54 protein-coding genes, 3 tRNA genes and 5 pseudogenes (1 of these 62 running past the window's edge) are annotated in these 57671 nt (G+C 35.2%); 24 read left to right on the top strand and 38 right to left on the bottom strand.

Going from position 1 to position 57671, the window contains the following annotated elements:
* Positions 1–232: 232 nt before the first annotated feature.
* Together AAGD69_RS03660 and lipB are read right to left on the bottom strand one after the other, a co-directional pair.
* Positions 233–1210 carry an LD-carboxypeptidase gene (locus AAGD69_RS03660; protein ID WP_341811668.1) on the bottom strand — a complete coding sequence of 326 codons (978 nt, stop codon included), beginning with the start codon at positions 1208–1210 and terminating at the stop codon, positions 233–235.
* Positions 1210–1827 (bottom strand): lipoyl(octanoyl) transferase LipB, encoded by a 618-nt coding sequence (gene lipB, locus AAGD69_RS03655; RefSeq protein ID WP_341811667.1) that lies wholly within the window; start codon positions 1825–1827, stop codon positions 1210–1212. The genes AAGD69_RS03660 and lipB overlap by 1 nt, the downstream gene beginning before the upstream one ends.
* 159 nt (positions 1828–1986) lie before the next feature.
* Here lipB and AAGD69_RS03650 point away from each other — a divergent pair.
* The 3 genes and pseudogenes from AAGD69_RS03650 to AAGD69_RS03640 form a co-directional block, all read left to right on the top strand.
* A pseudogene (locus AAGD69_RS03650) lies at positions 1987–3072 on the top strand (phage portal protein); the annotation flags it as partial.
* Positions 3073–3157: 85 nt separating this feature from the next.
* A complete protein-coding gene (locus tag AAGD69_RS03645; protein ID WP_410529809.1) occupies positions 3158–3970 on the top strand; it encodes a transposase family protein in 813 nt (270 codons plus the stop codon).
* Between the two features lie 43 nt (positions 3971–4013).
* Positions 4014–4148 carry a hypothetical protein gene (locus AAGD69_RS03640; RefSeq protein ID WP_341811665.1) on the top strand — a complete coding sequence of 45 codons (135 nt, stop codon included), beginning with the start codon at positions 4014–4016 and terminating at the stop codon, positions 4146–4148.
* 309 nt (positions 4149–4457) lie between these two features.
* Here the strand turns inward: AAGD69_RS03640 and AAGD69_RS03635 are convergent, their stop codons facing one another.
* The 3 genes from AAGD69_RS03635 to murJ form a co-directional block, all read right to left on the bottom strand.
* Complete coding sequence (locus AAGD69_RS03635) at positions 4458–5132, bottom strand: hypothetical protein (RefSeq protein ID WP_341811664.1); 675 nt, start codon at positions 5130–5132, stop codon at positions 4458–4460.
* A gap of 96 nt (positions 5133–5228) precedes the next feature.
* Entirely contained in the window at positions 5229–7781 is a 2553-nt protein-coding gene (locus tag AAGD69_RS03630) for an AsmA-like C-terminal region-containing protein (protein WP_341811663.1), read from the bottom strand.
* Between the two features lie 3 nt (positions 7782–7784).
* Positions 7785–9281 (bottom strand): murein biosynthesis integral membrane protein MurJ, encoded by a 1497-nt coding sequence (gene murJ, locus AAGD69_RS03625; RefSeq protein ID WP_341811662.1) that lies wholly within the window; start codon positions 9279–9281, stop codon positions 7785–7787.
* Positions 9282–9431: 150 nt separating this feature from the next.
* Between murJ and AAGD69_RS03620 the strand changes: the two genes are divergently transcribed.
* Together AAGD69_RS03620 and AAGD69_RS03615 are read left to right on the top strand one after the other, a co-directional pair.
* Positions 9432–9507, top strand: a tRNA-His gene (locus AAGD69_RS03620).
* A gap of 65 nt (positions 9508–9572) precedes the next feature.
* A complete protein-coding gene (locus AAGD69_RS03615) occupies positions 9573–9992 on the top strand; it encodes a hypothetical protein (protein WP_341811661.1) in 420 nt (139 codons plus the stop codon).
* Positions 9993–10693: 701 nt separating this feature from the next.
* On the opposite strand, the gene glmS is transcribed toward AAGD69_RS03615, so the two are convergent.
* The 3 genes from glmS to AAGD69_RS03600 all read right to left on the bottom strand — a co-directional run bounded on the left by glmS (position 10694) and on the right by AAGD69_RS03600 (position 13198).
* Positions 10694–12505: a glutamine--fructose-6-phosphate transaminase (isomerizing) gene (glmS, locus tag AAGD69_RS03610; protein WP_341811660.1), complete on the bottom strand. Its 1812-nt coding sequence runs from the start codon at positions 12503–12505 to the stop codon at positions 10694–10696.
* Between the two features lie 32 nt (positions 12506–12537).
* Complete coding sequence (gene yajC, locus AAGD69_RS03605; RefSeq protein ID WP_341811659.1) at positions 12538–12984, bottom strand: preprotein translocase subunit YajC; 447 nt, start codon at positions 12982–12984, stop codon at positions 12538–12540.
* 137 nt (positions 12985–13121) lie between these two features.
* Positions 13122–13198, bottom strand: a tRNA-Asp gene (locus tag AAGD69_RS03600).
* A 192-nt stretch (positions 13199–13390) separates the two neighbouring features.
* Here AAGD69_RS03600 and rpsB point away from each other — a divergent pair.
* The 6 genes from rpsB to AAGD69_RS03570 all read left to right on the top strand — a co-directional run bounded on the left by rpsB (position 13391) and on the right by AAGD69_RS03570 (position 17980).
* The gene (gene rpsB / locus AAGD69_RS03595; RefSeq protein ID WP_341811658.1) at positions 13391–14239 is read left to right on the top strand and encodes a 30S ribosomal protein S2; all 849 of its coding nucleotides are present in this window, start codon (positions 13391–13393) and stop codon (positions 14237–14239) included.
* Entirely contained in the window at positions 14220–15080 is an 861-nt protein-coding gene (tsf, locus tag AAGD69_RS03590) for a translation elongation factor Ts (RefSeq protein WP_341811657.1), read from the top strand. The genes rpsB and tsf overlap by 20 nt, the downstream gene beginning before the upstream one ends.
* 10 nt (positions 15081–15090) lie before the next feature.
* Positions 15091–15825 carry a UMP kinase gene (gene pyrH, locus AAGD69_RS03585; protein WP_182182811.1) on the top strand — a complete coding sequence of 245 codons (735 nt, stop codon included), beginning with the start codon at positions 15091–15093 and terminating at the stop codon, positions 15823–15825.
* A 7-nt stretch (positions 15826–15832) separates the two neighbouring features.
* Entirely contained in the window at positions 15833–16390 is a 558-nt protein-coding gene (gene frr, locus AAGD69_RS03580) for a ribosome recycling factor (protein ID WP_341811656.1), read from the top strand.
* A 278-nt stretch (positions 16391–16668) separates the two neighbouring features.
* A complete protein-coding gene (uppS, locus tag AAGD69_RS03575; RefSeq protein ID WP_341811655.1) occupies positions 16669–17364 on the top strand; it encodes a polyprenyl diphosphate synthase in 696 nt (231 codons plus the stop codon).
* A complete protein-coding gene (locus AAGD69_RS03570; protein WP_341811654.1) occupies positions 17354–17980 on the top strand; it encodes a phosphatidate cytidylyltransferase in 627 nt (208 codons plus the stop codon). The genes uppS and AAGD69_RS03570 overlap by 11 nt, the downstream gene beginning before the upstream one ends.
* Before the next feature lie 24 nt (positions 17981–18004).
* Here the strand turns inward: AAGD69_RS03570 and AAGD69_RS03565 are convergent, their stop codons facing one another.
* Positions 18005–18196, bottom strand: coding sequence for a zinc-finger domain-containing protein (locus AAGD69_RS03565; protein ID WP_006279326.1), 192 nt, complete (start codon positions 18194–18196; stop codon positions 18005–18007).
* A 68-nt stretch (positions 18197–18264) separates the two neighbouring features.
* A complete protein-coding gene (coaD, locus tag AAGD69_RS03560) occupies positions 18265–18771 on the bottom strand; it encodes a pantetheine-phosphate adenylyltransferase (protein ID WP_064125227.1) in 507 nt (168 codons plus the stop codon).
* Between the two features lie 81 nt (positions 18772–18852).
* On the opposite strand from coaD, the gene AAGD69_RS03555 reads away from it, so the two are divergent.
* Together AAGD69_RS03555 and AAGD69_RS03550 are read left to right on the top strand one after the other, a co-directional pair.
* Positions 18853–18925 (top strand) — tRNA-Phe (locus AAGD69_RS03555).
* A gap of 89 nt (positions 18926–19014) precedes the next feature.
* Positions 19015–20043 (top strand): gamma-glutamyl-gamma-aminobutyrate hydrolase family protein, encoded by a 1029-nt coding sequence (locus AAGD69_RS03550; RefSeq protein ID WP_341811653.1) that lies wholly within the window; start codon positions 19015–19017, stop codon positions 20041–20043.
* A 136-nt stretch (positions 20044–20179) separates the two neighbouring features.
* On the opposite strand, the gene AAGD69_RS03545 is transcribed toward AAGD69_RS03550, so the two are convergent.
* From AAGD69_RS03545 to AAGD69_RS03495, 11 genes and pseudogenes are all read right to left on the bottom strand, one after another.
* On the bottom strand, positions 20180–20317 hold the full coding sequence (locus tag AAGD69_RS03545) for a hypothetical protein (RefSeq protein WP_341811652.1): 138 nt from the start codon (positions 20315–20317) through the stop codon (positions 20180–20182).
* A gap of 181 nt (positions 20318–20498) precedes the next feature.
* The gene (gene ubiH, locus AAGD69_RS03540) at positions 20499–21647 is read right to left on the bottom strand and encodes a 2-octaprenyl-6-methoxyphenyl hydroxylase (RefSeq protein ID WP_341812618.1); all 1149 of its coding nucleotides are present in this window, start codon (positions 21645–21647) and stop codon (positions 20499–20501) included.
* Between the two features lie 49 nt (positions 21648–21696).
* Positions 21697–22716, bottom strand: coding sequence for an Mrp/NBP35 family ATP-binding protein (locus AAGD69_RS03535; protein WP_341812617.1), 1020 nt, complete (start codon positions 22714–22716; stop codon positions 21697–21699).
* A gap of 790 nt (positions 22717–23506) precedes the next feature.
* On the bottom strand, positions 23507–25336 hold the full coding sequence (gene typA / locus AAGD69_RS03530) for a translational GTPase TypA (protein ID WP_341812616.1): 1830 nt from the start codon (positions 25334–25336) through the stop codon (positions 23507–23509).
* A 105-nt stretch (positions 25337–25441) separates the two neighbouring features.
* Complete coding sequence (pyrE, locus tag AAGD69_RS03525) at positions 25442–26038, bottom strand: orotate phosphoribosyltransferase (RefSeq protein WP_341812615.1); 597 nt, start codon at positions 26036–26038, stop codon at positions 25442–25444.
* A gap of 3 nt (positions 26039–26041) precedes the next feature.
* Positions 26042–27226: a dicarboxylate/amino acid:cation symporter gene (locus tag AAGD69_RS03520; RefSeq protein WP_341812614.1), complete on the bottom strand. Its 1185-nt coding sequence runs from the start codon at positions 27224–27226 to the stop codon at positions 26042–26044.
* Positions 27227–27434: 208 nt separating this feature from the next.
* Positions 27435–28760 carry a dihydroorotase gene (locus AAGD69_RS03515; protein ID WP_341812640.1) on the bottom strand — a complete coding sequence of 442 codons (1326 nt, stop codon included), beginning with the start codon at positions 28758–28760 and terminating at the stop codon, positions 27435–27437.
* Positions 28761–28882: 122 nt separating this feature from the next.
* Positions 28883–29899 (bottom strand): hypothetical protein, encoded by a 1017-nt coding sequence (locus AAGD69_RS03510; RefSeq protein ID WP_341812613.1) that lies wholly within the window; start codon positions 29897–29899, stop codon positions 28883–28885.
* Between the two features lie 43 nt (positions 29900–29942).
* Positions 29943–30777 (bottom strand): annotated as a pseudogene (locus tag AAGD69_RS03505) (transposase family protein).
* Between the two features lie 80 nt (positions 30778–30857).
* Positions 30858–31431: pseudogene (locus tag AAGD69_RS03500) on the bottom strand (Rpn family recombination-promoting nuclease/putative transposase); the annotation flags it as partial.
* A 167-nt stretch (positions 31432–31598) separates the two neighbouring features.
* Complete coding sequence (locus tag AAGD69_RS03495; RefSeq protein ID WP_341812612.1) at positions 31599–33002, bottom strand: NAD(P)H-dependent flavin oxidoreductase; 1404 nt, start codon at positions 33000–33002, stop codon at positions 31599–31601.
* Positions 33003–33168: 166 nt separating this feature from the next.
* On the opposite strand from AAGD69_RS03495, the gene coaE reads away from it, so the two are divergent.
* Positions 33169–33756 carry a dephospho-CoA kinase gene (gene coaE, locus AAGD69_RS03490; RefSeq protein WP_341812611.1) on the top strand — a complete coding sequence of 196 codons (588 nt, stop codon included), beginning with the start codon at positions 33169–33171 and terminating at the stop codon, positions 33754–33756.
* A gap of 164 nt (positions 33757–33920) precedes the next feature.
* Here coaE and AAGD69_RS03485 read toward each other — a convergent pair whose 3' ends face one another.
* The 5 genes from AAGD69_RS03485 to AAGD69_RS03470 all read right to left on the bottom strand — a co-directional run bounded on the left by AAGD69_RS03485 (position 33921) and on the right by AAGD69_RS03470 (position 37063).
* Entirely contained in the window at positions 33921–35099 is a 1179-nt protein-coding gene (locus tag AAGD69_RS03485; RefSeq protein WP_341812610.1) for a ribonuclease D, read from the bottom strand.
* Between the two features lie 74 nt (positions 35100–35173).
* Positions 35174–35302 carry an IS3 family transposase gene (locus AAGD69_RS06980; RefSeq protein ID WP_353270857.1) on the bottom strand — a complete coding sequence of 43 codons (129 nt, stop codon included), beginning with the start codon at positions 35300–35302 and terminating at the stop codon, positions 35174–35176.
* A complete protein-coding gene (locus AAGD69_RS03480; protein ID WP_264328804.1) occupies positions 35299–35580 on the bottom strand; it encodes a DDE-type integrase/transposase/recombinase in 282 nt (93 codons plus the stop codon). Before AAGD69_RS03480 ends, AAGD69_RS06980 begins: the two co-directional genes overlap by 4 nt.
* The gene (locus tag AAGD69_RS03475; RefSeq protein ID WP_341812292.1) at positions 35564–35755 is read right to left on the bottom strand and encodes a transposase; all 192 of its coding nucleotides are present in this window, start codon (positions 35753–35755) and stop codon (positions 35564–35566) included. The genes AAGD69_RS03480 and AAGD69_RS03475 overlap by 17 nt, the downstream gene beginning before the upstream one ends.
* Positions 35756–36355: 600 nt before the next feature.
* Positions 36356–37063: a class II aldolase/adducin family protein gene (locus tag AAGD69_RS03470; protein WP_341812609.1), complete on the bottom strand. Its 708-nt coding sequence runs from the start codon at positions 37061–37063 to the stop codon at positions 36356–36358.
* 283 nt (positions 37064–37346) lie between these two features.
* Between AAGD69_RS03470 and AAGD69_RS03465 the strand changes: the two genes are divergently transcribed.
* Positions 37347–37970, top strand: a complete 624-nt coding sequence (locus AAGD69_RS03465; RefSeq protein ID WP_341812608.1) for an AAA family ATPase — start codon at positions 37347–37349, stop codon at positions 37968–37970.
* On the opposite strand, the gene tsaB is transcribed toward AAGD69_RS03465, so the two are convergent.
* The 3 genes from tsaB to AAGD69_RS03450 form a co-directional block, all read right to left on the bottom strand.
* Positions 37965–38567, bottom strand: coding sequence for a tRNA (adenosine(37)-N6)-threonylcarbamoyltransferase complex dimerization subunit type 1 TsaB (tsaB, locus tag AAGD69_RS03460; protein WP_341812607.1), 603 nt, complete (start codon positions 38565–38567; stop codon positions 37965–37967). The two genes, AAGD69_RS03465 and tsaB, sit on opposite strands and share 6 nt — an antisense overlap.
* Positions 38567–39697, bottom strand: coding sequence for a cation:dicarboxylate symporter family transporter (locus AAGD69_RS03455; protein ID WP_341812606.1), 1131 nt, complete (start codon positions 39695–39697; stop codon positions 38567–38569). Before AAGD69_RS03455 ends, tsaB begins: the two co-directional genes overlap by 1 nt.
* A 263-nt stretch (positions 39698–39960) precedes the next feature.
* The gene (locus AAGD69_RS03450; protein WP_253307200.1) at positions 39961–40950 is read right to left on the bottom strand and encodes a ribonucleotide-diphosphate reductase subunit beta; all 990 of its coding nucleotides are present in this window, start codon (positions 40948–40950) and stop codon (positions 39961–39963) included.
* Between the two features lie 130 nt (positions 40951–41080).
* On the opposite strand from AAGD69_RS03450, the gene AAGD69_RS03445 reads away from it, so the two are divergent.
* On the top strand, positions 41081–41419 hold the full coding sequence (locus AAGD69_RS03445) for an outer membrane protein assembly factor BamE (protein WP_341812605.1): 339 nt from the start codon (positions 41081–41083) through the stop codon (positions 41417–41419).
* Between the two features lie 169 nt (positions 41420–41588).
* On the opposite strand, the gene AAGD69_RS03440 is transcribed toward AAGD69_RS03445, so the two are convergent.
* Entirely contained in the window at positions 41589–42401 is an 813-nt protein-coding gene (locus tag AAGD69_RS03440; protein ID WP_410529867.1) for a transposase family protein, read from the bottom strand.
* A 166-nt stretch (positions 42402–42567) separates the two neighbouring features.
* Here AAGD69_RS03440 and AAGD69_RS03435 point away from each other — a divergent pair, with 166 nt between their 5' ends.
* Genes AAGD69_RS03435 through AAGD69_RS03410 form a run of 6 tightly spaced genes read left to right on the top strand, consistent with a single transcriptional unit; the run spans position 42568 to position 46411 of the window.
* Positions 42568–42981 carry a hypothetical protein gene (locus AAGD69_RS03435; protein WP_341812603.1) on the top strand — a complete coding sequence of 138 codons (414 nt, stop codon included), beginning with the start codon at positions 42568–42570 and terminating at the stop codon, positions 42979–42981.
* Between the two features lie 7 nt (positions 42982–42988).
* Complete coding sequence (locus AAGD69_RS03430) at positions 42989–43330, top strand: DUF721 domain-containing protein (protein WP_010082513.1); 342 nt, start codon at positions 42989–42991, stop codon at positions 43328–43330.
* Positions 43331–43367: 37 nt separating this feature from the next.
* Positions 43368–43682 carry a 50S ribosomal protein L28 gene (gene rpmB / locus AAGD69_RS03425; RefSeq protein ID WP_006279619.1) on the top strand — a complete coding sequence of 105 codons (315 nt, stop codon included), beginning with the start codon at positions 43368–43370 and terminating at the stop codon, positions 43680–43682.
* Positions 43675–44553, top strand: coding sequence for a lipoyl synthase (gene lipA / locus AAGD69_RS03420; RefSeq protein WP_341812602.1), 879 nt, complete (start codon positions 43675–43677; stop codon positions 44551–44553). The genes rpmB and lipA overlap by 8 nt, the downstream gene beginning before the upstream one ends.
* Positions 44554–44591: 38 nt before the next feature.
* The gene (ubiE, locus tag AAGD69_RS03415; protein WP_341812601.1) at positions 44592–45308 is read left to right on the top strand and encodes a bifunctional demethylmenaquinone methyltransferase/2-methoxy-6-polyprenyl-1,4-benzoquinol methylase UbiE; all 717 of its coding nucleotides are present in this window, start codon (positions 44592–44594) and stop codon (positions 45306–45308) included.
* Positions 45305–46411 carry an FtsW/RodA/SpoVE family cell cycle protein gene (locus AAGD69_RS03410; protein ID WP_341812600.1) on the top strand — a complete coding sequence of 369 codons (1107 nt, stop codon included), beginning with the start codon at positions 45305–45307 and terminating at the stop codon, positions 46409–46411. The genes ubiE and AAGD69_RS03410 overlap by 4 nt, the downstream gene beginning before the upstream one ends.
* A 188-nt stretch (positions 46412–46599) precedes the next feature.
* Here AAGD69_RS03410 and AAGD69_RS03405 read toward each other — a convergent pair whose 3' ends face one another.
* The 4 genes and pseudogenes from AAGD69_RS03405 to AAGD69_RS03390 form a co-directional block, all read right to left on the bottom strand.
* Positions 46600–47346, bottom strand: coding sequence for an Rpn family recombination-promoting nuclease/putative transposase (locus AAGD69_RS03405; protein ID WP_341812599.1), 747 nt, complete (start codon positions 47344–47346; stop codon positions 46600–46602).
* On the bottom strand, positions 47343–48494 hold the full coding sequence (locus tag AAGD69_RS03400; RefSeq protein ID WP_341812598.1) for a reverse transcriptase domain-containing protein: 1152 nt from the start codon (positions 48492–48494) through the stop codon (positions 47343–47345). The genes AAGD69_RS03405 and AAGD69_RS03400 overlap by 4 nt, the downstream gene beginning before the upstream one ends.
* On the bottom strand, positions 48458–48892 hold the full coding sequence (locus tag AAGD69_RS03395; protein ID WP_341812597.1) for a reverse transcriptase N-terminal domain-containing protein: 435 nt from the start codon (positions 48890–48892) through the stop codon (positions 48458–48460). The genes AAGD69_RS03400 and AAGD69_RS03395 overlap by 37 nt, the downstream gene beginning before the upstream one ends.
* A gap of 633 nt (positions 48893–49525) precedes the next feature.
* A pseudogene (locus AAGD69_RS03390) lies at positions 49526–49768 on the bottom strand (PD-(D/E)XK nuclease family transposase); the annotation flags it as partial.
* A gap of 456 nt (positions 49769–50224) precedes the next feature.
* Between AAGD69_RS03390 and AAGD69_RS03385 the strand changes: the two are divergent.
* Positions 50225–50854: a reverse transcriptase domain-containing protein gene (locus AAGD69_RS03385; protein ID WP_341812579.1), complete on the top strand. Its 630-nt coding sequence runs from the start codon at positions 50225–50227 to the stop codon at positions 50852–50854.
* Between the two features lie 39 nt (positions 50855–50893).
* Here the strand turns inward: AAGD69_RS03385 and AAGD69_RS03380 are convergent.
* From AAGD69_RS03380 to yihA, 4 genes and pseudogenes are all read right to left on the bottom strand, one after another.
* Positions 50894–52240 (bottom strand): annotated as a pseudogene (locus AAGD69_RS03380) (IS110 family transposase).
* A gap of 407 nt (positions 52241–52647) precedes the next feature.
* Positions 52648–54363 (bottom strand): ABC transporter ATP-binding protein, encoded by a 1716-nt coding sequence (locus AAGD69_RS03375; protein ID WP_341812596.1) that lies wholly within the window; start codon positions 54361–54363, stop codon positions 52648–52650.
* Positions 54364–55322: 959 nt separating this feature from the next.
* The gene (gene argB, locus AAGD69_RS03370; RefSeq protein WP_341812639.1) at positions 55323–56234 is read right to left on the bottom strand and encodes an acetylglutamate kinase; all 912 of its coding nucleotides are present in this window, start codon (positions 56232–56234) and stop codon (positions 55323–55325) included.
* A gap of 4 nt (positions 56235–56238) precedes the next feature.
* Complete coding sequence (gene yihA, locus AAGD69_RS03365) at positions 56239–56835, bottom strand: ribosome biogenesis GTP-binding protein YihA/YsxC (RefSeq protein ID WP_375316731.1); 597 nt, start codon at positions 56833–56835, stop codon at positions 56239–56241.
* A 103-nt stretch (positions 56836–56938) separates the two neighbouring features.
* Between yihA and prfA the strand changes: the two genes are divergently transcribed.
* Positions 56939–57671, top strand: partial view of a peptide chain release factor 1 gene (prfA, locus tag AAGD69_RS03360; protein ID WP_341812595.1) — the 5' portion only. The gene runs 347 nt beyond the window's last position; the window shows 733 of its 1080 coding nt (coding positions 1–733); it begins with the start codon at positions 56939–56941; its stop codon lies off the right edge, out of view.

Genomic DNA, 57671 nt, shown 5'->3' with positions numbered 1-57671 from the left:
TTTATAATTTTCTTGTTGACTAGCGAGACGGTATCTTTTTTTTCGTTTGGTGAATTTCTTAAACATTTATGGCTAAATGACAATCGTCATCCCGCTACGTGTTAGCGGGATCTAGAGATACCATGACGGTATGACGGTTCGCGGCGGTATAATGACTTGTCATCCCGCTACGTGTTAGCGGCTAAGAGATATACCGCGGCTGCATGACGTAGAGCTCGCATTAGCTATAAGATTAGCTAACATTCTGCACATCCATAAAAAACAAACCTTCTTTTTCGTCTTGAACGCTAATAATAGCGTGAGTGTTAAGAGGTAAAGGGTCATTTGTATGTCCATGGCCTACCCCTTTCATTGTAAATACAGGAAAGTTAACACTTTTTGCAAACCTTTCTTTTACAACTTCAACAAGATTATCATTATAACAGTTAACGAAATCCCCAAAGATTACTGCATGCACTCCATCAAAAATGTGAGCTTGTTTTAGGTGATCTAAACTGCGCTCTATTGCGTATGGGTAAACTCTTATGTCCTCTAAAAATAGAATTTTACCTTTCGCATTTATTTGCCAAGCGGTTCCTATACTATTTTCAACTAAAGTCATATTACCACCGATGACTTTAGACTCTAATCTGCCATCTTTTAGTCTAATGCCATTGTTTATCATCTTTAGGTTATCAAATCTGATAGAATCCCGCTTGTTAAGAATTAACTCTTTCAATTTTTCAACAGAGCTTTCAGAAACGGAACTATTTACTATCATTTCCAACATGGTGCCGTGAAGAGTTTGCCAATCATATTTAGCTTGTAGATAGATGTGCAAGGCAGTTATATCGCTATAGCCTATGAGGATTTTTTTGTTTTGAGCAATCCTTTCTTTTTTATCATTGGGTAACTTTTCTAGATAGGGAATTAACCGAGAAGCCCCTTCTCCTCCTCTGATACACCAAATTATTTTACTATCATTAGTTAGTGCACTAACCAAATCATTTGCTCTGAATTCATCAGAGTTGGAATAAAATGGATTTTCATTACTATATATTTTTTCCGAAATATGGGGATTAAAATCCGAAGTTTCTACATATTCTTTTATAGTAGTCAGATCTGATTCTTTTCCCTTGGAAGAAGGAGCAATAATATCAACTCGGTCGATTGCATGAATACCTGTGTTAGCACATAAAGTGAAAATAAAATATAAAAGGTAAATGATCATTAAAATATCTTAAAAAACTCTTTTTTTAGTATATCATCCAATTCAGAGAGTGGAACTTTCACTCCTAGTTCTTCCATTGATGTGACGCAATAACCTTGCAGTCCACAAGGAATAATACCCTTATAGTGAGAGAGATCTGGAAAGACGTTAAGCGCTATGCCGTGATAAGTTACCCATTTTCTTAAGCGAATACCAAAAGCTGCAATTTTTTTTTCTACTCCATTGTTATTCACCCAAACACCTATTCTATCCTCTTTAAATTCTCCAAGTATATTAAATTGCTTTAAAACATTTATTATCCACTTACTTAGGTCTCTAATATATAGCTTTATGTCGCATTTATTTCTTTTTTTAAGGTTTAACATTAAATATATGATGCGCTGTCCTGGACCATGATATGTGTGTTTACCACCCCTTCCTGTTTTATATATAGGAAATAGTTTTTCAACAACATCATCATCTGTTGCACTGATTCCTGCAGTATAAAGTGGAGGGTGCTGGAGTAGCCATACCAATTCGTCTGCTGAATTATTGTAAATTTGTTGAATTTTTTCTTCCATAGATTTTACGGCACAGTTATAATCAATAAGCTGATTAGATATTAGCCATTCTGTCATGTTCAATTTCTTTTCTTTTTAGTATAGCAGTGCATTCTTTTCCTGTCATCCAAGTGCCCTCTTCTTGTCATTCCAGTGTGTGACACTGGGATCTATGTCTTAGTTTAACTACAGAATCTAAAACACTTTTAACTTTTAAACATCTTTCATGAGGCACATATGAATTTCAACATTTTTCAAAGAAAGAAAAGCAGTGAATATTCTGCTTTGCAGCTAATAATGGAACCAAGTTGGAGTAAGCGTGATTATGTAAGTTTTGCTGAGGAAGGTTACATAAAAAATGTTATTGCCTTTCGAGCAATTAATATGATTGCAAGTGCTGCATCTTCGGTACCTTTTACTCTCTTCCAGCTTACTGAACAGGGAAAATCGCAACTAAAAGCCCATCCATTACTGAAATTACTTTATTCTCCTAATCCAATGACATCAAAATCGGAATTTATTGAGGGGATTGTAACTTATCGGTTAGTTAACGGCAATTCTTATATATTGATGGTTGAGTCGCAGAACAATAGAAAACCACCAACAGAGCTTTATCTTCTGCGCCCTGATAGGGTCGAAATTGTTCCAGGGAGAAATAACGTTCCTTATATCTATCGTTATACCATAAATAACAACGGTTATGACTTTAAAGTTAATAAACTAACCGGACGTTCAGCAGTGTTGCACCTAAAGACCTTTAACCCTTTGAATGATTGGTATGGATTATCACCAATTGAGGCAGCTGCATACAGTATAGATCAGCATAATCAGGCGGGTGCTTGGAATCAAGCGATGTTGCAAAATGGGGCAAGACCAAGTGGTGCAATAGTTGTGAAATCAGCGAAGGACGGGAGTGGTGGAAGTTTAAGTCAAGAGCAGTACCAACGCTTAAAAGAGCAAATAAATGATCATTATTCAGGTTCTGTCAATGCTGGAAGACCGATATTGCTTGAAGGAGGCTTGGAGTGGAAAGAAATGAGCTTATCACCAAGGGATATGGATTTTATTGAGTCCAAACAAAGTTCAGCTCGTGATATTGCCCTGGCTTTTGGCGTCCCGCCGCAGTTGCTTGGCATACCAGGTGATAACACTTATAGCAATTTAGTCGAAGCACGCTTATCCCTCTAGGAACAGACGGTTTTACCAACGCTAGAAAATATTATCTGTCACCTGAATTCTTGGCTAACACCAAAATTTGGCGAGGATCTGTGCTTGTCGTACGACAAAGATGCAATAGAAATTCTCATAAGACCTGCTGCAAAAGGTGATTGAAAAAATAATGTGAGAGAAGTAGAAGAAGAATAAGCAGATTGAGTAAGGTAAAAAAATGAGCTTTAGTTACTATAACATGAAGAAACACCCAAGAAACTTTCGTAATATAACAGGTTTAACTATAGAGGAGTTCGAAAAGGTAGTGGAAAAAGTTAGGTCTGGGTGGGAAAGACTTGAAAAACAAAAAAAGTGCCATGGTAGAAGATCACAACTACCAACTCTAGAAGATAAGTTATTTTGCGTAATTTTGTACTATCGCACTTACATAACACATAGATTTTTAGGGTGCCTGTTCAATGTTCACAACGCAAATGTATTTAGGTTACTGAAGAAAATAGAGCCATTACTTGCCAAAAAAGTTACTATAACAAAAGATAGAAGTATGACACCAGAAAAAATACTGAAGATTCTGGCTGATGTTACAGAACAGCAAATACAGAGACCAGAAGATAGTAAAAAACGGAAGAAATCATATTCAGGAAAAAAAAGAACCAACACTATGAAAACTGAGATTGTTATCGAAGAAGGTGGAAGAATTTTATCAGTGTCAAATTCATATCGTGGTAGAATTAATGATTTTCGCATAAGGAAACAAGAAAAATATTTACCAATCGATAGCATAAAATATGCCGATTCTGGATATCAAGGTTGGCAAAAATTGCAAAGCAATGTTATAATTCCATATAAAAAGTATCGTAAAAAGCCATTAACTCCAGAGCAGAAAGAGCATAATAGAAGATTAGCATCATTTAGAATGAGAGTAGAAAATAAGATCCGTGAGATAAAGATATTTAAGATTATGTCTCATATTTACCGCAATTTTCAGAAAAAATACGACCTGAGGTTCAATATTATTGCTGGTATTGTGAATCTTAAGCACGCCTTTTAGTTAACCTTGATTTTAGTCACCCTCCTTTCCTTCTTTTTATTGCTTGATTCGCAGCAGGTCTATGGAAAAGAGGCAAAAGTTGTGGAAATACGTAGAAAACGCAAGCTTTATGACACTCAATGAAAAAAGGGAAGCATTTGGCTTGCCACCACTGCCAGGTGGTGATGAGTTAGGTTAAGTTTGATCCGTTCAGTTGTGCGGCTAAAAGACAACTTAAAAGAGTTTAAGTTTTTGCTTTGTACTTTTAAAATATTAAAAAAATCAGCCAAATTACACCATATTTAGTCTATTTTACCCTATAGTTTTGGGTTTACCGAGGGTTCGTCATTCTGCTACATGTTAGCGGAATCTATCCGCGGCGGTATGACGTAGGGTTGCACTAGCTATAGCAACTTTGTCTGCGCAACCATTTTCTACCGCACCATTGAACAGATATGCTTGAAGATATCCGTTCAGATGAGTTTATTGTCTCCTAAACCGTACACGCCTAACAAGCTAACGCTAGAGCTTGTGAAAAATTCTCTATTTTTATTCCCTTTAATTTACTGGATAAGTTGTCTACAAACAAATCTGATTTAGTGCAGATCTGCTCTATTTTTTCAGGAGATAAAGAGGAATCTAATTGATTCGCTATACCAGACACTCCATTTAAAACTACTCCAGCACCATATGGTACATATGACACAGTATATATAGCACCTGACGTAAGATCTAGCAAATTCTGAGAAGCAGTGATCATCTTGTATCCTACTGTATTTTTATCTTTTTCTTTAATTTCCTCAAGTATCTTTGATGCACTATAGGGAATATAAGACATACCAGCTATACCATATGAAGCCCCATTTAAGGCGTACGATACAACTACCGTTGTTGCTGATAGTGCTTTGGCTCCATATTTTGCAGTATAAAGCAATGGCTTAAGGGCATAAGAAATAGTTTTACCTTGTGATTCAGATTCAAGCAACGAATTTAGTTCTTCTTGTGTTGCTGTACATTCGAAAAATTCTTCCTCATCGATTTCTGCAAGATCAATCTCTTCAAAACCCTCATCAATATCTACAGGAGTCACTGTTTCTTTTATAGGACTAACTTCTACATTACTTCCAATAATACTTGGATTATTAGAACTTCTGCCAAAAAGATTCGAAAACATGCTAAACATTTTTTTTACCTACAACTTAACGCTCATATCAATATATTAACCTAATATTAGCCAGGTGTCAAGCACATATGACTCTTATAAACAGATGTTAGTAAATTAACTATTCCTCTTGCCAACCAGAGCGATGAAGATTTGGTCTACATCAAAACTCATCTTAGGACGCCAAATAGGGCCACCCAAATGCATATCGATATAGATTGGATTACTATAGTTTGGTGGTATGAAAAAGAACCTGAATATAGAAGCTAAAGCGAAGTTAGATAAGGTTAAATTAGAAGAGATCGACCCTGATGCTTGATCAATCCCGAATTGTAAACTAGTTGAACATATACCACTCTTAATACTTGCTTTTCCGCTAATATTTTCAAAAAATGTACTGCCATTATATATATCAACATAAGCAAATGTGGAAATTTCAGACTTATTCTTACTGCTTAACAAATTAGCGATAAATGAATTGAAATCTACATTAGTAACTTCTATTCCCTGCGCTTGTAAATTTACATCTCCTGATAAGTTACTAGCCCAATCATGAAAACTTTTTCCTTGAGTTTTTATTTCACCATTTAAGCTTACCTGACCATTTACATTGTCAATTCCTATAACCTTACCAATCTTTTTAGTGTCCAAATTTACAATAGAAAATCTTGTATTCATTGAGTCTGATCTTAAATAACCCTGAAAAAACACTTGCCCGTGTTCTAATACGTAACTTACCTGCCTGATAGTGATAGTGTTGCTTCTCATTACCGCATCCAAATTAAAATCTTTCAAAACATTCTGCTCGGTTTTAAATTCTGCAGTATTGATTTGCACATTTGCATCAAAGCCTTCTTTGTCATCCAAAAAATCAAGCTGCTTTGTTGACCATTGAATTTGATCTATCTCATTTCTTGAATTTCTTTTTACCTCTACTAAATTTGGTAATTTAAAGATATTTCCATTAAATTTATTACCCGTAATGTTCACATCTAATAAAGGTTTGGCGTATTTTTGATCTACTAATATTTTTGCATTACCGGTAATATCGAAATCTTCTCCAGATAGTTTTATTTTATCTGCAACTAGCTTACCTTTTTCCATTTTTAGCAAAAAATCCAAATTTTTAATTTTCGTATCATTCAATGTAAGGTTATTAACACTGGCCTTTATATTTGCATCATACTGAAAATTTTTCAGCCGTTGCATTTTAGATAAACTGCTAAATAATGAATGATCATATTTATCTGCATCAAGATTATGCATGCTAAATTCACCATCAATCACACTGCGTTTTTTTGTGTGGCTTACTCTAATTGAACCTTGCAAGGATTCCTTATTATTTAGCAGTCTAATGTCTGAGATAGATAATATTCTTGGTGCAAGGTGCAGTTTAGAACTTAGTGTAAATTGATTTTTCTGGTTTTCTTTCATCTTTATAGAAGGAAAAAAACATGAAATGAATGACTCAAAATCATTTCCTTCTACTAACAAATCACCATTGAATTCAGATAGGACATTATTGTTTGAGATCTCTCCTGATAAGTAAGATATATTATTGATTCCAGGAAATTTAAGAAGCGTATTAACTTTTACTTTGCCATCAGTGGATTTTAGTACAGCACGGAAATTGTCCAATATTTTGTTTTGATATTGAATGTTAGAAGCTTCCATATTAAAATTTAAGCTCAAGTTCTTTGGCACAACTGCTCTAAAGCATTCCAGAAGGTCTTTCATATTCGTTGTTCTTTGTGAATCATTTTGTATGGAATCTAAGTCAACTTTGCTGAAGCTAATATTGAGATTAGTGTGATCGCCTTTTCTATCATTTTGTATTGTACCACTGGCTTGCATGCTTTTGGAATCAATTTTCAAGTCAGTTACCGTAAACTCATTTTCATCGAGGTTGATATTAGATGATATCTCAATATTTTCGCTAGGAATAACACAAGAGAGAAAGCTAAGATTAATGATTTTTGCTAAATCACTCACAGAACCGGAACTATTATTAATCGTTAATGTTAAATTACCCTGGAGTTCTTCTTGATTTCTATTACCTGTAAATAGCAAATTTACAAAATTTGATTCAACACTAATGTATGCATTCTTTTTTGTGATATTAACCTTTCCTGAAAAATCGTAATTATTATCACCTACCTTTACTTTACCAGAGAATTGCCTATTTTTTTTTACAGCAACTTCCTTTATATTAACAATGCTGCTATAATTAGCGAAATCATTCTTAAAACTTACTTGGCTGTCTTTTATTACTATATCGACTGTGTTACCACTGGCTTTTGTATTTATAATATTAATTAAATTTTCTTTATTGCTTTTCATGCCAAACAATGTGATTGACTTTGGTTGCAACGAGAATAAAAGCAACGATAGGAACGATGGCTTTATTTCAATTTTTCTTACACTAATTAAATCTGATAGCTTTTGCTCTTTATTTTCGTTGTATTGTATATATACATTATGAATAGTGAGCTTTGGAGTAATGAGTGAAACTTTGATTTTTCCTACAATATGCACTTTAGCATCATACGTTCTCTCCAACTCTTTTATGATATATTTCCTGTAGCCACTCCAATCCTTAAAAGTTGCAGTAACATGCATGAGAATTAATAGCAGCGAGATTGATAATATGGCATATATCGAGAGCTTCATAGTTTATACATGTTTTAAATTATCCAAACTTCCTCTAAAAGTTAGGTAAAGAATACCAAAATAAACAATAACACTCAAAGCTATTAAAGTCGTTAAATGAACAATACGAGCCAATATTTTATCAAAAAATAATCCTGCCAACAAAGAATTAAAAATATAAAGGGCTATTGACATGACTACCGTTGCTACAAAAATTTTCATGATATTTAACAATAACGCTTGGCTAACCTTATACATTTTATTTATTGTTAAATAACTAATTAATAGAATGGAGTTTATCCAAGTGGAAACGGAAGTAGCGATAGCAATCCCCGTATGCTGATATTCGTTCATTAACATGAGGTTTAGCACTACATTAATTCCAAGGCACATTAGTGAAAACATAGTTGGTATTTTCAGATTGCCTTTAGCAAAAAACGTGGGTAGCAATACTTTATTTATAATAAATGCAGGTAAAGAAAGAGAAAATGCTATTAACGTGGGAGCAGTTTGCTGCACTGCATAATGATCAAACCGGCCGTAAGAAAAAAGCGTAAGTAAAACTATGTCGGGAATAATAATAAAGGCAGCAGTTGTTGGCATAATTAACATTAATCCTATGTTGAGAGCCTTGTTCTGTATTTTGACTATATTTTCAGTGTCATTCATTTGTTTTGAAATTAAAGGAAGAAGCACTGTACCGATTGCAGTACCGATTATTCCCTGCGGTAGTTGATTTAGTCTATCGGCATAATATATATAAGACACCGCATTTGGTATAAAACTCGCCATGATTGTGTCAATCCATACACTTATTTGAGTTACACAATTGTTGATAATTGCAGGTATCACACGCTTAAAAAACAACCTTACTTCATTGCTTAATTCAAGGCTAAAAGAAAAAGCTGCCTTTAACTTGTATGCACTAAATAGTATCAAGAGTAGCTGGAAAATTCCTCCTATAAGGACAGCTATAGAAAGGTTGTGCGCTGGAGTTTTTACGTAAGGCACAAACAAACTGATGATTAAACAGAGATTCAAAACGATTGGTGCAATAGCTGTTGAAGCAAAATGCTGCTTTACTTGCAGCATTCCACCAATAAGTGATGCAATTGAAACAAAGATTATGTAGGGCATCATAATTCTTGATAAAGTAACAGTAAGGTTAAACTTACTTTGGTCAAATCCAGGAGCAAAAATTTGAATCATATAAGGGGAGAAAGTTTGCATGATAAGGCAAAAAATTACTAAGATAATAAACGTAATGGATATTACACTACTTGCAAAATTAAATGCCTTTTTATCATCGTGTGATTCTGTTGAATATAACGGTATAAAGGACGTGGTAAATGCTCCCTCTGCAAAAAATGCGCGAAATAGATTGGCAAAGCGAAACGAAGAAAAAAATATGTCTGCAAGAGAGTTTGCACCAATAACCGTAGCAATCAATACATCTCTTATTAACCCTGAGATCCTTGAAATAGCCGTAAAAAAACTAAATGTGAAAATACTTTTAAACATACCACTACTTCATTAGTATCAATACAATTAACTATAATAGTAAAAGTATCAATGAAAATATTTATTGGCTAAACTTAAAACCCTCTACAAAAGGAGAGTTAAATAATCAATTGACTATTTGCGCTCGTATGTTAGATATTTTATCTCTTGGCGGGCGTAGCTCAGTTGGTAGAGCGTCAGTTTGTGGTACTGAATGTCGCCAGTTCAATCCTGGTCGCTCGCCCCACTAAAATTTTTTGCTTTACAAAAATGTGGACAAATGGTAATATATCAATTTATTATGGAGGTTGTATGAATAAAGAAGATTTAATACCTTTAGGTGTATTATCAGTAATAGGAGCACTCACAGGTTTAGGATTAAGTTTTACAGCTTTGTCACCTTTGGTTATAGGTGGAATTATTGCCGCCATTCCTGCAATATTAGTTAGTGCATATGATATATGCACAGGAGAATACTCCAAGAAAGATCTTTTCGCGATAGCCGTTTTATGCGTTGCAAGCGCTGCAATTGGAGTTGGCCTTGCTGCAGCCGAAACTGCTATTTTTCCTGGTGCAATGCTTGGACTGGGCTCTGCAGCTTTAGCAGGTGCAACAATAGGAGTCATAGCGCTGATTGCAGGGGTGTTTGTAACTGTTAAAGTGAGCGATTATATTATATCACCTATAATTGAGCACTTTTCTTCAAAAGGGGAGGGGTACGAATCACTTTAAACCAATTAAGTAAGGTTTCTGCTTTCTGTTATTCTAGTATGCAGCATATAGCTGTACGAACATTTGTTTGCAAAGGCAGTGTGTTAAGTGTTATAGCCGGTTTTGCCTCAAACACAAAGGCAGTGACCAGGCACTGGGATCCAGCCTTTCTGCAATCTCATCGAAAACGTTGTAACCACTTTCTATGCTAGTTTGCTTGCTCACAAGCAAACTTTCCTGGATCCCAGTGTCTGTTGTCGTTTAATCTGCACAGATTGAAGATAAATGAATACCTTCAATACCATGATAAGGGGGGCTGGCGGAGTTTGTCAAGTAGGTTTTTTCGTCTCTATTCCCAATAAAAGTTCGTTATTGGTTATGCAGGAAGTCTCATACTGTCGTAAAAGGAAGTTTTCTTGTGCGTGTGAAACTTTTTTTCCAACACAATGGATCTTCTGAAAAGTTTTCGAATATATTGTATTTTTAATTTGTAAAATAAGATTTTTCCCTTTTTGCATGTTTCACCTAAAAAGGACACATTTTAGACTTCTTTGTTGAAATAAAACAGAAACAAAAGTGCTGTTTATTGCAGCTTTTGGGTAATTTAATGGTAAAAATTTTAGAGAGAAATTTTATACACTATCACTGATATTTTTCCTTAAGTTGACGCCATTGAGTGAACGGTTACCTTAATTAGAAGTCTAGCTTTAACTTTAAATGGACTACTCAACCGTGACAGACTTAGCTAAATTTCTTGGACAATCGGCATCTAACCCTTTTTTTGCTGCAGTAAAGTAAGCAAGGAATTGCATAGCAACACTGTAGATGATTGGAGAGATAAAATTATCAGTGTCTGGAAGTTGCACCACATCTGCGCAAACTCCCCTTAGGAATGGCGCTCCTTGCTTATCACTGAAGGCAATTACTTTGCCTTTTCTTGCAATAATCTCTTGTATATTAGATAGCGTTTTAAAGAATAAACTATCATAAGGGATAATTGCTATAACAAGCACAGTAGAGTCTATTAAAGCAATAGAACCATGCTTCATTTCCCCTGCTGCAATACCAATGGTATTAATGTATGAAAGCTCTTTTATCTTCAATGCGCCTTCCATTGCAACTCCGTATGAACTTCCTCTGCCAATTAAAATAACGTTATTGTGTTCTAATATGCTGCCTGATATATGTTGTATTTTCATTACATTCAAAACGTGCTCAACATACTCGGGAATAGAATTGATAGCACTGCTTAGCTGTTTTATTCTCTCTCCACCCAGTATACCTTTTATTTTTCCAAGCTCCACGGCAAAGCATGCTAAAGTTGCAAGTTGCGCAGAAAAGGTTTTTGTTGAAGCAACACCAATTTCTGGCCCAGCAAGAGTATGTAACACAATATCTGAGATCTTTTCAATGCTGCTGTTAAATGTGTTAGTTATACTAATGATTGTTTGCTTCTGTGATTTCGCATAACGCAGCGCTTCTATGGTATCTGCAGTTTCGCCAGATTGAGAGATGAATAACCCAATGCTGCCTTCTTCTAGTTTGACGTTGCTATACCTAAATTCTGATGAGATTTCTAGATATACTCGAACTTGAGCGACACTTTCCAGCCAATATTTTGCTATTAGCCCGGCAAAATAAGATGACCCGCATCCAACTATAGTAATGTACCTCCGCTCAGAAAACAATTTTTTGTTGACCTCTTTATATTGCTTGTAAAATTGATTTATTGTTTTGTTTAATGCACGCGGTTGCTCAAAAATCTCTTTTAACATGAAGCTAGGATACCCATTTTTGCTAATTAGAAAATCACTTGGACTACTATTTTCTATACTACGTTTAACTTGTGTACCATTGTTGTATATACTAACTCCACTAGATTTTATCACTGCAATGTCACCATCTTCCAAATACGATATTCTTTCCACAAATGCACTTAAAGCATTAGAGTCAGATGCAGCAAACACTGTGTTACAGTTATAGCCTATTGCTAAAGGCAAATTTCTCTTCGCAATAAATAAGGCATCTGGATATTCTGCAAATAATAAGACCAAGGCAAATGAGCCATGTAAGTTGTTTAAACACTTAAATAGAGAATCAACTGGCGACAATCCTTCATCAAGATATAAGGTTAGCATATTTGGTATGATCTCTGTGTCAGTATCAGTATGAAATAACATTCCCCTTTCTTCTAGACCCTTTTTTAGCAGATTGTAATTCTCAATTATGCCGTTATGAGCAACAACAACATTATTTTTATGAATGGGATGAGCATTTTTAAGGCCTGGAACTCCATGTGTAGCCCAGCGAGTATGTGCTATACCAACTGTACTGTGAGAAATCTTGCTTTCATCAACAACTTCATACAATCTTTTAACTTTACCTTCTGATTTTTTGACTTCTATCTCGCCTTCGTTATTTATGATTGCTATACCTGAGGAATCATATCCCCTATATTCCAATTTTTGCAACCCAGTTAGTAAAATTGGTATTACTGAATCACCGCTACTTACTACACCAAATATTCCGCACACAAATGGATCACCAAATGAACTTTCTTTTAAAGTTATGCAGCATTTTTGCCTTTATCATCTTTTCCCTTTTTACTTTCCTCTGGTGGTTGATTTTTATTCTTTTTATCACTCTTTTCGATTTTGCCTTTTTCAATTGGTTTGGCTGCCACTTTTTGAGTTTCTTTGTTTAAAACTTCAGATATAGCGGACTTTAGGACTTTCACCTCAACTTTTGGTGCTATTTCTATTATAAATTGTGCATTTGCCTCATCAACTTTATTAACTTCACCTATTATCCCGCCAGAAGTAATGACTGTATCACCACGTTTTATTTGATCTATAATTTTTCTATGTTCTTTTAGTTTTTTGTGGTTTGGGCGAATAATGAGAAAATAAAATACCACAAATATTAAAATCAATGGAATAAAACTAGCAAAAGATGCGCCGATACTTGATGCATTGCTAGTTGCATCTTCTGCAAAAACTTCAGAAATGAGCATATTTAATCCTAATTGTTAATGATAAAAACAAACCTATTTAAGTATTAATTACAATACCATGCCATGTCAAGTCTGGTGAAAACGTTTCTAAATACCGGCAATAATATTGCGGATTTTAGATTATGCTAAAACCAGTATGGCGGGAGTGATGAGACTTGAACTCACGACCTCATGCGTGACAGGCATGCGCTCTAACCAACTGAGCTACACCCCCCCTAATTTCTTTTTAGCGTTTTCGGGCTTCGACTTTAAAGCTAATAAACATGTTGCCCTTTGTCAATATTTTTTGTTTGCGCTTTGCTGTCTTTTCTATTACTATGTAAATAATTTAATTTCACACATGGCTTGTACAAGTAGTCCCATTAGGGTTATGCCATGGAAGGTAAACTATTTGGAGGAATGATATATGACAAATTTGCCTGAAGTCACTGTGCGTGATTTAGCCGAATCTGGTGTACATTTTGGTCACAAAATTAGTCGCTGGAACGCAAAAATGGCTCCATACATATATGGGGTGCATCAAGAAAATCGTATACATATAATTGACTTGCGAAAAACATTACCATTGCTACAGGTGGCCATGAAGGCTTTATATGACGTTGCATCTCAAGGTGGTCGCATTCTATTTGTTGGTACAAAGTTTCAAGCTTTTGATATTATTGCAAGTGAAGCGATTCGTTGTGGTCAATATTATGTGAATCATCGATGGCTTGGTGGTATGCTTACTAATTGGGGCACTGTTTCTTCTTCGATAAAAACCTTGATGCAATATGAGAAAATATTAAATGACGAGGATAGCATTTTAACAAAGAAAGAATTGGGGAACATTGAAAAGAAAAAGCAAAAGCTTGATAAGGCGCTTGGTGGTATTAGAGAAATGGGAGCAATTCCTGATATCTTATTCATCATTGATACTAATAAAGAGCATATTGCGGTTAAGGAGGCTAAAAAGTTAAGAATTCCAATAGTTGCAATACTTGATACTAATTCTGATCCAGATGATATTACTTATCTAATACCTGGAAATGATGACTCAAGAAAATCAATAGAGCTCTATTGTAAATTAGCTACCGACTCTATATTAGCTGGAATAGAGTCTAGTCTAGCAAGATCTGGAGTTAAGATTAATAATATAAAAGGTGATGAGTTTATTCAAGAAAAAGAAGATAGTATTGTTCAAACTAAAAGGAAACGTAGTAAAGTTTACAAAGAAGAAGAAAGGGAGGTAGTAACAAATGAAGATGAATCCAGATAATATAAGGGAATTACGTGATAGGACAGGGCTTGGCTTAAGTGACTGTAAAAAAGCATTAGAAGAATGTGATGGTGACATCAAGAAAGCCGTTGATAAGTTGCGTACAATAGGTCTTGCTAAAGCTGACAAAAAATCTGATAGAGTAGCTTCAGATGGGCTCGTTGCTATGTGTTTGACTGAAAATTATGGTGCATTGGTTGAACTCAATTGCGAAACCGATTTTGTTGCAAGGAATGAGAAATTTATAGAGTTAGTTTCAAATTTAGCATCAATTGCTCATCAAGAACGCTGTATCAGCGTTGATGAGTTAAAAAATGCCAAGTATGAAAGCATTGGCACAGTGCAGGAAGCTATTATGAATGGTACGTCAGTTCTTGGTGAAAAGTTAGAGTTGAGCAAGCTTTGTTACCTAGAGACTAAGGATGGGGTTGTTGCTGGTTATGTACACGGTGATGTACGTGGTTTAGGTAAAACTGGCGCTTTAGTTGCATTGCAATCACCCGGTGATAAGGCAAAGTTACAGGAAATTGGAAAACAAATAGCGATGCACATAGTTGCTATGAAGCCTGAAGCTTTGTCTATAGATGATTTAGATCAAATGAAGTTGAAAAATGAACGTTCTATAATTGAAGAGCAAGTAAGGAGCTTAAATAAACCTGAAGAAGTAGCAAAAAAAATAGTAGATGGACGAATGGCTAAGTACTATGAAGAAGTTGTTTTACTAGAACAAAAGTTCATAAAAGATGATAAAATGAAGGTTTCTGATTTTATAAAATCAAGCGAGGTGAGTGCTATTAAATTATCTGATTACAAGTTACTTATTTTGGGCAGTGCAAACTAAATGGCAAGAAATGTCTTCCTTAGCAGATAAAGTAAAATACTCTAGAGTGTTATTGAAGATCTCTGGTGAAGCTTTGATGGGGTCACAGTCTTTTGGCCATGATATGGGAATAATAAGCCAATTATGCAAAGATATAGCTGATGTTAACAGGCTTGGAGTTCAGGTATGTATTGTTGTTGGTGGTGGTAATATCTTTCGTGGCGCATCTGCGTCTTTAAGTGGCTGTGAAAGAGCAAGCAGTGATTATATTGGAATGCTTGCAACTATAATCAATGCTTTAATTTTACAAAACTTTTTAGAAAAAAATTTAGTAGCTTCTAGGGTATTATCTGCAATACCCATGGCCACTGTATGTGAACCTTACATAAGAAGGAAAGCTATTCGTCATTTAGAAAAAGGTAGAGTGGTAATTTTTGCAGCAGGCACAGGCAACCCATTTTTTACTACAGATACAGCTGCAGCCTTACGTGCTGTTGAAATGAATTGTGATGTTATTCTAAAGGGTACACAAGTAAATGGTGTATACTCCGCTGATCCGAAAAAAAATGAGGATGCTGTAATGTATGATAGGCTTTCTTACACGGATTTATTGACTCGTGATTTAAAAGTTATGGATGCATCAGCAATTTCACTTGCTCGTGAGAATTCTATTCCAATTATAGTTTTTTCTTTGAAGGGAGAAAAAATAGTCAATATTATTAAGGGTCAAGGTACTTATACTATAGTTTCAGATTGTAAACAGTAGGTAATTTATGTTAAATGAAATAAAAGCTAAAACAAAAGAAAGAATGCTAAAAACTATTCAGTCCTTTCATGATGATATTAAAGGCGTACGCACTGGTAGAGCTAGCGCATCGTTGCTTGATGGTATAGTTGTAAATATCTATGGTGGACATCAAAAGTTAAATCAGGTTGCAGGCGTTTCAGTTATAGATAACAAAACCCTATTAATTAAAGTTTGGGATATTAATGTTGTAGGTGAAGTGAAAAATGCTATATTAAATGCCAACTTGAATTTAAATCCTGTTATTGAGGGCAATACCATACGTATAGCTCTTCCAGATTTAACACAAGAAACCCGTGAAAAATTAGTAAAATTATTGCATCAGTTTTCTGAAAATGCGCGGATTGCCATCAGAAATATACGCAGAGATGTTATGGAAGAAATAGAGAAAATGAAGGGAAATAAAGAGATCTCAGAAGATGATTTTCATGGTGTTAAGAAGGAAATACAAAATATTACTGATGATAATATAAAAAAGATTGATTGTGAATTGTCCATCAAAGAAAAGGATATATTGCATCACTAAGGTAATATGAAAGAAACCTTCAGTAGTGAATATGAACGTTGTGATTTGAGAGCAAATTCCACCAAGAAGGGCGTCATCCCAGTGCGTAACACTGGGATCCAACTTCTTATCCAACCTCATCAAAAACGTTTATTTAGTACAAGATTAGCTACTTTCTGTGCTAGTTTGCTTGTCTACAAGCAAACTTTTCTGGATCCCAGTGTTAGCTACTCGGATGACAGAAGAGAGTACTGGGGTTACAGAAGAGAGTGTTGGCGGGTGGTTTAGGTGAACTTTAAATGTTGAATCAAGAATCTTTACCGAAACATTTAGCAATTATTATGGATGGTAATGGTAGATGGGCGAACAATCAAGGAAAGGTAAAAATTGATGGTTATAAAAAGGGCAGTGAAGTTGCATACGATATTGCCAAGTATTGTACGGACCTAACCATACCCTACTTAACTTTGTATGCATTCTCTATGGAGAATTGGCTTAGACCCAAAAATGAAACTGACTGTCTATTTGATTTATTTTACTCCGTTTTAACTAATGAAGATAAAGTCAATTTCATTTGCAGCTGTAACATTAAGTTGAATTTTATTGGCAATTTAAGTCTGTTATCCAGTAAAATATTGGATCAAATTAAAAAAGCAGAAGAAATGACACATAAGAACGATGGTTTATTACTCACTGTGGCAGTCAGTTACGGAGCAAAGCAAGAAATTACACAAGCTATAAGCAATATTATAAAAGAAAATATTGCTTATGTATCAGAAGAGGAATTTGAAAAATTTCTATATACTAAAGATCTGCCAAAATTGGATTTATTAATTCGCACTGGCGGCGAAAAAAGGTTAAGCAACTTTTTATTATGGCAAGCAGCTTATGCTGAATTATATTTTTGTGATACTTTATGGCCTGATTTTTCTTGTCAAGATTTGAGCAAAGCATTAGAAGATTATACAAAAAGAGAGAAAAAATATGGTAGATAATAATTTTATAATTAGAATATTGTCCTCAATAGTAATATTATTCATATTTTCTTTTGCTATATATTTCAGTGATTTATCGTTTTACCTATTGATTTTTTCAATAGCAGTTTTATCTTCTTTTGAATGGTATAATCTAACCCAAGGAAACAAAATTTTATACGTTTTCGCATTATTATTGATTGCACTACCAAGCGCCTCATTAATATATTTATATAACCTACCACAGGGAAAATACGCATTAGTATGGTTCGTCTTAACCATTTGGGGAATTGACATTACTGCCTACCTATTTGGTAAGAATTTTGGTGGAGCTAAAATTTGCCCAATTCTTAGCCCTGGAAAAACTTGGACAGGACTTCTTGGTGCGATTTTAGCTGGAGTAGTGTGCACAATTTTTGGATCAATATTTTTTGGTCTATTTTCAATTTTTTATTCTCCAATCATTGGCCTTGCAATCGCTATTCTAGCGCAACTTGGCGATTTCACTGAGTCGCTTGTTAAAAGAGCTTACGGTGTTAAAGATAGTGGAAGTATGATACCTGGCCATGGAGGAGTGCTCGATCGTATGGATAGTTTCATTTTTACTGCCCCTCTTATTGCTATTTACATAAGCTAAGTCTGCAGAAGAAATAAAGTGCCATTAGAGTTCATCCCTAGTCAGCTCCCCAACCGCTTCTACAGTACAGTCATGGACAAACGTCTTTTCACAATAAGGGCAGGCTATTTCCTCTTCTTCTCCCATATCTAAATATATTAATGGATGGCCGGAACCCTCATCATTCTCATCACCATGACAACAAACTTTTCTATTATTAACCCTCACTTTTGACATGCTACTCCTTTAGCTTATAACATTTTATATATTGAATATACCCATTCAGAAATAAAAAACAACAAGCACTATTCTCCATTTTTTATCCTATTCAGGTTAATCAATTCGTTTTGAACGCCTTTTGATACAAATTTGCTAACATCTTCTCCTAATCTTGCTATTTCCTTTACAAAACTTGATGAGATAAATTGAGTATCTTCAGAAGCAGGAAGAAATATGGTTTCGATTTCAGGAAGAAGTTTATAATTTACCCAACTCATTTGAAACTCGTAATCAAAATCCGATACTGCTCTTAATCCTCTAATAATAACAGAAGCATTCTGCTCTTTGGCAAACTTCACTAGCAACCCATTAAAAGATATAACATCTGCATCAATTCCTAGCCCTTTGATTTCACTTTCAGCCATGCTTGTGCGTAGCTTTGTGTCAAAGGCAATATGCTTATTAACGTTTTCTGCAACTCCTATTATTAATTTATCGACTAGTTTACACGCTCTTTTGATTATGTCAATATGCCCAAAAGTTATAGGGTCAAATGTGCCAGGGTAGATTCCTATTCTGTTATTAATGTTCATCCTTTATTTTTATATAAACTACTTTAAAAACTTTTGATAGACATAATAACATTTTTTATCTAAAAATGAAAGTATACAGTTGGCCTGATAGCTCAGTTGGTAGAGCAAAGGACTGAAAATCCTTGTGTCGCTGGTTCGATTCCTGCTCAGGCCACTTCTCTTTCTTACCAAAGTTACCTTTTTGTTGTAAAACGTTCTATAATATGTTATGATATTGATATAAGTGTTGAGAAGGTAAACTATATGTATAAATGTTATAGTAGAATATTTAATATCTTATTAATTATAGTTCTATTATTAAGCAATATTACTTATGCTGACGTTAGCGAAAAACCGGCATCTCAACATGTAACCAGAAAAGAAGAATCAGCGTCAGCTGCCTTGACGGCAGAAAATACAGTAAATAATGACATAGTTGTTGGTTTGTTGAAAACGGAAGAAGAGACATACCCATATGAGCTTGGGCTATCTCAAAATATTTACGAGATGTTTAATAACTTTGGGGTTAAGACTATACTGATTGATTATAATAAGATAATTAGCCTTAAAAAAATTCAGACAGAGTCACTTAATCTTGCAAAACAAGATGAAATATTGGCAAAGAAGCTGACATTAGACCGAATAAAAGTTGAAGTTGCAAAGTTTATTAAAGAGCACAAAATAAATAGAATATTTATTCCTGGGAACTATTATAATTTACACTCAGAACCTTTTCCACCCACTCCTTGTCGCCAGCTTGTTACTGAAGCAATTGCAAAAATAGTGGATGATAACCCTGCAATTCATTTACTTGGCATATGTGAAGGCATAATGAATGCAAAGGTAATTGAAGTAGTGAGTGTTGTGAGTGATGAAGAGAAGCGAAGATCTCATTTAAAATCAGCATCTAATCCACATAAAGAGGATGCACCTCTCCAGCAGATAAAGATCGTTCCAAACAGTCGTTTAGCGGAATTAGTAGCTAAATTCTTAATACCTAATGAAAATGGCTGGTTTTCAACATATTTTCCAGATGCTCATTCAGGGACAGTAAGTAATACACCAGAAAATAGAAGAAAATTGGAGTTACTTGGATATAAAGTTGCAGCATTTTCCAGTGATGGGGTAATAGAGGCTATTGAAGATAAGCACGGTAATATTTACTTTCAATTTCATCCAGAAGCCCTTGTTGTAAAATCATATAAAAACCTCTATTTATCAAATCACAAGGAACGTCAAGTGTCTACACTAGTTGCTATAGCGATTATAAATGATTTTCTTTATCGTGCTTAATGGATATGTACCTATAGCTTTAGATTTACCAACGATTTGATAAACGACAAATTCGTCATGTATCCGTTCAGGATAGCGGCAAGGTAGTATAACCATAGAGTAAATGTGAGGTAAGTCCTTACAATAAATGGTGTCATCACAGTGCTTGACACTGGGATCCAGCTTTTGATCGAAAATGTTGTATAGTGCGTTTGTTTACAATCAATTTTTCTGGATCCCAGTGTCTGGGCACTGCCTTTGTGTTTGAGGCAAAATCGGCTATAACACTTAACATACTGCCTTTGCAAACAAATGTTAGTACAACTGTGTGTCACGCACTTTGCTTCAATATTTGTACATTAGCCATGCATCTTGAACAGATACCGACAAATTCGTCGTCCCGCTGCTTGTTAGCGGGATCTAGAGATACCGCGGCGTTATGACGTACTGACTTGCATTAGCTATAAAATAGTAGTTTATATAAATCCCATAGCATGCCGAATGAAGCTTTTTTTGAGAAAATTTGAATTTTCAACTGCAATCAAGCCAAGATTTCTTAGTGCTTTAGCGCAGAATATTCTGTTGGAGAACATCCTATTTAATCCATCAGTTGCAAGCGCCATTGTAAAATTATCAAAGTATCTGTTACGTGAAATTTTCTTTAATAAATAACTACTGCCAACATCAATACCAGATGCTTTTGCAGCAACTATGTGCTTTATAACACTTTCTACATCTCTAATTCCAAGATTAAGCCCTTGACCTGCAACTGGATGAATTGAATGTGCTGCATCGCCGATAAGCAAAACTCTACCCTTATATAACTTTTTTGCGAAAACAAAACTTAAAGGATAAAGTTTTCTTTCACCCTCTAATTTTATCTCTCCTAAATAAGAACCAAATCTTTTTTTGAGCTCTATAATAAATTCTTCTTCAGACAGATCCATTAGTATTTTTGAAATTCCAGATTTTTCTGTCCAAACTATCGAAGAAGTATAGCCACCCTTCATCGGTAGAATTGCAAATGGACCGCCAGGAAAAAACCTCTCTACAGCTAAGCTTTGGTGATGCAGTTCATGCTTTACATTAAATACTATGCTACTTTGTTTATAATCAAATTTTACTGTCGGTATAGAAAATAACTCTGGTAGTTTAGAGTTTTTGCCTTCAGCGCAGATAAGTAGCGATGATATTAATTCCTGGTTATTATCAAGAATAACTTCCACATATCCTGAATCACAAGCAATTGTTTTATAGGAATGTGGAGAGTATATATTTAGTTTATTCAGAAAATTATTGTTGATTGCATTCCATATAGTAGCATTGTTAATAACATAACCCATTGGTTCTTCACCAACCATTTTATGATTGTAATGCACAGTAACCGCATCTAATATGCATATATCAAGTATTGGCTCAGCTTCGCTTTCTATAAACTGCCAAATCCCTAATTTTTCCAATATTTTTTTCGAGCCTTGAGAAATAGCAAATGCTCGGTTGTCATCTACTACACGTGGTAGACTATTTTTTTCAATCACAGCTACAGATACAGAATCACAACTGAGGCCAATTGCAGTAATAAGACCAAGCAACCCACCACCTGAAATGATTACATCATAATTCATTTTATTCACGCTAATTGTAAAATGATATTTTATCTATTTTGAAAATAGTTTAAACAAGCTTTATAGACAAAGACCTAACATCTTTAGCAATGTCTTCATAAATCTCTGCCAAATCTTCACTTAGCATTAAAGGATTTCCACAATCAGAAGCATGACATATTTGTGGATCCAGAGGAATCCTGCCTAATAGTTTGATGCCCAGCTCCTCAGACATTCTTTTTGCGCCGTCTTTTCCAAATATGTATATTTCTGAGCCGCTTTGAGTAAAATAGCTCATGTTTTCCACAATGCCAATAATCGGTATACTGAGCTTTGTAAACATATCATAAATTTTGCGAGCATCGATTAAAGAGAGCTCCTGTGGAGTTGAAACTATTATCGCCCCGGTTAAGTTAAAATTTTCCATAAGACTTAAATGCACATCGCCAGTTCCAGGTGGTGTATCAACTATCAAATATTCTATATCGAACCATTTTGTTCCCATGAGCAGATTATAAAGTGCTTTTGTGATCATAGGTCCGCGCCATATTGCTGCACGATCCTTGTCAACAAAATAGCCGATTGAAATAGTATGCAGTCCATACCTTTCTATAGGTATTGCTTTTCCACCCTGTATTTCTGGCTTTAATTTTTCAGTGCTAAGCATTTTAGGAATTGAAGGACCATATATATCTGCATCAACCAGCGCAACTTTATGTTTCAACTTTGCTAATGAGAGAGCAAGATTTAACGCAACTGTGGACTTGCCCACACCGCCTTTACCAGAGGCCACAACGATTATATTTTTCACTCCTTCGATATGTAATTTAGCTTTTTGTTGCCCAGTTTGTTTTTGACAAGTAGCAACCACGATCACTCTTGTCACCCCTGGTATAGCTTTAACAGCTTGCTCACAATTTCTTCTTAATTCTTCGTTTGCTTGCGTGTTACCGGCAACTTCAAGCGCAAAACCAATGTCCCCGCCTTTAATAATGATTGAGGATATTATGCCAAGAGCGATCACATCTTTACCGCTTTTTTGCTCTATGACTTTTTTTAAGTTCTCTCTTACAATTTCTTCGTTGATCATTAGACCTCTTACATAGCAGATCCCAGTGCGTACTGTACGAACATTTGTTTCGGAAACAGTATGTTAAATGTTATAGCAGGTTTTGCCTAGAACACAAGCCAAGTAGCTTGACACTGGTTCACTTTATGACAGTGTCATGAAAGTAGCCTCTTTCTTGTCATCCCAGTAGCCCCTTCTCCTGTCATCCGAGTAGCCTCCTTCTCCTGTCATCCCAGTGCCCAGACTACTTGGATCCAGAAAACTTAACTTTAAATAAGTGGCTGCATAATAAAGACTAGATTTCAGCGTCACGCGCTGGAATGACACCATTTTCGGTCTCTTAAATTGCTTTAGCTACAAACATTAAGAAATTTACCAAATAAAAAAAAGGCAAAGAACTTCCGTGGTGCGAGTTTTGACTCTCTAATACTTTAAATTGGCGCTGTAATAATGTGCTGACGCTTAGTTTAAGCGCGGTTTGGCTGAATGTAGAAAAAATTTAAAAGACATGCAGCCGCTATAATTTTATGTAATCCGCCAAAAAACACCCTAAGTTTTTTACTGAATGTTGTCATTGAGCCTACAGGTCAAAAACAAGCTTTGAGTCATAAATACCCTTATTGTCATAATAAGGGGGCTGGCGGAGTTTGTCAAGCAAGTTTTTTCGTTTCTGCGGGCTACTTGAATAACGGCTAGAATGTTTGTACAATTGTGCGTCATGAGCTGATCCATTTGTTGTGCTTAACAAAAGCAAATGTTCGTACAGTACGCACTGGAATCTGTTACGAAAATTACCTGCAAAAAGAAACCTCTACTCCTTATTCTTTGCCCTTCCTGCACGCTTACGTTCATTTGGATCAAGGAATTTCTTGCGTAAACGTATAGATTTTGGAGTTACTTCCACCAATTCATCATCATCTATATACGCTATCATATCCTCCAGTGTCATTATCTTTGGAGGAGTGAGTTTTATGGCTTCATCACAACCTGAAGCTCTTACGTTTGTTAATTGCTTACCTTTTAGCACGTTTATCTCCAAATCATTGTCACGGCTATGCTGGCCGACAACCATGCCACAATATACCTTATCCTGTGGCTTGATAAACATAATTCCCCTGTCTTGCAAATTGAAAATTGCATACGCCACAGCCTCACCCTTATCTGTAGAAATTAAAACTCCATTGCGCCTTCCAGAAATTGGACCTTTATGTGGAGCATAACTATGAAATAAATGGTTAATTATGCCTGTGCCCCGAGAATCAGTTAAAAACTCTCCTTGATAACCAATTAATCCTCTTGATGGCACTAAAAACGTTAATCTTGTCCTGCCATTACCAGAAGGTCTCATGTCAGTCACTTCACCTTTTCGGAAGCTGAGTTTTTCCATGATGATTCCACTATATTCATCACCTACATCAATTACTACTTCCTCTATAGGTTCAAGTTTTTTGCCATCTTCTTCCTTAAATAGCACGCGAGGGCGTGATACTGAAAGCTCAAAACCTTCTCTCCTCATATTTTCAATTAACACTCCAAGCTGTAGCTCACCACGTCCACCTACTTCAAACGCTTCACCACTTGATGCCAAAGTTACGGTAATTGCAACATTTGTTTCTGCTTCTGCACATAAACGATCCTTTATAACGGTTGAGGTAAGCTTTGTTCCCTCTTGTCCGGCAAAAGGTGAATCATTAACACTCAGAGTAATCGCCATCGTCGGCGGATCAACTGGAGTTGAGCTTACTGCAGTTGTAACCTCTGGTACTGCTATAGTGTCAGAAACTGAAGCTTTCTCAAGTCCTGCAATTGCAATTATGTCTCCCGCCACAGCTTGTTCTACTGGAATACGTTTCAAGCCAGAAAATGAGAGCAACTTAGTTAATCTCCCTCGTTCAATTACTTTACCGTCCAGATCAAGTACCTTAAGATCTGAATTGACTTTTGCAACGCCCTGATAAACCTTTCCTGTCAATATTCTGCCAAGAAACTTATCAGACTCAAGTAGAGTGATCAACATAGTAAAAGGGGCATTTTGATCATAAACAGAAGGTTTTATATAATCTATAACCGTTGAAAATAATGGGCTTAAATCTTTTCTTTCATCAGAAAGCTCCTTAGCACACCAACCATTTCTACCTGAAGCATACAACACTGGAAAACCTAGCTGCTCGTTGGTTGCATCAAGGTTAAAAAATAACTCATATATTTCATTTAATACTTCATCAATTCTGCTGTCTGGTCGGTCGACCTTATTGATTATCACAATTGGCTTCAAATTTGCTTTTAGTGCTTTTGACAACACAAATTTAGTTTGTGGCATGGGACCTTCTGCAGCATCAACCAGCAGCAACACACCATCTGCCATGCACAATACCCTTTCTACTTCTCCACCAAAGTCTGCGTGCCCTGGCGTATCAATAATATTGATTTTTTCATCACCCCACATTATTGATGTGCATTTTGCAAGTATTGTAATTCCGCGCTCACGTTCTTGGTCGCCACTATCCATAACTCGCTCTTGAACTTCTTGGTTCTCACGGAACGTGCCACTTTGTTTTAACATGTTATCAAGCAAAGTAGTTTTACCGTGGTCAACGTGTGCGATTATTGCTATATTACGGATCGATTTAAATTCGTTCATTTTCTATCATTTCAAAATTAATTTAGTAATAAGTATACATAAAATACACTTGGAGTAAATAACTAAAGCTGTTTATAAGTGCTTTGTTTCCAAGATATTATAGGATTACTTTGTTAAATATTCTCTACTCCCAGGTTTTGTTATGGGTAGTTGTTTTAATTCACTTGGAAGTTCTTCCTCGCTGTAGTTTTTGATGTTCAGTTCAATCAAAGATATGACAGGAAAAGGCAGTCTCGTTTCACTATTCCTCTTTATTAGAGAAGCTTCAGCAATGACTTTACCTCCCTCCCCTTCTGCACATTTCACTGCTTCAAGTGAAGATTTGCCTGTGGTTATCACATCCTCGATAAGTAATATTTTCTCACCCTTTTTGATCTTAAATCCACGGCGTAATTCAAACTTGCCATTAACGCGCTCGCAAAACATTGTCTTTATTCCAAGCTGCCTACCAATCTCATAACCTACAACTATTCCGCCAATTGCAGGAGATAATATTAAATCTATGGAGCTATTTAATTCTTTTTTTATTTTATCTGCTAATAATGCGCAAACTTTCATAGCTCTGCTTGGATTTTCAAAAATCTTCCCACACTGTATGTATGTGTCACTATGCAGTCCGGATGATAAAACAAAATGCCCATGCAAAATTGCTTCTGCTTCTTTAAATTCTTTTATTATTAGGTTGTTTTCGTCTAATATCATTTTTTAAGTTTCACTATTACATTCTTTATTAATTATCTGAGTGATACAAATATCAGACCACACGTTTATTGCAGTTTCAAACATATCGATGATTGTATAAATAGGCAAAATCAGTCCCATAATATGCAGAGGAACATTCATCGACATGAGATAACTGGTTGCCATAAAATAGCACCCCATCGGCACTCCAGCGTTACCAATTGCTGCACTAGTTGCTAAAAAAATCCATATAAACATTTCGCTTAAGGAAAATGCGCATCCATTCATCTCTGCAACAAACATTACAGTGATTAGTATAAATGCAGCACATGCATTCATATTAATTGTTGTGCATATTGGTAAAATAAAGGACGACAATTTCTTTGGCACCTTTAGCTTATTTTGCACACAGTCTATAGTTGTTGGCAATGTTGCACTGGATGATTTAGAAAAAAACGCAAGTGTGAGTGCCGGTATAACCCCTTTCAGCGTTTGAATTGGTGATATGCCTTTATACCACATAAGTAGCGGTAAAACCAGAAATGCCTGCACAAAATTTGCAGACATTATGCAAACAAAATACCATAAAAGACTGTAGAACTCGCTACCACCTTTTAATTCGTGCAAAAAACATGTAATAAAAGACCACACAGCAAGTGGAACAAGCTTTAGTAACCCCTGAGCAATTTTAAGTAACGTATCGAAAAGTGCAGAGAATATTTGATGTAATATGTCCTGCTTTTCTTTTGAAAGTGAAACAATAGCTCCACCCATCAAAAAAGCGATCAATATGCTACCAATAACGTTATTTTCAAGAAAAACTTGCACAAAATTCGAAGGAATGAGTGATTTTAAGTATGAAAAGTAACTATAATTGTTATTATCCAAACTTCCTATCGTGTTACATATGAAATTTTTTTTCACTGGGTCTATTAGCAGGTAAAACGATAATGCAACAAACGCAGCTATAATAGTTGTAAGCAGCGTATAAAATAGTGTTTTCTTAACTAAGGTTTTAATTTCGATTGAGTCTTTAAGTCCTGAAATTGTGGAAACTATTGATAGAAAAACTAAAGGTAAACTTATTGATTTCAACAAACTAATAAATATGTCACTAAACAGCTTTGCTATTTCAAATATAATCTCACTGTTTAAATAGTAAGCAACTATTGCAAACAGTATAGAAAAGAGTATTGCAAACTTGTCCATTGAAAATAAAACTTCAAAGTAACATTATACAACAATTTTGCTGTTTTGGAATCAGATTGATAGACAAAATAACTTTACAGATTAGGGAAAGATAAGTAATATTTCATTATTAATTAAGTGTTAAAAATATGTCATGCGATGTACTTTAAATTCAGGTGCACTTAGCCCATTCTGGTGATAACAAATTGGAATAGATAAGGTATGATAACTAACTTTTCTGTGAGTATATAGTTTTGCCAGACACAACAGTACGTACCACGTGCCCTTTTACTTTGCGCCCATCGAAAGGGGAATTCTTTGATTTACTAGCAAAGTTGTCAGTTTTAATTTCCCATTCATGATTGAGGTCAACTAAAATTAAGTCTGCAGCAAGGTTTTTTTGTATACGACCACGTGATACGTGTATTATATCTGCAGGCTTATATGTCAATTTTGCAAGCACATTAAGTAGACCCATTTGCCCACTGTGGTAAAGTTCAAGTGAAAGGGGCAGCATTGTTTCAAGGCCAACAATACCAAATGCAGCATTTTCAAGTGGAAGATCTTTAGAATTATGATCATGCGGAGCGTGATCGGTTGCAATGCAATCAATCACACCTGTCTTTAAACCTTCAACCATAGCTAAACGATCTTCTTCAGTGCGAAGCGGCGGGTTCATTTTTGCAATTGCTCCATGTTGTTTTACTATATTTTCAGTCAAAGTGAAGTGATGAGGGGTTACTTCGCACGTAACATTTAATCCCAAATCTTTTGCACGTTTAATAGCATCAAGTGAATCTTTTGAAGAGACATGTAAAATATGGTAGTGCACATTTTCCATATCTTTCATGAGCAGTATATCGCGACTTACTATAACCGATTCTGATGCACTCAAGATTCCCTTTACTCCCAATTCTTCAGAAATTTTACCTTCGTTGATTGCACCACCTGCTGATAAATTTAAATCTTCTGCATGTTGAGCAATAGGAACACCCAGCATACTTGAATAAAGCAGCGCCTGTCTCATAATCATTGGGTTCATAACTGGCATGCCATCATCAGTGAACCCAACCGCACCTGCTTCCTTTAAAAGTGCCATTTCAGTCAACTTTTCTTCCGAAGTGGTGATTTTAGCGTAAAATTCAACGTTTACATGTGAAGTTTCAAGTGCTCTATATTTCAAATATTTAGCCAAAACAACGCTATCAATTGCTGGAACAGTGTTCGGCTGACAAACTACAGTTGTAACGCCTCCCGTAGCTGCAGATTTGCTGCCTGTATATATAGTTTCTTTATGTTCTTGGCCTGGTTCACGAAAATGTACGTGAATGTCAATAAGGCCTGGCATTAGAACAAGCCCTTTACAGTCTATTGTTTCATCGACCCCACTTGTTGAAAATAATGATTCACCAAAGTCAATAATTTTATCCCCTTCAGTCAATAATGAACCTTTTATATCAAGTTTAGTTTCCGGGTCGATAATACGAGCATTAGTATACGCAATTTTATAGCCTTCCTTTTGCCCTGTTTGCAACAAATTCCAAGTTTGAGTCATTATATTTGAGTATCGATTATAAAATAAATCTAAAGTTTTTTTAACAAAACACAACCAAATAAAAACTCAGACTAAAGTTGCGAGAGCTGTCTTGAATTAAAATTGTCCCAAAAATTTGGCTCTTATAACCGAGTTACTTCAGTTTTAACGTTAATATGAAAAACTCTTAGCTCTGTTGAAGGATTTTCCAGTTGAATATCTAGCTCATTCTGTATGTTCGATAAACAAATCAAAGCTGAGTCAAAATTTTCATCACACTGCTTCGCTTCATGCATACCATCGATTATTTCCTCTAATTCTTCCACATCATCAATTTCTTGCGACGCACTTTTTAATATCGCTTTTATTTGGCTTAAGTTTTGACAAATTTTCTCCTGATATCCAGCAATTCTCTCTTGATATATATCAATCATTTTTTGACATGCGTTGCCTCTAAATGGATGTTCTTTTTTCTCTTTTATGTAAGAACTTTGAAAGTCTTTACAGTTAAGGATTGCTTCTCTATGTTTTTTTATGTCATTAATTGCACTGACTATCGACTTATCTATTTTCTTCAAATTTTCTTCCCGTCCTTCTCTTTTAATTATACTTTTGGATTCATTCTTCATTTGGTTCATTTTGTCATACAAGTTTCTGCATTCTTTGTAAGATACCATTGGTTGTAATATTCCTTCTTCTACACCTTTATTGTAAAAATTCTTCAACTCATCACTTGATAGTATTGTTATAGCATCTTCCCTTTTACCTTGTGATTTAGGATACTTTTTATTCAATGAACTAACATGATTTAACAAGAAATCTTTAACTAGCTCTTCCTTTTTAACTTCAGCTAATTTTTCTAGTGTTTCTATATATTTTAGAACTTCCGCAAAGAGCTGTCCACCAGATGGAGCAAATCCTTGAAGTGGTTTACTCTGAGCTTTATAAAAATCGGTTTGTAAAAAATCTTCAGCTTGTTTTTTTATTACTGAAAGTTCATTAAAGGCTTTTTCTGGATTGATTTTTCTCAAAATGCCAACAGTTTTTCTAATCGCTTTTTCTCTCTTTTTATTATCTTGCTTTTCATTTAATATCAGATGTTCAGTTTCGGTAAAAGCATTACCTTGATCACTCTTTGCAATAGACCTGCTGAGAATCAAGCAATAAAAAGAAGGAAAGGAGGGTGACTAAAATCAAGGTTAACTAAAAGGCGTGCTTAAGATTCACAATACCAGCAATAATATTGAACCTCAGGTTGTATTTTTTCTGAAAATTGCGGTAAACATGAGACATAATCTTAAATATCTTTATCTCACGGATCTTATTTTCTACTCTCATTCTAAATGATGCTAATCTTCTATTATGCTCTTTCTGCTCTGGAGTTAATGGCTTTTTACGATACTTTTTATATGGAATTATAACATTGCTTTGCAATTTTTGCCAACCTTGATATCCAGAATCGGCATATTTTATGCTATCGATTGGTAAATATTTTTCTTGTTTCCTTATGCGAAAATCATTAATTCTACCACGATATGAATTTGACACTGATAAAATTCTTCCACCTTCTTCGATAACAATCTCAGTTTTCATAGTGTTGGTTCTTTTTTTTTCCTGAATATGATTTCTTCCGTTTTTTACTATCTTCTGGTCTCTGTATTTGCTGTTCTGTAACATCAGCCAGAATCTTCAGTATTTTTTCTGGTGTCATACTTCTATCTTTTGTTATAGTAACTTTTTTGGCAAGTAATGGCTCTATTTTCTTCAGTAACCTACATACATTTGCGTTGTGCACATTGAACAGGCACCCTAAAAATCTATGTGTTATGTAAGTGCGATAGTACAAAATTACGCAAAATAACTTATCTTCTAGAGTTGGTAGTTGTGATCTTCTACCATGGCACTTTTTCTGTTTTTCAACTCTTTCCCACCCAGACCTCACTTTTTCCACTACCTTTTCGAACTCCTCTATAGTTAAACCTGTTATACTACGAAAGTTTCTTGGGTGTTTCTTCATGTTATAGTAACTAAAGCTCATTTTTTTACCTTACTCAATCTGCTTATTCTTCTTCTACTTCTCTCACATTATTTTTTCAATCACCTTTTGCAGCAGGTCTATAGATCTTTTTCAGTGGTTTCTTCTGCATGCTTGAGGAAAAAACACCAGCGCTCCACTATGTTTGTCAATTGTTCTGCTTTGTCTTTTTTAAATTTTGGTAGTTCAATGAACACAAACTGGAAACCTTGTAAGTCACGCTCATTAGTTTCCTCATCTCTTATAGTATGGCTAGATATATAATTGGATTTCTTAGGAAACAAAATACAATTTGAAATCGCAATAAAGAAGACCTTCTTTAAATCAGTGTATCTGCTAGACTGTCTTGAGTAAACTTTACCAGCATATGCTTGTGAGCGTTTTTCAAAGCCCTTGTCGCGAGCGAGCTGCATTTCCGACCATAAATCTGTTCCCAACAGAATCTTGACAGAGAACATCAACTATACTTTGTCTCTCAGAGGCAAATTCAGGATTCAGAGCAGTGTTGATAAACTCTATTTCTTGTATAACATTAACTTCAGTACAACCTAAAATATCGTTCAAAAAATGAATAAGAATATCCTTATTTTTTTCATTGCCAAATGTTTTTTTAAAGGTTAGGTCCAATTTTGGATCGAGAAATTTAGAAAAAGCCATAACAAAAATGCCTAAAAAACATTAATAATTATACACTATTCCATACAAATATTCAATCTTTTTTAATATTCGTTCAAGTGTGGCAGAAGAACTTATTCGAATAAAGTAGGTAGTAAAATATAAACATTTTATAAAGTGAAAAATGGACTTTTCAGGCCACTGCTGACTCAATACCCAGTTAATATCCTTTCCACCAGCTCTTTTACTGTCGGTACGTAGCCATTCTCATAAAACGGATCTTGCTTAAATTTGTACACATTGTGCCCGGAAAACATGAGTTCATTTTCAATATCGCCGTCATGTATAATGTTTTGCAGTGTTTTTTGTATACAAAAACTCCGTGGATCTGGCTTTCGTCCTGTTGAATGGTCGCCGTGATCCTTCCAATTGCTAAACAAACAATGACTTAAGCATCCCATACAATTGATTTGATCTTGTCTTACCTCTGCAAATTTGCCTGGCGTCACAAAAATAACAGTTGTATCTGGAGTTTTCATTGCTTCTGTATACCCTGCTTTAGTCCATATATTTGCCAGCTCTTTGTCTTTTGAAGTAAGGTAGATCTTCCTACCTCTGCTACCCATTGCAAATTCACTACTAAATTCTTCGCTGGCATTTTCTGAAAACTTTATTTGACGTGAATTCCGTTTCTGCAACTCACGTATGAAGTTATTTTTTACTGCAGATGAGTAAAACCCTGTTGGACTGAATTTATTTAAAAATACATCACCTTCTTCTAAAGTGAGTAGCTTCTTTTTCCACTCTGCAGAAATTGGGCTTTCTTTCGTCAAAAGTGGACGAGTGCCAAACTGAAAAGCTATTGGTCCAATTTGCAGATTGTCAAACCAATGTTCCCAATCTTTCAAATGCCACACTCCTCCTGCCATAACAATTGGTGTTTCTGAAAGACCGATCTCGTTCATGAAAGATCTAAGCTCTGCAACTCTTTCAAATGGAGCCTGTGGTAGCTCTGGGTCTTCACTGTTACTGAGTCCATTGTGCCCTCCAGCAAGCCATGGATCTTCATACACTACTCCACCAAGCAAATAGGAAGATATTCTTTGGTAAGTACGCTTCCATAATGCTTTAAAAGCACGCACCGATGAGACAATAGGGTAATAATAAACCTGATATTTAGCTGCAATTTCTCCAAGCCTATAAGGCATACCAGCACCGCAGGTAATACCATGAACTAAGCCTTTTGCTTTTTCTAATATGCCATGAAGGACGCGTTCTGCTGCTCCCATCTCCCAAAGCACATTCATATGTATTCTTCCATGACCTTTTGATATTTCATTCGCTATTTTTGCCTGACTGATTCCCGCTTTAATACTATACTCAATCAATTCACTGTGTTTTTCATTTCTTGTTTTGCCTTTGTAAATCAGCGGCACTAACTCACCATTATCATCAATAAGCTTAGCATTTGCACCAGAAAACGTACCTACAGCATCTGCTGCAGCAAATGCTCCACTTGACCTTCCATCACTGATTGCGATGCCTTTGCCGCCCTCAATGATTGGCCACACTTCCTTTCCTGAAATTACTATCTTTTTTATCTTATTTTTCAAAACTTCCTCGCAATCTTTCACTCTATTTTACTTAATTACTAAAAAAATAATAGCTGTTTATTTTTTCTTATATCATCAGAGCCTCTGCATAGCCAAATTTGGGTTTTGAGTAGACACAGCAGCTACTGTAATATAGTTTCGAAAGAAGTCTAATGTATTTTGCTATATGATCATAGGTCTAACAGGCGGAATTGGGGTAGGAAAGAGCTTTGTAGCTAATTGCTTTCAAGAGTTTGGTCCTGCTGTGTTTGATGCTGATTCTGTTGTACACCAACTTTATAAAGTGGATAAAAGCATAATAAGTTATGCAGAAAAAAATTTTCCTGGAGTAGTAGTAAATGGTGAAATAGGTAGAACAGTACTGTCTAAATATTTCTTAGCCTACGATGAAAATTGGAAACAATTTCAATCTTTGGTTCACTCTGCTGTGCTGCGTGAATTAGAATTTTTTATTGCCAAGGAAAAAAAGATCGATAGAAAGCTTCTAGTTTTAGATGTGCCACTTCTATTAGAAACAAAATTTCATTCATACTGTGACCTTATTATTTTTATCTATGCAGATAGCGTTGTGCAAGCTCAAAGACTTAACGAACGCAACATAGATAAAGAAAAGCTAAATTTAATCTTCAATGTTCAGTTATCTATTGAGGAGAAAAGGAAGATGAGTGACTTTATTATCGACACCAGTGTAAGCAAAGAGTATGTTTTTTCTCAAGTAAAAGATATAGTGGATTCATTAAACCTAAACACGTAGCTAATGCAGCCCTACGTCATACCGCCGCAGTATCTCTTGGCCGCTAACAAGCAGCGGGATGACGAGGTTATCTTCATACTGCCGCGAACCGCCATACCGCCGCGGTATCTCTAGATCCCGCTAACAAGCAGCGGAATGACGATTGTCGATAAATCTAAGTTACTTTAGCAACAGTTATTCTCCACAAAATTACTCCGAATTTTAGTTGTATTATTTGCGGATTTCACTGCTGAAATCTCAAATTTTGAGCTTGTGTTCAAAAATGATTCAACTGACCTGCCAAAAAAATCGTATCTCCACCCCTTGAATAGTTTATCTATCTGCCCAGATATTGACCAGGTTAACTCATCTTTTGAAGAAACTAATTTCCTTGATATGTTACTTTCTTTACATTTACTATCTAAAATAATTGAGAGTATATCGAATACAGATTTATCATAATTATTCGGTAAGATGTTGTTTTGCTGCATCCAATTTTTTTCATTTTCATTAAAAATATTCACAAACTCTAGTAAATCTGCATCTTTTATATTTTTTGCATTCCTCTTGAGATCATCTAAAATCTCATCAACATGCTCTACATTTTTTTCAATAAAACCAGCTATTACAGCATTATTAATTACTTTATTACGATTCATATTATAGCGCTGTGCTAAGGTCTCTTGCCATTCACTAACTGCTTTAACAGTTAATACCAATCTTGGATTTGCTTCATAATTAAATTTAATTCTCTTCCATGCATCTTTTGGACTATGTAAATACTTATTTATATTAACTATTGATTCCATCTCTTCTTGAAACCAACACATCCTATTATTTTCTTCAAGTTTATTGCACAATATTTGGTATAAGTCATATAGGTGTACCACGTCGTTTATTGCATAGTCTAACTGATCCTCGGACAACGGACGCCTTAACCAATCTGAATTTTTAGCTTTAATTTTATCCAGCACTACTCCTTGATATTGCTCTACTACTTTTGAGTAACCAATAAAGTCATGATAATAATGACAAAACATAGCGGCAACTTGGGTATCAAAAATGGGAGTGGGAATACATTTAAACACAGTGAGTAAGGATTCTATATCCTGCCGGCAGCTATGAAACACTTTGGTTATCCCCTGATTTAGCATTATTTTCTTAATGAATGATAAATCAATTTCTGGCACTAATGCGTCTACAATAAAACTTTTCTCTCCGTAAGAAATTTGAATTAACGATAATTTTGGGTAGTAGGTTAAATTATTTCTAATGAACTCCGTGTCAACTGCTATAAATTTCGGCTTTTTTGCTATTAATTCTTCACACGTATCTTCCAGCTCTGATGTTGTACTAATTAGCATATATTTTTCACTTGGTGGTTCTACTTTATCTGACCTTACCCAGAAAAAGTAGAGAGAAAGTTAAGACGTTTTTGTCATGAGAATGATGCATCAAATTGTGCAGGAATGCAATAATTAATAGTAGAATGCCTACGTTGTTTGTTATAAAAGATTTCTATGTATTCAAATATGGCAGTTCTGGTTTGTTGAGCGAGAAGTATCAATAAGCAGCTCCCTTTTGAGTGAACTTTTCTGCAACAGAGTTATCGTAACAACATCCCTTATGGCTCATGCTGGAAATGATGTTTTTTGTATTCAATAGAAATTGGTAATTTTGAGAGGTATACTGTGACCCTTGATCGCTATGTAACAGCAGATTTTTATCGGGTTTGCGCTTATTAACGGCCATCAATAAAGAGTCAATAACCAATTGTTTATTTATTGAGCTACTCATTGACCAGCCAACTACCATACGTGAATATAGGTCAATTATTGCTGCCAACAACCTTCCTTGTGTTCGGAGCTACAACTCGGTTGCTTATTTGCTGTTTTTTATTTTTGAACCTTCGTCTAAGTTTGGCTTTAATGCCATTTTCTTGCATAACACTTTGTACTGTTTTGATGTTATAATTTTTGCCTAAAGCTTTTAATTCAGCGTGAATTTTAGGGATCTGCATTTGGATGCTTTTTTTGAATATCTGCTAGAAGCCCATCTCTTGCTAATTCCTTACTGCTTTTTCCCTTAGCAACCCATTTATAATAACCACCAGCAGATATGTCTAAAACCCTACATAGTTCCTGTATTTTATAGCAATTTCTATATAAAAGAATACTTTACTCTTTTTGTTTGGTCAGGGCTTTTTTTTAAATGTCTCTTTCTCTTGTTACTCTTGCTAGTTCTTTTTTTAGATCAAATCTTTCTTTGTCATAAGGAGCCTTTGTCTGGAAATGCGTATGCTTCTGACATTTTTCCATCATATTTTCTTACCCATTTACTTAACATACTGCCATCTATGCCTAGATCTTTTGCTATTTTTGTACTTCTGTTTCTTTAACCAGCTTAACAGCTTCTAATTTGAATCCTGCTGTATATTCCCTTCTATTTGCCATATTTTGAAAAAACGTTTTATTTTACTCCAAAAACGTCTTAACTTTCTCTCTACTTTTTCTGGGTAAGGTCAGAGTATCCACTTTAACCTCTCTAAATTTGCTCATAACCTCTTAACTTGACGCGTATGACTCCCTACTTGGATGACAGATAGTAGTGCGAAAGCCTCTTACAACTTACTTTTAATTAGTCTAACCCATGCGTGCCAATCCCTCTCACCAAGATTGCTTTCAAAAGATAGGAGATCCTTTACAGCTTTTGAGCAAATTTCTTCACTTGGAATTGATAACTCCCTATTCATTGCTAACGTTAAACATTGAGTTTTGCACGCTCGTTCTAAATGATACGTGTAAAACATTGCTTCTTGTATAGTCCGACCACACGTTATAGATCCATGATTGCGCATTAACATGACAAAATTTTCTTTCAGATCAGCTATTAACCTCTTTCCTTCTGTATTGCTAAGTGCTAGGGAATTATAATTATGGTAAGAGATTTTATTGTAAAAGTGCAGTGCCCATTGACTTATTGGAAGTAGTCCATCTTTTAGAGAAGAAACTGCTATAATAGAAGGTGTATGCAGGTGAAAAATTGCTTGAATGTCTTTCCTTGCTTGATAAACAAAACCATGAATTATATAGCTAGTTTTATTATATTGATATTCTGTACCCTCAATCACATTTCCATCTAGTGATACTCTCATCAATGAATTTTCATTCACTTCGTCAAAGCGTATACCAAATGGGTAAATATAAAACAACTTTTGATCTTCAGAACATACCAAGAGGTGAGTATATGTATGATCATCCAGTTTAAGGTAAGACAAAATCTGATAGGCATAAACTAGATCCCTTTTTACTCTGCTCTTTGTTAACAAAACAATCCTCTGTTAGAATCTTCTGAAGATTTATACACGAAAAAAGGCTTGTAGTAAACTAATAAGTCTATGCCACTCTATCTTGCTTTCTGAATACCAAACACTTTTGTGTTATAGCTTGCTTAAAAATAGTTATCGTTATTATAGAGTTTATATACAAAATTTATGTTTCTAAATTACATAATATCTTAACTATAAAAATAATTTTCTATATAATATTTCATATGTTTTAAAGCTTTATTTTTATGTTATTATAAATGTAAGTTTCAAGATTGAAAATAATATGGTAAATATTAACACAAAAAAACAGCCAGCAGGATTTTTCATATATCTCTCTGGTCTTTCAGGAAGTGGTAAACTTTCCACAGCAATAGAATTGTCCAATATGATAGGCGCATTAATTGTAAATAGTAAGTTCTATAACAATGTTCAAGTTTGCTCTATATACAATGGTGTCTTTGAACGTGATCAAATACCTAAAGAAGTTCAAGATAGAATATATGGCATTATGCAAATTATGCTTCAGGTAATAGAAAATTATCCGATTCACTCAAAAAATTACATATTTATTGATGAGTTGATGGAAAATAATGACCATGACATGAGGATGTATGATTCAATAGTAAGGCTTAGTAAAAAAATGAACACAGAAATCCTTCCTGTGGTACTTAGGTGTGATCTACCGACATTACAAAAGCGTATTGCATTAAAAAGGCAAAGAAAAAATAGGAAGGTGACTAATGTAAATAGCATGATAGAACAATTTAGGATTAACAATTTATTTATACCACCGAGTGCCATAGAGATAGAAAATTCAGATATGAGTATAAAAGAAGTAGCTCAAGAGATAGTAAACCAGATGCACAGGCTTAGCCAAATTGTATGTACGCGAAAGAATAGTCTATAATGATTTCATATACTGAGGCTCATTTAAATATAGAGCCTCAACTTCATTTAATTTTTGCTTGTTCTTCAGTCTATAATGAACCAATAGTCCTGCATGGCTAGCATTTAAATTGCAATCCATATGTGTAATGCAGTCACTGCTTGTAGCGTGACACTTGGATCCAGGGTCACGTGCTGCAGTTGGACCAGATAGCGGCAATAAATTGAAATCAAATAACTGCGTATAAAACCCTTGAGCATTTTTGATTATAGCTCTGATATTTTTTTTGCTATTCGTACAAAGCAAAGATATTGTGTAAGCTTGAACTTCCAGCGCATTAACTCCGTATAATGGCTTATTTGTAGCAAGATTTATACCTTGTACTGCTGATATACCAACTCTAATTCCAGTGAAACTTCCTGGTCCAACTACTACCGCTAAATGATCTATTTTATCATAATTATAATTGTGCTTATCAAACAAAGTATTCAGAATTTGAAAAAATGATTCTACATGATTGTTGCTAGCGGAATTGCGCTCTACAAAACAATTACCATCATAATCAACTATTGCTATTGAAGTACCAGTACCTACAGTATCAATCGCTAAAATAGACATTACTTAAGCTTATCATAGAGTTTTGTAAACATCATAGTAAAGGCACCATTACCCATAACATTTGCTGAAGTGATTATTGGATCAAACACTATATACAAGGCTGTGATTAACGAAAGCATTTCTGGAGAAAATTTGAGGTATTTCTCAAGAATAGGTAGCATTACCATAATTCCTCCTGCCGGCACTGCAACGATAGCAAACTTAAATAACAAAAAATAGAGAAGAAAAGTTACATATTCCGTTGTGGACAATAAATAACCAGAAGTAATTACCATTGATAATATTATAACAAAAAAGCAATCACCTACTAAATGGAAGCTAGCAGTTATTGGTATAACAGACGATGCTATATCAGGTTGCTTTACATTTTTTTTGCTTCCTTCAAGAGTAAGCGGCATAGTTGCATTACTAGACATTGTGCTCATCGCAGTAATAAATGCCGGTATCATATTGCTTATACTAGCTATCCAGCTTGTGATCTTGAATGAATTTGCTGCTCCATATAAGAGAAAAACATAAAGGTAGGTTGCAGATGCTATAATAATGAAAATTATTGAGTAATCCTTAAATATTATAGATAAAACTTGATCATGCTGCATTTTTAAAGCAAGCCCAAGTACAAATATTGGAATAATCGGCGTCAAAAACGTCTTCAAAATAAAGAGAGTTAAATCTAACATTTTGTTCGAAAGCTCTTTGCTTTTCTTAGGTAGCAGTATAGACACTACTATGCTGGACACAAATCCATAAGCAAGAGCATGAAAGTTATAAAGGAGTAGCGGAAGCCTAAACGACCATAAAGGAACAATTGTTTCTTCATACGTTATATCTTGTGTTGAATAAGTGTTTTGTATGATAAAATGCCCAACAGAATAAGCTATTAAACTTGAAGCCAGATTCGATAAGAAGATCATTATAATAAGTAACAATATAAACTTTATAGCTGACTGCTTAAGATTGTTAACACTGCTAAAGATTAACGCAAAAATAATAAAAGGCATTATAAATAGCAAAACCTCTTTTATACTCAGGCTCGTTGAGTACAAGAAGGTTTTTGCTTCCATTGGAACTAAATGACCAAAGAATGCAACTGAAGTGATGACCGTGAGTAAGATTAATAGTTGTAGCACGTTCTTATATACCAATGTCCTATGGATATATATATGGTAAGTGAGTTGTTAAGTAAAGCAAAACTGCCTATTGCTACAAAACATTATGAAAGACAAGCAGCTTTTGTTACTCCTGCGCGTACTGCACGAATATTATCTATTAGATCCCAGTGCCTTTACTACTTCGATCCAGGAAAATTGATTATGCACTATACAACATTCTCGATCAAAAAACTGATTCCAGTGTCAGCTACTTGCATGACAAAGAAGAGTGAAATTAGCACTCACCTATTATTCGTGTCATTTTCAGTAAAAGCCTCCTCCCATGTGCCTTGAGTTGCTGCACGACTATACTCTGTTACTCTATTTTCAAAGAAATTCGTATGTTCAACGCCATTTAGTATTTCATCGAGCCATGGAATAGGATTATCATTGACATCATATATGGACTCAAGACCTAATTGCATTAACCGTCTGTTTGCTACGTAGCGTATGTAATTGCGCACTTCTTCTGCGGATAGTCCTTCAACATCTCCTAAATCAAAGGCAAGCTTTATGAATTCGTCCTCAAGCTCAACAATAGTGCGGCATGCAGAATATAATTCCTCTTTAAACTCGTTGTCCCAAATTTCATTATTCTCTTTAATAAATGTATTAAATAACATAATAATTGAATTGGTGTGCAAAGTTTCATCACGGGCTGACCAGGCGATTATCTGCCCCATGCCTTTCATTTTTCCAAAGCGTTGGAAATTGAGCAAAATTGCAAACGATGCGAATAACTGCAACCCCTCGGTAAATGCACCAAACACTGCTAGAGTTTTAGCTACATGTTTTTTATCGTGTTTTTTGCTTTCCTCAAATTCCAGCATGTATTCATATTTCTTTCTCATAGCATCATACTTTAAAAATGCTTGATACTCGCTTTCTGGCATGCCAATTGTGTCTAAAAGATAAGAATAAGCTGCAATGTGTATGGTTTCCATATTGGAAAAACTTGCAAGCATCATGCATATTTCTGTTGGCTTAAATATATTTGAATAATGCCTCATGTAGCAGTTATTTACTTCAATGTCTGCTTGAGTAAAGAATCTAAAAATCTGAGTTAGTAGATTTTTCTCTACGTTTGAAAGTTTAGTTTTCCAATCCTTCACGTCATCAGCAAGCGGAACTTCCTCAGGTATCCAATGGATTCTTTGTTGCTGCAACCACGCATCATACGCCCAAGGGTAATTAAAAGGTTTGTATATTGGATCTGCTTCTAACAATGACATAAGACACCTATTATTTTCTAAAGTAAATATTATATTAAGTGATATTGAGAATCGGTCAATTTAACTTTTTGAAATTTGACGGCAGGTAATTTATTAGTGTATTATAGCTTCAAGTAATTTATCAACAGAAATGCGAGTATTAATATCTTTTATTTTATTATTTACAGTGAGCTGCACACACACTATTCACAACCACGGAGCTCCTGGCATTAGTGTTGAATTGTGGAGCAAGATAAAAGCAGGTGACGATAAAGAAAAAGTGGTTCACACTTTAGGATCACCAACATTAGTATCAAAGTTCGATGACAATGTTTGGTACTATGTCTCATATAAAATTAAACAAGCTAACTTCTTAGGAAAAAGGAAGTATAGCAGTAAGTCTCTGCAAATTTCATTCGATCAGGACGGTAAAGTTGCAGATACAAAAGAAACTGACATCTTAGAGAGATCTTTGGCTGTTCCTGATTGAAAGTTTGCTCAGATCTTCCTACGTTATACCGCCGCGGTATCTCAGAATAGATTCCGCTAACAAGCAGTGGAATGAAGGCTTATTAAATTATAGAATTACTTTAGCTATAGACCTGCTGAGAATCAAGCAATAAAAAGAAGGAAAGGAGGGTGACTAAAATCAAGGTTAACTAAAAGGCGTGCTTAAGATTCACAATACCAGCAATAATATTGAACCTCAGGTTGTATTTTTTCTGAAAATTGCGGTAAACATGAGACATAATCTTAAATATCTTTATCTCACGGATCTTATTTTCTACTCTCATTCTAAATGATGCTAATCTTCTATTATGCTCTTTCTGCTCTGGAGTTAATGGCTTTTTACGATACTTTTTATATGGAATTATAACATTGCTTTGCAATTTTTGCCAACCTTGATATCCAGAATCGGCATATTTTATGCTATCGATTGGTAAATATTTTTCTTGTTTCCTTATGCGAAAATCATTAATTCTACCACGATATGAATTTGACACTGATAAAATTCTTCCACCTTCTTCGATAATAATCTCAGTTTTCATAGTGTTGGTTCTTTTTTTTCCTGAATATGATTTCTTCCGTTTTTTACTATCTTCTGGTCTCTGTATTTGCTGTTCTGTAACATCAGCCAGAATCTTCAGTATTTTTTCTGGTGTCATACTTCTATCTTTTGTTATAGTAACTTTTTTGGCAAGTAATGGCTCTATTTTCTTCAGTAACCTAAATACATTTGCGTTGTGAACATTGAACAGGCACCCTAAAAATCTATGTGTTATGTAAGTGCGATAGTACAAAATTACGCAAAATAACTTATCTTCTAGAGTTGGTAGTTGTGATCTTCTACCATGGCACTTTTTCTGTTTTTCAAGTCTTTCCCACCCAGACCTCACTTTTTCCACTACCTTTTCGAACTCCTCTATAGTTAAACCTGTTATATTACGAAAGTTTCTTGGGTGTTTCTTCATGTTATAGTAACTAAAGCTCATTTTTTTACCTTACTCAATCTGCTTATTCTTCTTCTACTTCTCTCACATTATTTTTTCAATCACCTTTTGCAGCAGGTCTTATGGTAAGGCAACAGGATAACAAAAAATTGACTTATAATGCAGAATATTTTGCTACTATATTTGTATGGCTTTTAGATTAAGAAATATCTTTTTAATATTACTGTTAACTAACTTACTTACTGGTTGTTTTGCAACAATGTTTTCCGGTCCTATGCAAACAATTCAAATGAAGGTAGTAGATGGTGAAGGTAATTTTATAGAAAGAATCAGATGTGTTGTACGTGATCCATCTGGAACGAGCCATTCTATCACATCTAATCCTGAGGCAGTGGTTATTCAGCGAGGTTTAGGATTATTATCTATTGATTGTAAAAAAGCGGGTTATGAACAATTACATGTGATGGTGGGTGAAAGTTTTAATAAGGCTACTTTATTAAACCTGTTATGGTTGCCTGGCTTTGCTACCTATGCAGTTACTGGAACTTATAAACAATATCCATCGCACTATGTTATAACCATGGAAAAGTCTGATTCATAGCAAAAAAATGCTCAAACGTAGCGGTCCAAAAAAATTAAAGTCTATAATTGAAAATTATGCATTAAAATGCATGAAAAATAAGATTAGCAAAAATGAAATACGTCTTATTTTAAATTGGCGAAATATAGTAGGGAAAGAAATAGCAGAGTGTACAAAACCGAAAAAGATCTCATATGCACAGAATATAAATTCGGGTGTATTGCATCTGGTAGTAACAAATGGCAGTAAAGCATTAGAAATTCAGCATATGATTTCTCTTATAATAGAAAAAATTACGATATTTTTTGGCTACAAAGCAGTATATGGTATAAAAATTAAGCAAGAGAGTATTGACTATTTGACTATATAAGGTAATCTAAGTACATAGAATAATTTGGTATATTGAAGTGAGTAGAGTTTGTGAATTAACAAATAGAAAAAAATCTTTTGGTAATAAGGTATCACATTCGAATCGTAAAACAAAGCGTACCTTTCTTTTAAATTTACATAAGGTTACGTTGACAAGTGATATATTGAATAAAAAGTTTAGATTTCGTGTGGCAACAAGAACTTTGAGAACTATAGATTACAAAGGTGATTTAGATGCTTTTTTGCTCAACACAAGAACGATTAAACTAAGTGAAAAAGCGCAGAAGATAAAAAGAAGGTTGAAAAAAGTTTTAGTAAAGCAAGAGGTAGAGTTAGCCGTTTCAGATGCATAGCAAACCTCAATGGCTCAGAGCAAAAGCTCCGACCGGTGAAGTATTCAATGAAACTTTAAACATCGTTAAACTGCATAACTTACATACGGTATGTGAAGAAGCTGCATGTCCAAATATTGGTGAATGTTGGAATAAACGTCATGCTACTGTGATGATTCTTGGTTCTGTTTGCACTCGTGCTTGTGCATTTTGCAACGTTGCAACTGGCATCCCTGATAAACTAGACCCTCATGAGCCAGAAAATTTAGCAAAAGCGATAAAAAAGTTAAACTTAAAACATGTTGTCATTACTTCTGTTGATCGTGATGATTTACCAGATGGTGGCGCAAATCAGTTTATACAGTGCATAGAAGAAATTAGAAAGATAACTTCAGAAACAACAATAGAAATTTTAACTCCTGATTTTTTAAATAAGAAAGGAGCATTTGAAGCAATTGCTGTTGCATCACCTGATGTCTATAACCACAATATTGAAACAGTGCCGAGATTGTATGCAAAAATAAGACCACGAGCTCGCTATTTTCATTCACTATATTTGTTGAAGATGGTAAAGCAGATTAATCCTAAAGTTTTCACAAAGTCAGGGCTTATGGTTGGTCTTGGAGAAACAAAAGAGGAAATACTTCAGGTTATGGACGATTTGCGCAGTGCTGAGGTTGATTTTATTACAATTGGTCAATATCTACAACCAACTCCAAAACATGCAAAACTTGATAGGTATGTTACCCCAGAGGAATTTGAGCATTATAAATACGTTGCTTACTCCAAAGGTTTCTTAGTGGTTGCATCAAGCCCACTAACTCGGTCATCATACCACGCTGAAGAAGATTTTAACAGGCTTAAGGCCTGTCGTTATGTTAATTCAAATTAATTTTTACTAATTATAAAGGAGTTGAGCTACTTTACGTAATGTCTACTATAAAAATCGAGAAGAAATCACAATTAGTTAAAGAGGTATTCGATTCCGTGGCAAGTCGCTACGACACCATGAATGATATAATGAGCCTCGGAATGCATAGATTATGGAAAGATAAAATGGTAAATAGTGTGCATTTTACAAAAAACTCTAAGGTTTTAGATGTTGCTGGAGGAACTGGAGATATAGCAATAAGAATAGTAAGAAAAGAGCCAAGTGCTAAGGTTACAGTATGTGACATAAATCAAAATATGCTAAGCAGAGGACGTGATAAAGCTATAAATTCAAACCAAATTAATTTTGATTGGGTATGTGCGAATGCAGAAAGTTTACCATTTGAAGACTCCGAATTTGATTATTGTACAATAGCTTTTGGCATTCGAAATGTTTCTGACCGCAAGAAGGCTTTAAATGAGGCGCACAGGGTATTAAAACCACATGGAAAATTTATCTGCTTAGAATTTGCTCCTATGCACTATCAAAATGAGATATTTACCAAACTTTATGACTTATATTCATTTAAAGTAATTCCTAAAATTGGCAGCATAGTTGCTAAAGACAGGAGTTCTTATGAATATTTAGTGAAGAGCATTAGAGAGTTTCCAACTCAGGCTGATTTTAAAATGGAAATTGAAGAGGTAGGCTTTAAGAATGTTGAGTTTTATAATATGAGCTATGGAATAGTGGCATTACACATTGGAACAAAATGAATATTAAATTCTGGTATAGAACGCTGGATTATTATCTCATCCTTCCAGTGTTTTTTTTGCTCACTATAAGCTTCATTCTTGTTTATTCAGCAAGCCCTGTAATTGCGCAGCGTCTTTCTTTACCACAAGATTATTTTATACGGCGCCATACAATTTATATAGTCCTGTCACTAATTACCCTGGTGACATTTTCTTTTCTCAACACAAGAACTATACTTAACCTCTCATTCGCAGGTTTCATTTTATTTACTATTTTAGTGGCAGCTGCTATAATACTTGGTATAGAGGTAAAAGGTGCGAAACGATGGTTACATATTGTCAAAATTTCAGTTCAACCATCTGAGTTCGTAAGGCCGTTTTTTTCTGTTGTTATAGCTAGTATCTTAGCCAGCGGAATGAAGTTTAAAATGCACATATCAATCATAATATTTCTGTTAGTTTTTGTGTTGTTACTTTTGCAACCTGATTTCAGTATGTCCATGCTTTTAACATATTCTTTTATTGGTCAAATGTTTATTGCATGTATACCACTTTTATACTTTCTATGCATAATAGGAATGGCCACAACTGGAACTACAATAGCTTACTTATGCCTCCCACATATAAAGCAAAGGATTTACAATTTTGTCTTTTTTATGCAACGCGATAACTTTCAAGTCACAAAATCATTAGAAGCATTCAAAAGAGGTCAATTAACTGGAGTTGGACCTGGTGAAGGTAGCGTAAAAACCTCTCTTCCTGATTGTCATACAGATTTTGTGTTTTCTGTTTTAGCAGAAGAATTTGGTTTGATTACGTGCTTAGCCACATTGATGTTATTTGGCATCATTTCCGCCCGCTTGCTTTACGTTGCATATAGAGAAAATGAATTATTCAATCTATTGGTGATTCTTGGTATCTCAATTCAATTCATCACACAATTCATAATAAACACAGGGGTAACATTGAGTGTTTTTCCCACCACCGGCATAACCCTGCCACTACTTAGCTATGGTGGTTCTTCTCTTTTATCTTCGAGCATCGCACTTGGCATAATGCTGTCTTTCAGTAGAAATCAAGCTATCGCATTAAAGTTTCGTGAGCGTGTTATGCTTGTGGACTAGTGGTCACCCGCTCACAACTATTATTGGTATCCCTCCAAAATGGGTATCTGTTCAGATGAGTGGCAAGAGATATTATGAAATCTGAAAGAGTTATGTGGAAATTTTTCAGAAAATATTCCACTGACATGCTGAACAACAAATACATCACTATGTCGTTTATCGCAAGAACTTATATTTTTCGTAACCATTCACAGATTTCCACTTAATTCTTCAATCTCACTAATAGAAAGGCCAGTAAACTTGACAATAGTGTTGACATCAACATTATTAGCCAGCATTGCTTTTGCAACTTCAATTTCCCTTTCTTTTCTACCTTCCTCTTTAGCAAGATCAAGTCTGTATTCAAGAATGGCTTCTTCTTTGCGCAGATCCATTATTCTTTCTTCATAAGCTACTAGATCTTTTTCATTCCAGTGAAACTTATCTAATTCATCATATGCTAGCTTTATTATTGGTGATTTTTCCGCAATTTTTCTGAGATCTTCGTCCGTTGTTTCATCTGCATATTTGAAAAAAAATAGCCAACGGTCTACTACACTTTCTAGTTGTTCTTCTCTACTCTTAGGAAATTTTGGCAGCTCTATGAAGATAAATTGAAAATCTTTTAAGTCATGCTCATTGGTTTTCTCATCTCTTATGGTATGGCTAGATATATAGTCAAGCTTATCAGGGAATAAGGTGCAATTTGAAATCGCGATAAAGAAAATCTTCTTTAAATCAACGTATTTACCAGATTTATCAGCTTGTCTTGAGTAAGCCTTAGCAGCATAAAGTTGTGCACGTTTTTCAAAGCCTTTATCACGAGTGAGCTGGTCAGGTAAGGAAGCAGTATTACTACTACTCCCTCCCTTAGAAACGCAGCATGCAGGTTTCCCCACACTACGCTTGAGCCCCTTATCTAAGTTCTTCTTTTCTAGAACCGGCTTGTCTTTCATAAATCCTCAGAATACATCAACTTTAGTGGTGACACTAACAGTAGAGAACCTTCTCTTGAAAAGGAGCTTGCTAACATTCTTGTTCGTTTCACTCTCTCATCAAAATACTTTTTCCATTTTAAGTCAAGGGGATTTGCATCCGCTCTGATTTTAACATGTCGTCTGATAGGTATATCAATCAGCTTAAGCAGTCTTAAATACCGTATCTCTTTTGGTTTGTTCTTGCATATGGGTGCAGCAAAAACCCATTGGCGTTGACCCATTACTTTGAAGTAACGATTCTTTATCCAACGTAATCCTTTACGAGGATGTCTTTTCTTTGCCCATTTCCATAAACTATGCCAAATTTCATTGTCGATCTTTCTAAACGCTTTTTTAGCACACACATGGTGATAGTAATTTCCCCATCCTCTCAGTAGAGAGTTGAGTGACTTAATTACTATAGCCTGAGTGTTCGCTATATTTGCTTTTATCAATGTACGTGCTTTATTAAGAAGTCTTTTAATACTTTCTTTCGAAGGTTTAATAATTAACTTCTTATTATATCTACGTACATTACAACCAAGAAAGTCAAACCCTGTTGTGATAGATGTAATCTTTGTCTTCTCTTCTGACAGAATTAAACCTCGCTCGTGAAGAAAAGATGATACTAAAGGCTTAACTTCCTTTTCCAGTACTTCATGTGTGAAACCTGAAATAATAAAGTCGTCTGCGTATCTGATTACGTTCACTCCACTTCTGATTTTGTTTCTTCTTCTACTGCCGAGTTTACCAAATCGACTTTCCAATGACTTTTCAAGTCCGTTTAAGGCTAAATTGGCTAGTATTGGAGAAATGATACCACCTTGCGGGGTACCTGCAGTTGTGGTGTACAGAGTTTTCGATTCTAGGAAGCCAGCTTTTAACCAACTATGCAGAATTTTCTTCTCAATAGGAATATGCTTCATAAGCCATTCATGATTAATGTTGTCAAAGCATCCTTTGATATCACCTTCAAGTATCCATTGTAGTTGATTACGACTTGCCAGTAACAAATGACAGGCTACTGTAGCATCTGCGCAGGATCTTTTAGGCCTAAAGCCATAGGAGTGACGATCACTGATTGTTTCAGCTATAGGTTCCAGAGCAAACAGATATAATGCTTGCATATGGCTCTATCTTTTATCGATGGTATTCCAAGAGGTCTTCTTTTGCCATTAGATTTACTGATATAAATCCGTTTTAGCGGAGAAGGTTTATATCCTCTTTGCTTTAACTGCTTTATTCCTTGAAATTTAGCATTGCAAGTTGACCATAGTTGACGATCTACACCCGCTGTGTTTTTTCCTTGGTTTTCAGTTACTCTCTTAACAGCCAAAGCTTTTCCGCTAAAAGAGCGTGTGAGAAGATGTTCTAAAGCTTTTACCTTACCCCATCTTCCTTCTTGGACAACCTTAACAATACGTCTTTGTAGCCTCACAATAACTTTCTGGCATTTCTTCCATTGCAATTGCTTCCATGCTTCAAAGCTTTCGGTAGATGCACTTACAGGTTTACTTGTAATCATCTGCTTTCCTACCTTAAGTGGTTAACAAAGTTTCTTGTCACGAGGGACCAAATGGAAGTCTGCTCGTTTTCACGCGAATTAATGTTACAAATTCTATCCATTTCGTTACAAAATGGCATTCGCTTTCTCCATTCTCCTTTACCTGCACTTCCATTAGCATTCCTTGCGGTTTGCTTGCCATGTAGGCGAAAATACAGGCTTACCCTGTTCCTTCTGTCATACAACAGTGGGTTAGGTGACTTCTCTATACCGGTGGAGTTATTATTTGCGTACATCTAGAAATGAAAAATGTAACTTATCCACATTACCTTTTTAGTTAGAGCTTATCAGCATCTTTAGCTCTTTCATAATTACGATACTTTGAAGTTTCACTTACGTTCACCATACCACTAGCCTAGCTCTCCAACCACATGATGCTTGTAGTTTATGCTCCTCTCACGATTGAGCATCTTCTTTTTCAAGAGGAGGTTCATTGTCCGCATCGCTTAGCACCAACCGGTTGCCCGATTCGCACTGATGCGTAGACTCAGATGGCAAAACATCTGGTTTAATAAGTTTTAGAATCCTTTCAGTTTCTTTCTGGAGGAATTCCTCTCCTTTTAAACAATATGACCGAAGACTTTCAGGTCGCACCATCTCAATTATATACCTGTTCCCACTAGAATCCTTGCAAAGAACATCAACAATGCTTTGTTTATCAGAAGCAATTTCAGGGTCCATAATGGTGCTTAAGAATTCTACTTCTTGTATAGTATTGACTTCAGTACATCCTAAAATATCGTTCAAAAAGTGGATAAGAATATTCTTATTTTTTTCAGTGCCAAGTGCGTCCAGAGAAGGCGAATATTGTTCAGTAGGAGATAGACCTACCAGGATAAAAGTCGGAATCCTGTAGCTTGGGTAGCAGCATGGAGGGAAACCAAAATGTTGAAGCCTACCGACAACATTATCGTAGGATAATGGCGAATTACCAGGCCGTAGCGAAAGCGAATACACAGATTGCCTCGAAAGGAATATTCTGAAGGTCGAGCCATCTTGGTACTGGCGAAGACAGAATAGACCAGACGAAAAACAAATGGAACGATTGGTCTACTTCAGCGGGGTGTTAGTAACAGCATGGCAATGAGGACATACAAAGCAACTGGAGAAACCCTCCTCATCCCAAGGAGAAATACCTTGGAGAGGTAGGTTCTATAACTGAAAAACAGGAAGTGAACTGAAGATAAGAGGGTGGCGGATGGGTGCGTAGTAGTAAAGAAATGAGGTAACGCTCATGGAGCAAAGGCACCCTACTAGTAGAAATCTTTTAACAAAAGGAAGGTAAAGGTAAAAATGACAAAAATGCCGATAAAATTACAAGACCTGAGAAGAAAGATATATACCAAAGTGAAGGCAGAACCGGAATGGCAATTCTGGGGAATCCATGTTCATGTCTGTAAAATGGAGACACTGGAGGAAGCTTACAAACTAACGAAGAGGAGTAATGGGGCACCAGGAATTGATGGGGTGACATTCGAATCGATAGAGACAGAGGGCTTAAGAAAGTATCTTCAACAAATAAAACACGAACTAATAACCAAGACCTATAGCCCAAATAGGAACCGGAGAAAGGAAATACCAAAATCTGGAGAAAAATTCAGAACGTTGAAAATACCCTGCATCCGGGACAGAATAGTGCAAACAGCACTAAAGCTAATAATCGAACCAATATTCGAATCAGACTTCCAAAAAGGATCATACGGGTATCGACCTAAGCGTAGTGTGCATGAAGCAGTACAAAAAGTAGCGGAAGCAGCAATCAAAGGCAATACAAAAGTAATTGACGTAGATCTGAAATCCTACTTCGACAGTGTGCGACATCATATTCTGATGGAAAAGATTGCCAAAAGAATAAATGACAAAGAAATCATGCGCATGATTAAGCTAATCCTCAAAACAGGAGGGAAACGAGGAATAGCATAAGGATCACCACTTTCGCCACTACTAAGCAATATATACCTCCTAAGAAACTCCCTTAACTAGCGCTTCTTGTTGAACTAATATGTAGCCAAATTCCTGTGCTTTTTTGATTAAATTTTTTACAACTCTCTCTTTGTAACGTGTTTCGTAATAGCTCATTCCTTTTTCCACATACTCTTGTCCATATTTCAACATTTGGTAAAAGATGCATGCTAATTTTCTTGCTGTAGAAGTAATTGCTTTTATTGCTCCTAGCCGTTTTTTTAATCTCCTACAATATGCACCCAATGCACTTTTACTATTTCCCACAGCATAAGCAGCCATTCGCAAGGCATTCGTAGCACGATTAATAACTTTACGAGTTTTTGTTCAAAATACTTTTTCTCCTGTAATCTTATTAGCAGGGCTAAGCCCTAACCATGAGGTAAAATGCCTTTCTGATCGCCATTTATTATGATTAATGCCAACTTCCGCAATAATGGTTTGTACAGTTAGTACATCAAATCCAGGAATTTTAGTGAAATCTATACCAGTTACACGATACAATTCCTCACGCAGGGTGAAATTTGGTCTGCCTCTTCTAGACTTATTTTTTTCCTTACCTAACTCTTTACTCTCATCGGACTTCGTCTCTAATGCTTTGTAATAGTTCTCTATACTTTTATCACATTCAATTATTTTTTCTTGAAAAAAATTATATGCTTCATATTCTTGCTTTAATACAAATAAATGTTCTTCTCTATAATCGCCTGTTAATGCTTTTGCTATAGTAGCCTTATCATTCTTCATATTCACACTTCTGAATTCAGCTAGTTTTTTAGGATTCCTTTCACCTTCTACTATTGCTTTAATAATTTGCATTCCTGTGACGCCAGTAATATCGCTTGTCACTTTATGTAAATGAATATTCATTTGTACTAACACCTTTTGCATACGATTAATATGTTTAGCAGCGTTTTCAATTAAGTTTTTACGTTGCCGAACATAACCACGCAATACACACATTTGATCATCTGGCCTAAATGATCCTTGGATTAACCCATAACTATGTAGTTGTTGAAGCCATTGACAATCCTGAACATCTGACTTTCTTCCAGGTACATTTTTTACATGTCTTGCATTTGCAAGCTTTACTTCAAGTCCATATGATTCAAGTACTTGGAACAAAGTAATCCAGTATACTCCTGTTGACTCCATGGCTACTGTAGTAACTTTACATTTCTTCAGCCATTTTGCTATGTTATGGAGATCCTCTGTAAAGCAGCTAAATTTTTGTATACGCTGTTCATCACTTCCTTCTGGTACACATACATAATGTACAGCTGAACCAACATCTATTCCTGCTGCATCAGGATTCATGATCTCTAATTTACTTTTTGCTTTTTTCATAGTAACTCCCTTATTATAATTTGTAATAGGGAAACGCTTCAGCTTGGAACGGTTAGATAATACAATCTCCTAACCAAGGTAGCCTAAAAAACTCCATCAATGATTTGACCGTTCCTCCCAAAACCATGCTAAACGACGGGCACTTATGGCACCAGTGAAAATTTCGGTTATAACTTCAGAGGCGCTTCCTATACAACTATACTTAAAAACTACTAAAAACTTAAATTGAGGAGTTTCTTCCTGGTTTGACAGATTTCTTCTGTTCGGTGCTATACGCTTTTCTTGGCGCACTCATAATGATCCTTAAAAAAATACTATGAGATTATTATAAATTAAAATGATTAAAAATTTAATAACTTTGATTATAAATCTAGCATATCAACTAACGATATGATTTAAATTTTCTTTCAATTCCACTGTATCTTTGCCAGTTTTGCATACAACCCGTCTTTACTTATTAGGGAGTCATGAGTCCCTACTTCTTCTACTTTTCCGTGATTAATTACTATAATCTTGTCAGTTTTAAGTGCAGTTGATAGTCTGTGTGTAATTGCGATCGTTGTTCTGTTTTGCATTAACTTGCTTAATGCTTTTTGCACGAGGTTCTCACTTTTATAATCAAGGGCAGAGGTTGCTTCATCCAGTATTAAAACCTGAGGGTTTTTGAGTATGGCTCTTGCTATTATAATACGTTGTTTTTGCCCTTCAGAAAGTTTTAATCCTCTTTTTCCTACAAATGTATCAAATTTATCAGGCAGCTTATCAATAAATTCCATCGCATAAGCGCTGATAGCTGCTTGCTTCACTTCTTCATATTCAGCACCAGGTTTGCCATATAGTATATTTTCCATTATTGAGCAAGAGAATATTATGTTATCTTGTGGCACTAAGCCAAACAACAATCTGAGGTCATTTAACGCAATTGACTTAATATTGTGCCCATCGATAGTAATGCTGCCTCTGCTTGGATCATGAAAACGGAGCAGAAGTTTTAAAATGGTGCTTTTACCACTGCCAGATGGTCCAACAATTGATACTACTTGACCTGCCTTTATAGAAAATGATACGTTATTTAACGCTGGCTTATCAGACTGAGATTCATAAAAAAATGTCACGCCATTAAACGAAATTCCTTTTTGAACACTACAAATTTTTATAGGATCATTGGCATCTGCTATAGAGCTTTTCATATTTTTAAATTCAAATAAACGCTCTACTATTCCAAGACCTCGTTGTAAATCACTGATATTATCGCTCAAATTATTTATAGCTCCTGCCGCAAGCGCTGAATAAAACACAAATGAGGAGAGTTCTCCAATAGTTATATTATTGCTTAAGACTTCTTTAATACCAAAAAAGAGCAAAACAACTAGTGAACCTATCACACACGTGATAACTAGAGTTACTAAAATAGCACGCAAGAGTACTAATTTTACGTATGATTTTGATACTGAGTTTAAATGCTCCTTAAAACGGGTTTTTTCATTTTCTTCGAGTACAAACGATTTGATAGTCACTATAGATCGAAAATTTTCCTCACTAAGTGATGCAAGCTCACTTAATTTATCCTGGGCAAAGCGTGCATAGCTACGCACTTTTTTTCCAAATGAGGTCATAATAATGAGTAGTATAGGTACTATTGCGGCTGCATACGCAGTTAGGTGCAGATTTGTATATAATAACATGGCAACACTGCCAATTAATATTACAAAATTTCGCAATATGGTGAGTAGGCTGCTATTTATTATTGATTGCAGCGCAGAGGTATCAGTAATGAGTGCTGAGATAACATCTTGTACGCCTGTGTTCTCAAAGAAACTTGGTTGCAAGTCAGTGATACTGCTATATAAGTCATATCTGATTCTTGCGATAACTTTCTCGCTGCCAATGCCAATGAAATATAACCGAGTAAATGCAGTGAGAGAAATGGCTAAAACTATAAGTATTGCAACTAATAGTTTGGTAGTAAAATCGTGCTCTGTGCCAGAATCAATTATGTTGCTTAAGCCTCTGCCAAAGAGGAGGATCGTTAAGGCTGAAAATAAAACTGCAATAAAAGCTATGATGAAATAAGATAGATTAGGCTTTATATAGCAAAATAACTCTCTAATATTAGATCGCATCGTATTTTGAAGTTTCTAAAGTTAAGTATATAGATTTTAGTTTCAGGGGAAAGGGGAAAGGTGTAGCACAATAGCTAACGTCATACCGTGTACAAACGTTGCAATTTTTAAGCAAAGTGATGTTGTTCAAGTAGCTGACATTTGGGGTCTATAGCTAACCCAAGTAAGGTTTTCCCGAGTGCTGAAAAACAAAATCAATAGCCGAATTGATATCGGGCCAAAAGTTCTGCAGAGCTTTTCTTATTACTCCGCCAACAATGTTGCAAAAAACATAAAATTAGAGAAAAGCATTTCTCGTATTGCCCATATGAAGTTGCAAAATCACACAAATAAAAAATTTTTAAAAAAACATAGTTGATCTCTAGATCCCGCTAACAAGCAGCGGGATGACGGGGTTATCGTCATGCCACCGTGAACCGTCATACCGCCGCGGTATCTCTAGATCCCGCTAACAAGCAGCGGGATGACGAGGTTATCGTCATGCCACCGCGAACCGTCATACCGCCGCGGTATCTCTTGGCCGCTAACAAGTAGCGGGATGACGGTTGTCGGTAGGCCTAAATTACTTTAGCCATAAATATTTAAGAAATTTACCAAATAAAAAAAAGGCAAAGAAACCCAAGGGTAGCTAGTATTCAAATTCTCCCTTGTCTATTTGACGTCTTTTACTGTCTTAAACGCTTTATAAGCGCGTTTCGGCTTGTATAGGCAGAAACCTAAAGTTTTATAAAGACATGAGGTGCACATAGTGCAAAAAATTAAGCATGATTTACGCCAAATACATTAAGTTTTTTTGTCATTAATCTACTGCAGAGATTGCGAAGATAAATAAATAGCTTCAGTGTTATGATAAGGGGGCTGGCGGAGTTTGTAAAGTAAGTTTTTTCGTTTCTATTCCCAAGAAAAGTTCGTCATATGGTTATGCAAGAAGTCTATTCGTGTAGTTGTGAGCAGCCTAGTTATAAATCACTCACAATTGATATGCTTGAATTATTCTCAGTAAATAAATCAAGCATAATGTTAGGTATTCTACCATCAACTATGTGAACAACTCCAGCACATTCCTCTACCATTTTAGTATATTCCATAAGCCTTCCAATAAATTTTTCTCCTTGAATTTTGCCACAATCAATCGATGCATTTAAATTTTTAACAGATATCTTCCTGCCACCAATTTTATCTATTTCTTCACCTGTATCGCTAAAGGTTATCATTTTAGATGCAGAAACTGCAATTGCAATTGTGCTTGCAGTGCTATCGGCATCAATATGATATGTTTCCCCATTTTTTCCATGACCGATAGGTGCAATAACTGGTATAAAATCTGATTCTTCAATAAAAAATAATATATCAGGATTGATTTCAGTGGGCCTACCGATGAATCCCATGTCTAGTATTTTTTCGATGTTATTTGATCTGTCTTTCTTAAGCGTAGTGCTTATCTTTTCAGCTTTTATTAAGTTGCCGTCTTTTCCACATAATCCAATAGCTGAACCACCAGCAGAATTTATATGCTGAACAATTTTTTTATTAACTGAACCACACAATGCCATTTCAATGATTTTCATAGTGTCTTTGTCTGTAAGTCTGATACCATTCACAAACTTACTGTCCATACCCAGCATTTTTAACACTGAGTTAATTTCATATTCTCCGTCATGAACTATCACCGGATTTATACCAAGCTGCTTTAATAAGACAATATTATGCACAAAAGTATAGAATAGTGTTTCATCTGAGATCGTTATGCTGCCACATTTAATGACAAAAGTTTCACCCACAAAGCTAGGTATGCTAGACAACACTTCAAGTAATATTTCTGCTTTTTGTTCAAATGATACTTCACCCTTTAAAAATTCACTACTTTTCATTTTTTTATCTTGTAAACTTGAAAAACTCATCTCTTACCTTGATTATTTTATGCTTAACACGGATGCTTATTTGATGAATTGACACATTCTCATTATTAATCCATTTTTGAGTATCTTCTAGAATGGCATCTAGGCTTTTTTGACTCACTTTATCTATTTTTGTTAGCACAACGTTAAAGTTAATATTATTATATATTAACCAATAAATGAAGTCTTTGTCTATTTCTTTTAATCCTACTTTGCTATCTATCAACACAAACACTCTTCTTAGATTTTTTCTTTGAATTAGATAATACTCAATTAAGTTTAAATATTGTATAATTTCCTCCTTACCTGCATGAGAATAACCATACCCTGGTAGGTCAACAAGTCTGAACTTATCATTGTACATAGAATAAAAATTTATTTGTCTAGTGCATCCAGGTTTAGAGGAAACTCTGGCAGCTTTTTTGCTGTTTATCAGTAAGTTGATCAGACTGGATTTTCCTACATTTGATCTACCAGCAAACGCAATCTCTGGAGCCGACTCATCTGGTAATGATTTCATGTCCGAAGCTCCAAATATGAAATTGCAGCTTGATGTTATCTGTCTTGCCATTATATTCAAGTAGAAGGTAGTAGATATATTATAGTGTTATTGCTTGATATAAGAAATTTTTTATTTCAGTATATATTACTTAGTGAAAATACTAGATCTATGCTATATGAATATAGAGAATAATTTACAAGACTTAAAGAAAAAATTTAGTGATATAGAAAGGAACTTGGAAAACCCTACCAATTTAAGTCAAAAAGAATTCATTACCCTTTCAAAGGAATACTCTGAGCTCAGGCCAATAATCAAGATAATTGATGAATATAACACGCTGAAAGAGGAAATTTCAGACTTAGAGGAAATAATGAAAGATGAAAACAGCGAAGGTGATATAAAAGAGTTAGCAAAAGAAGAATTTTTCGAAAAGCACAAGGTATTATTACCAAAAGTAAAAGCAAAACTAAAGTTAGCATTATTGCCTAAAGATGAAGATGACTCAAGAAATGCAATATTGGAAATCAGAGCAGGTACAGGAGGAGAAGAAGCAGCATTATTTGCAGCAATGTTATTTCGTATGTATCAAAAATATGCAGAAAGAAGAAGTTGGAAGTTCGAGCCAATAAGCATTTCTAATACAGGTATAGGTGGCTATAAGGAAGCTTCTGCACTCATTAATGGAACAGAAGTTTTTGCAAGGTTGAAATTTGAATCAGGAGCACACAGAGTACAGAGAGTGCCAGAAACTGAATCCTCAGGAAGGTTACATACCTCTGCCGCTACTGTTGCGATATTACCTGAAGTAGAAGAAGTTGACTTTAAAATAGAAGAAAAAGACTTACGAATAGATGTTTATAGATCCAGTGGTCCTGGAGGGCAATCAGTGAATACAACTGACAGCGCAG

The sequence above is a fragment of the Wolbachia endosymbiont (group A) of Conops quadrifasciatus genome (assembly GCF_964027015.1).
Classification (GTDB): domain Bacteria; phylum Pseudomonadota; class Alphaproteobacteria; order Rickettsiales; family Anaplasmataceae; genus Wolbachia.
The sequence above is the reverse complement of the archived record's forward strand: the minus strand, read 5'-3'. Positions and strand labels throughout refer to the sequence as shown.

Coding starts and splice junctions, on each gene's coding strand:
- AAGD69_RS03660 (WP_341811668.1), bottom strand. CDS start 1,210: ATGATCATTTACCTTTTATATTTTATTTTCACTTTATGTGCTAACACA.
- lipB (WP_341811667.1), bottom strand. CDS start 1,827: ATGACAGAATGGCTAATATCTAATCAGCTTATTGATTATAACTGTGCC.
- AAGD69_RS03645 (WP_410529809.1), top strand. CDS start 3,158: ATGAAGAAACACCCAAGAAACTTTCGTAATATAACAGGTTTAACTATA.
- AAGD69_RS03635 (WP_341811664.1), bottom strand. CDS start 5,132: ATGTTTAGCATGTTTTCGAATCTTTTTGGCAGAAGTTCTAATAATCCA.
- AAGD69_RS03630 (WP_341811663.1), bottom strand. CDS start 7,781: ATGAAGCTCTCGATATATGCCATATTATCAATCTCGCTGCTATTAATT.
- murJ (WP_341811662.1), bottom strand. CDS start 9,281: ATGTTTAAAAGTATTTTCACATTTAGTTTTTTTACGGCTATTTCAAGG.
- AAGD69_RS03615 (WP_341811661.1), top strand. CDS start 9,573: ATGAATAAAGAAGATTTAATACCTTTAGGTGTATTATCAGTAATAGGA.
- yajC (WP_341811659.1), bottom strand. CDS start 12,984: ATGCTCATTTCTGAAGTTTTTGCAGAAGATGCAACTAGCAATGCATCA.
- rpsB (WP_341811658.1), top strand. CDS start 13,391: ATGACAAATTTGCCTGAAGTCACTGTGCGTGATTTAGCCGAATCTGGT.
- tsf (WP_341811657.1), top strand. CDS start 14,220: ATGAAGATGAATCCAGATAATATAAGGGAATTACGTGATAGGACAGGG.
- pyrH (WP_182182811.1), top strand. CDS start 15,091: ATGTCTTCCTTAGCAGATAAAGTAAAATACTCTAGAGTGTTATTGAAG.
- frr (WP_341811656.1), top strand. CDS start 15,833: ATGTTAAATGAAATAAAAGCTAAAACAAAAGAAAGAATGCTAAAAACT.
- uppS (WP_341811655.1), top strand. CDS start 16,669: ATGTTGAATCAAGAATCTTTACCGAAACATTTAGCAATTATTATGGAT.
- AAGD69_RS03570 (WP_341811654.1), top strand. CDS start 17,354: ATGGTAGATAATAATTTTATAATTAGAATATTGTCCTCAATAGTAATA.
- AAGD69_RS03565 (WP_006279326.1), bottom strand. CDS start 18,196: ATGTCAAAAGTGAGGGTTAATAATAGAAAAGTTTGTTGTCATGGTGAT.
- coaD (WP_064125227.1), bottom strand. CDS start 18,771: ATGAACATTAATAACAGAATAGGAATCTACCCTGGCACATTTGACCCT.
- AAGD69_RS03550 (WP_341811653.1), top strand. CDS start 19,015: ATGTATAAATGTTATAGTAGAATATTTAATATCTTATTAATTATAGTT.
- AAGD69_RS03545 (WP_341811652.1), bottom strand. CDS start 20,317: ATGTTAAGTGTTATAGCCGATTTTGCCTCAAACACAAAGGCAGTGCCC.
- ubiH (WP_341812618.1), bottom strand. CDS start 21,647: ATGAATTATGATGTAATCATTTCAGGTGGTGGGTTGCTTGGTCTTATT.
- AAGD69_RS03535 (WP_341812617.1), bottom strand. CDS start 22,716: ATGATCAACGAAGAAATTGTAAGAGAGAACTTAAAAAAAGTCATAGAG.
- typA (WP_341812616.1), bottom strand. CDS start 25,336: ATGAACGAATTTAAATCGATCCGTAATATAGCAATAATCGCACACGTT.
- pyrE (WP_341812615.1), bottom strand. CDS start 26,038: ATGATATTAGACGAAAACAACCTAATAATAAAAGAATTTAAAGAAGCA.
- AAGD69_RS03520 (WP_341812614.1), bottom strand. CDS start 27,226: ATGGACAAGTTTGCAATACTCTTTTCTATACTGTTTGCAATAGTTGCT.
- AAGD69_RS03515 (WP_341812640.1), bottom strand. CDS start 28,760: ATGACTCAAACTTGGAATTTGTTGCAAACAGGGCAAAAGGAAGGCTAT.
- coaE (WP_341812611.1), top strand. CDS start 33,169: ATGATCATAGGTCTAACAGGCGGAATTGGGGTAGGAAAGAGCTTTGTA.
- AAGD69_RS03485 (WP_341812610.1), bottom strand. CDS start 35,099: ATGCTAATTAGTACAACATCAGAGCTGGAAGATACGTGTGAAGAATTA.
- AAGD69_RS03475 (WP_341812292.1), bottom strand. CDS start 35,755: ATGCAGATCCCTAAAATTCACGCTGAATTAAAAGCTTTAGGCAAAAAT.
- AAGD69_RS03465 (WP_341812608.1), top strand. CDS start 37,347: ATGGTAAATATTAACACAAAAAAACAGCCAGCAGGATTTTTCATATAT.
- tsaB (WP_341812607.1), bottom strand. CDS start 38,567: ATGTCTATTTTAGCGATTGATACTGTAGGTACTGGTACTTCAATAGCA.
- AAGD69_RS03450 (WP_253307200.1), bottom strand. CDS start 40,950: ATGTCATTGTTAGAAGCAGATCCAATATACAAACCTTTTAATTACCCT.
- AAGD69_RS03445 (WP_341812605.1), top strand. CDS start 41,081: ATGCGAGTATTAATATCTTTTATTTTATTATTTACAGTGAGCTGCACA.
- AAGD69_RS03440 (WP_410529867.1), bottom strand. CDS start 42,401: ATGAAGAAACACCCAAGAAACTTTCGTAATATAACAGGTTTAACTATA.
- AAGD69_RS03435 (WP_341812603.1), top strand. CDS start 42,568: ATGGCTTTTAGATTAAGAAATATCTTTTTAATATTACTGTTAACTAAC.
- AAGD69_RS03430 (WP_010082513.1), top strand. CDS start 42,989: ATGCTCAAACGTAGCGGTCCAAAAAAATTAAAGTCTATAATTGAAAAT.
- lipA (WP_341812602.1), top strand. CDS start 43,675: ATGCATAGCAAACCTCAATGGCTCAGAGCAAAAGCTCCGACCGGTGAA.
- ubiE (WP_341812601.1), top strand. CDS start 44,592: ATGTCTACTATAAAAATCGAGAAGAAATCACAATTAGTTAAAGAGGTA.
- AAGD69_RS03410 (WP_341812600.1), top strand. CDS start 45,305: ATGAATATTAAATTCTGGTATAGAACGCTGGATTATTATCTCATCCTT.
- AAGD69_RS03405 (WP_341812599.1), bottom strand. CDS start 47,346: ATGAAAGACAAGCCGGTTCTAGAAAAGAAGAACTTAGATAAGGGGCTC.
- AAGD69_RS03400 (WP_341812598.1), bottom strand. CDS start 48,494: ATGCAAGCATTATATCTGTTTGCTCTGGAACCTATAGCTGAAACAATC.
- AAGD69_RS03395 (WP_341812597.1), bottom strand. CDS start 48,892: ATGATTACAAGTAAACCTGTAAGTGCATCTACCGAAAGCTTTGAAGCA.
- AAGD69_RS03385 (WP_341812579.1), top strand. CDS start 50,225: ATGACAAAAATGCCGATAAAATTACAAGACCTGAGAAGAAAGATATAT.
- AAGD69_RS03375 (WP_341812596.1), bottom strand. CDS start 54,363: ATGCGATCTAATATTAGAGAGTTATTTTGCTATATAAAGCCTAATCTA.
- argB (WP_341812639.1), bottom strand. CDS start 56,234: ATGAAAAGTAGTGAATTTTTAAAGGGTGAAGTATCATTTGAACAAAAA.